General features: G+C 72.5%; 56 protein-coding genes and 1 pseudogene (2 of these 57 cut by a window edge). 31 read left to right on the forward strand and 26 right to left on the reverse strand.

The features are described 5' to 3' along the window. Positions 1-2, reverse strand: partial view of a TetR/AcrR family transcriptional regulator gene (locus L615_RS00230; protein ID WP_145723703.1) — a 2-nt sliver only. The gene continues 607 nt to the left of window position 1, outside the view; only 2 of the gene's 609 nt are visible here; its start codon straddles the left edge of the window (only 2 of its three bases are visible, at positions 1-2); its stop codon lies off the left edge, out of view. A 108-nt stretch (positions 3-110) separates the two neighbouring features. Between L615_RS00230 and L615_RS00235 the strand changes: the two genes are divergently transcribed. The 8 genes from L615_RS00235 (at position 111) to L615_RS00270 (ending at position 6,462) form a co-directional block, all read left to right on the forward strand. Further along, complete coding sequence (locus L615_RS00235; protein ID WP_145723704.1) at positions 111-1,448, forward strand: cytochrome P450; 1,338 nt, start codon at positions 111-113, stop codon at positions 1,446-1,448. A 26-nt stretch (positions 1,449-1,474) separates the two neighbouring features. Continuing rightward, positions 1,475-2,332 carry an SDR family oxidoreductase gene (locus L615_RS00240; RefSeq protein ID WP_145723705.1) on the forward strand — a complete coding sequence of 286 codons (858 nt, stop codon included), beginning with the start codon at positions 1,475-1,477 and terminating at the stop codon, positions 2,330-2,332. Between the two features lie 61 nt (positions 2,333-2,393). Beyond that, positions 2,394-3,617, forward strand: coding sequence for an MFS transporter (locus L615_RS00245; protein ID WP_145723706.1), 1,224 nt, complete (start codon positions 2,394-2,396; stop codon positions 3,615-3,617). Between the two features lie 33 nt (positions 3,618-3,650). Next, complete coding sequence (gene trpS, locus L615_RS00250) at positions 3,651-4,739, forward strand: tryptophan--tRNA ligase (protein ID WP_145723707.1); 1,089 nt, start codon at positions 3,651-3,653, stop codon at positions 4,737-4,739. Further along, a complete protein-coding gene (locus L615_RS00255; protein ID WP_028653894.1) occupies positions 4,739-5,242 on the forward strand; it encodes a 2'-5' RNA ligase family protein in 504 nt (167 codons plus the stop codon). The genes trpS and L615_RS00255 overlap by 1 nt, the downstream gene beginning before the upstream one ends. A 31-nt stretch (positions 5,243-5,273) precedes the next feature. After that, positions 5,274-5,648, forward strand: a complete 375-nt coding sequence (locus tag L615_RS00260) for a YhjD/YihY/BrkB family envelope integrity protein (protein WP_145723708.1) — start codon at positions 5,274-5,276, stop codon at positions 5,646-5,648. Next, positions 5,633-6,238 carry a YhjD/YihY/BrkB family envelope integrity protein gene (locus L615_RS00265; protein ID WP_186449651.1) on the forward strand — a complete coding sequence of 202 codons (606 nt, stop codon included), beginning with the start codon at positions 5,633-5,635 and terminating at the stop codon, positions 6,236-6,238. Before L615_RS00260 ends, L615_RS00265 begins: the two co-directional genes overlap by 16 nt. Beyond that, the gene (locus L615_RS00270) at positions 6,235-6,462 is read left to right on the forward strand and encodes an SCO4848 family membrane protein (RefSeq protein ID WP_028653895.1); all 228 of its coding nucleotides are present in this window, start codon (positions 6,235-6,237) and stop codon (positions 6,460-6,462) included. Before L615_RS00265 ends, L615_RS00270 begins: the two co-directional genes overlap by 4 nt. Positions 6,463-6,712: 250 nt before the next feature. Here the strand turns inward: L615_RS00270 and L615_RS00275 are convergent, their stop codons facing one another. From L615_RS00275 to L615_RS00295, 5 genes are all read right to left on the reverse strand, one after another. Continuing rightward, positions 6,713-7,999 (reverse strand): adenylate/guanylate cyclase domain-containing protein, encoded by a 1,287-nt coding sequence (locus L615_RS00275; RefSeq protein ID WP_145723710.1) that lies wholly within the window; start codon positions 7,997-7,999, stop codon positions 6,713-6,715. Positions 8,000-8,105: 106 nt separating this feature from the next. Then, entirely contained in the window at positions 8,106-8,849 is a 744-nt protein-coding gene (locus L615_RS00280) for a succinate dehydrogenase/fumarate reductase iron-sulfur subunit (RefSeq protein ID WP_028653896.1), read from the reverse strand. Further along, positions 8,846-10,909: a fumarate reductase/succinate dehydrogenase flavoprotein subunit gene (locus L615_RS00285; protein ID WP_145723711.1), complete on the reverse strand. Its 2,064-nt coding sequence runs from the start codon at positions 10,907-10,909 to the stop codon at positions 8,846-8,848. The genes L615_RS00280 and L615_RS00285 overlap by 4 nt, the downstream gene beginning before the upstream one ends. Positions 10,910-10,925: 16 nt before the next feature. Continuing rightward, positions 10,926-11,642 (reverse strand): succinate dehydrogenase cytochrome b subunit, encoded by a 717-nt coding sequence (locus L615_RS00290; protein WP_145723712.1) that lies wholly within the window; start codon positions 11,640-11,642, stop codon positions 10,926-10,928. Between the two features lie 139 nt (positions 11,643-11,781). After that, on the reverse strand, positions 11,782-13,167 hold the full coding sequence (locus L615_RS00295) for an FAD-binding oxidoreductase (protein WP_145723713.1): 1,386 nt from the start codon (positions 13,165-13,167) through the stop codon (positions 11,782-11,784). A gap of 261 nt (positions 13,168-13,428) precedes the next feature. On the opposite strand from L615_RS00295, the gene L615_RS00300 reads away from it, so the two are divergent. Further along, positions 13,429-15,732 (forward strand): FdhF/YdeP family oxidoreductase, encoded by a 2,304-nt coding sequence (locus L615_RS00300; protein WP_222430390.1) that lies wholly within the window; start codon positions 13,429-13,431, stop codon positions 15,730-15,732. 25 nt (positions 15,733-15,757) lie between these two features. Continuing rightward, positions 15,758-16,603 carry a formate dehydrogenase accessory sulfurtransferase FdhD gene (gene fdhD / locus L615_RS00305; protein WP_145723714.1) on the forward strand — a complete coding sequence of 282 codons (846 nt, stop codon included), beginning with the start codon at positions 15,758-15,760 and terminating at the stop codon, positions 16,601-16,603. 4 nt (positions 16,604-16,607) lie between these two features. On the opposite strand, the gene L615_RS00310 is transcribed toward fdhD, so the two are convergent. The 5 genes and pseudogenes from L615_RS00310 to L615_RS00325 form a co-directional block, all read right to left on the reverse strand. After that, a complete protein-coding gene (locus L615_RS00310) occupies positions 16,608-17,528 on the reverse strand; it encodes a LysR family transcriptional regulator (protein ID WP_145723715.1) in 921 nt (306 codons plus the stop codon). A 35-nt stretch (positions 17,529-17,563) separates the two neighbouring features. Further along, complete coding sequence (locus L615_RS23955) at positions 17,564-17,767, reverse strand: hypothetical protein (protein ID WP_261376502.1); 204 nt, start codon at positions 17,765-17,767, stop codon at positions 17,564-17,566. A 353-nt stretch (positions 17,768-18,120) separates the two neighbouring features. Then, positions 18,121-18,495, reverse strand: a pseudogene (locus L615_RS24640) (glycosyltransferase); the annotation flags it as partial. Next, positions 18,492-19,223 (reverse strand): hypothetical protein, encoded by a 732-nt coding sequence (locus L615_RS00320; protein ID WP_145723716.1) that lies wholly within the window; start codon positions 19,221-19,223, stop codon positions 18,492-18,494. The gene L615_RS00320 and the pseudogene L615_RS24640, both read right to left, overlap by 4 nt. A gap of 252 nt (positions 19,224-19,475) precedes the next feature. Next, entirely contained in the window at positions 19,476-19,799 is a 324-nt protein-coding gene (locus tag L615_RS00325) for a hypothetical protein (protein ID WP_145723717.1), read from the reverse strand. 888 nt (positions 19,800-20,687) lie between these two features. Here L615_RS00325 and L615_RS24645 point away from each other — a divergent pair. From L615_RS24645 to L615_RS00365, 9 genes are all read left to right on the forward strand, one after another. Continuing rightward, a complete protein-coding gene (locus L615_RS24645; protein WP_396954674.1) occupies positions 20,688-21,086 on the forward strand; it encodes a histidine kinase in 399 nt (132 codons plus the stop codon). Between the two features lie 35 nt (positions 21,087-21,121). Next, on the forward strand, positions 21,122-21,274 hold the full coding sequence (locus L615_RS24650; protein WP_186449654.1) for a hypothetical protein: 153 nt from the start codon (positions 21,122-21,124) through the stop codon (positions 21,272-21,274). 63 nt (positions 21,275-21,337) lie between these two features. Beyond that, positions 21,338-21,910, forward strand: a complete 573-nt coding sequence (locus tag L615_RS00335) for a response regulator transcription factor (protein WP_261376505.1) — start codon at positions 21,338-21,340, stop codon at positions 21,908-21,910. A gap of 81 nt (positions 21,911-21,991) precedes the next feature. Beyond that, positions 21,992-22,381, forward strand: coding sequence for a VOC family protein (locus tag L615_RS00340; protein WP_145723719.1), 390 nt, complete (start codon positions 21,992-21,994; stop codon positions 22,379-22,381). A gap of 58 nt (positions 22,382-22,439) precedes the next feature. Next, complete coding sequence (locus tag L615_RS00345; RefSeq protein ID WP_261376506.1) at positions 22,440-24,164, forward strand: methylmalonyl-CoA mutase family protein; 1,725 nt, start codon at positions 22,440-22,442, stop codon at positions 24,162-24,164. Between the two features lie 23 nt (positions 24,165-24,187). Beyond that, entirely contained in the window at positions 24,188-26,314 is a 2,127-nt protein-coding gene (gene scpA, locus L615_RS00350; protein ID WP_396954675.1) for a methylmalonyl-CoA mutase, read from the forward strand. A gap of 10 nt (positions 26,315-26,324) precedes the next feature. Further along, complete coding sequence (meaB, locus tag L615_RS00355) at positions 26,325-27,317, forward strand: methylmalonyl Co-A mutase-associated GTPase MeaB (RefSeq protein WP_145723721.1); 993 nt, start codon at positions 26,325-26,327, stop codon at positions 27,315-27,317. A gap of 171 nt (positions 27,318-27,488) precedes the next feature. Further along, positions 27,489-28,550 (forward strand): ScyD/ScyE family protein, encoded by a 1,062-nt coding sequence (locus tag L615_RS00360; RefSeq protein WP_145723722.1) that lies wholly within the window; start codon positions 27,489-27,491, stop codon positions 28,548-28,550. A gap of 71 nt (positions 28,551-28,621) precedes the next feature. Further along, positions 28,622-29,818 carry an amidohydrolase gene (locus L615_RS00365; RefSeq protein ID WP_028653910.1) on the forward strand — a complete coding sequence of 399 codons (1,197 nt, stop codon included), beginning with the start codon at positions 28,622-28,624 and terminating at the stop codon, positions 29,816-29,818. A 120-nt stretch (positions 29,819-29,938) separates the two neighbouring features. On the opposite strand, the gene L615_RS00370 is transcribed toward L615_RS00365, so the two are convergent. The 5 genes from L615_RS00370 to L615_RS00390 form a co-directional block, all read right to left on the reverse strand. Beyond that, positions 29,939-30,904, reverse strand: coding sequence for a hypothetical protein (locus tag L615_RS00370; RefSeq protein WP_145723723.1), 966 nt, complete (start codon positions 30,902-30,904; stop codon positions 29,939-29,941). A 181-nt stretch (positions 30,905-31,085) separates the two neighbouring features. Next, positions 31,086-32,378, reverse strand: a complete 1,293-nt coding sequence (locus L615_RS00375; protein ID WP_145723724.1) for an ABC transporter permease — start codon at positions 32,376-32,378, stop codon at positions 31,086-31,088. Beyond that, a complete protein-coding gene (locus L615_RS00380; protein WP_261376507.1) occupies positions 32,375-33,745 on the reverse strand; it encodes an ABC transporter permease in 1,371 nt (456 codons plus the stop codon). The genes L615_RS00375 and L615_RS00380 overlap by 4 nt, the downstream gene beginning before the upstream one ends. Then, positions 33,742-35,256, reverse strand: coding sequence for an ABC transporter ATP-binding protein (locus L615_RS00385; protein WP_145723725.1), 1,515 nt, complete (start codon positions 35,254-35,256; stop codon positions 33,742-33,744). The genes L615_RS00380 and L615_RS00385 overlap by 4 nt, the downstream gene beginning before the upstream one ends. A 190-nt stretch (positions 35,257-35,446) precedes the next feature. After that, positions 35,447-36,529: a BMP family protein gene (locus tag L615_RS00390; RefSeq protein WP_028653914.1), complete on the reverse strand. Its 1,083-nt coding sequence runs from the start codon at positions 36,527-36,529 to the stop codon at positions 35,447-35,449. Between the two features lie 197 nt (positions 36,530-36,726). Here L615_RS00390 and L615_RS00395 point away from each other — a divergent pair, with 197 nt between their 5' ends. The 4 genes from L615_RS00395 (at position 36,727) to L615_RS00410 (ending at position 40,103) form a co-directional block, all read left to right on the forward strand. Next, complete coding sequence (locus L615_RS00395) at positions 36,727-37,122, forward strand: cytidine deaminase (protein ID WP_232221641.1); 396 nt, start codon at positions 36,727-36,729, stop codon at positions 37,120-37,122. Then, positions 37,115-38,404 (forward strand): thymidine phosphorylase, encoded by a 1,290-nt coding sequence (locus L615_RS00400; RefSeq protein ID WP_145723726.1) that lies wholly within the window; start codon positions 37,115-37,117, stop codon positions 38,402-38,404. Before L615_RS00395 ends, L615_RS00400 begins: the two co-directional genes overlap by 8 nt. A gap of 33 nt (positions 38,405-38,437) precedes the next feature. Next, entirely contained in the window at positions 38,438-38,953 is a 516-nt protein-coding gene (locus L615_RS00405) for a hypothetical protein (RefSeq protein ID WP_145723727.1), read from the forward strand. 70 nt (positions 38,954-39,023) lie between these two features. Beyond that, positions 39,024-40,103, forward strand: a complete 1,080-nt coding sequence (locus L615_RS00410; protein WP_145723728.1) for an adenosine deaminase — start codon at positions 39,024-39,026, stop codon at positions 40,101-40,103. Positions 40,104-40,203: 100 nt separating this feature from the next. On the opposite strand, the gene L615_RS00415 is transcribed toward L615_RS00410, so the two are convergent. Together L615_RS00415 and L615_RS00420 are read right to left on the reverse strand one after the other, a co-directional pair. Further along, entirely contained in the window at positions 40,204-40,725 is a 522-nt protein-coding gene (locus L615_RS00415; RefSeq protein WP_145723729.1) for a hypothetical protein, read from the reverse strand. Next, positions 40,709-41,338, reverse strand: coding sequence for an ATP-binding protein (locus L615_RS00420; protein WP_186449655.1), 630 nt, complete (start codon positions 41,336-41,338; stop codon positions 40,709-40,711). The genes L615_RS00415 and L615_RS00420 overlap by 17 nt, the downstream gene beginning before the upstream one ends. Positions 41,339-41,448: 110 nt before the next feature. On the opposite strand from L615_RS00420, the gene L615_RS00425 reads away from it, so the two are divergent. Together L615_RS00425 and L615_RS00430 are read left to right on the forward strand one after the other, a co-directional pair. After that, entirely contained in the window at positions 41,449-42,984 is a 1,536-nt protein-coding gene (locus L615_RS00425; protein WP_145723730.1) for a protein kinase domain-containing protein, read from the forward strand. Continuing rightward, positions 42,977-44,212, forward strand: a complete 1,236-nt coding sequence (locus L615_RS00430) for a dipeptidase (RefSeq protein ID WP_261376508.1) — start codon at positions 42,977-42,979, stop codon at positions 44,210-44,212. The genes L615_RS00425 and L615_RS00430 overlap by 8 nt, the downstream gene beginning before the upstream one ends. A gap of 15 nt (positions 44,213-44,227) precedes the next feature. Here L615_RS00430 and L615_RS00435 read toward each other — a convergent pair whose 3' ends face one another. From L615_RS00435 to deoC, 3 genes are read right to left on the reverse strand one after another with little or no spacing between them, the layout of a single operon-like run. Continuing rightward, the gene (locus L615_RS00435; RefSeq protein ID WP_028653923.1) at positions 44,228-45,097 is read right to left on the reverse strand and encodes an aldehyde dehydrogenase family protein; all 870 of its coding nucleotides are present in this window, start codon (positions 45,095-45,097) and stop codon (positions 44,228-44,230) included. Beyond that, positions 45,097-46,533: an aldehyde dehydrogenase family protein gene (locus tag L615_RS00440; RefSeq protein ID WP_145723732.1), complete on the reverse strand. Its 1,437-nt coding sequence runs from the start codon at positions 46,531-46,533 to the stop codon at positions 45,097-45,099. Before L615_RS00440 ends, L615_RS00435 begins: the two co-directional genes overlap by 1 nt. Before the next feature lie 5 nt (positions 46,534-46,538). Continuing rightward, positions 46,539-47,522, reverse strand: coding sequence for a deoxyribose-phosphate aldolase (gene deoC / locus L615_RS00445; protein WP_145723733.1), 984 nt, complete (start codon positions 47,520-47,522; stop codon positions 46,539-46,541). A 24-nt stretch (positions 47,523-47,546) separates the two neighbouring features. On the opposite strand from deoC, the gene L615_RS00450 reads away from it, so the two are divergent. After that, positions 47,547-48,104 (forward strand): hypothetical protein, encoded by a 558-nt coding sequence (locus tag L615_RS00450; RefSeq protein ID WP_145723734.1) that lies wholly within the window; start codon positions 47,547-47,549, stop codon positions 48,102-48,104. A gap of 133 nt (positions 48,105-48,237) precedes the next feature. Here L615_RS00450 and L615_RS00455 read toward each other — a convergent pair whose 3' ends face one another. Next, entirely contained in the window at positions 48,238-49,908 is a 1,671-nt protein-coding gene (locus L615_RS00455) for a phospho-sugar mutase (protein ID WP_145723735.1), read from the reverse strand. A 104-nt stretch (positions 49,909-50,012) separates the two neighbouring features. On the opposite strand from L615_RS00455, the gene L615_RS00460 reads away from it, so the two are divergent. Next, entirely contained in the window at positions 50,013-50,930 is a 918-nt protein-coding gene (locus L615_RS00460; RefSeq protein WP_051485324.1) for a YitT family protein, read from the forward strand. Positions 50,931-50,960: 30 nt separating this feature from the next. Here the strand turns inward: L615_RS00460 and L615_RS00465 are convergent, their stop codons facing one another. Next, positions 50,961-51,947, reverse strand: coding sequence for an aldo/keto reductase (locus tag L615_RS00465; RefSeq protein WP_036516321.1), 987 nt, complete (start codon positions 51,945-51,947; stop codon positions 50,961-50,963). A 73-nt stretch (positions 51,948-52,020) separates the two neighbouring features. On the opposite strand from L615_RS00465, the gene L615_RS00470 reads away from it, so the two are divergent. Continuing rightward, the gene (locus tag L615_RS00470) at positions 52,021-52,458 is read left to right on the forward strand and encodes an SRPBCC family protein (protein ID WP_145723736.1); all 438 of its coding nucleotides are present in this window, start codon (positions 52,021-52,023) and stop codon (positions 52,456-52,458) included. On the opposite strand, the gene L615_RS00475 is transcribed toward L615_RS00470, so the two are convergent. The 3 genes from L615_RS00475 to L615_RS00485 are packed head-to-tail and all read right to left on the reverse strand — an operon-like array spanning position 52,444 to position 54,600. Next, on the reverse strand, positions 52,444-53,016 hold the full coding sequence (locus L615_RS00475; protein WP_028653930.1) for a VanZ family protein: 573 nt from the start codon (positions 53,014-53,016) through the stop codon (positions 52,444-52,446). The genes L615_RS00470 and L615_RS00475 overlap by 15 nt on opposite strands. 43 nt (positions 53,017-53,059) lie before the next feature. Beyond that, positions 53,060-53,875 carry an SDR family oxidoreductase gene (locus tag L615_RS00480; RefSeq protein WP_145723737.1) on the reverse strand — a complete coding sequence of 272 codons (816 nt, stop codon included), beginning with the start codon at positions 53,873-53,875 and terminating at the stop codon, positions 53,060-53,062. After that, positions 53,872-54,600, reverse strand: coding sequence for an SDR family NAD(P)-dependent oxidoreductase (locus L615_RS00485; RefSeq protein WP_145723738.1), 729 nt, complete (start codon positions 54,598-54,600; stop codon positions 53,872-53,874). The genes L615_RS00480 and L615_RS00485 overlap by 4 nt, the downstream gene beginning before the upstream one ends. Positions 54,601-54,740: 140 nt before the next feature. Between L615_RS00485 and L615_RS00490 the strand changes: the two genes are divergently transcribed. The 3 genes in view from L615_RS00490 to L615_RS00500 are tightly spaced (each overlapping or abutting the next) and all read left to right on the forward strand, a layout consistent with a single transcriptional unit that may run on beyond the window. After that, entirely contained in the window at positions 54,741-56,081 is a 1,341-nt protein-coding gene (locus L615_RS00490; protein ID WP_036516324.1) for an NAD(P)/FAD-dependent oxidoreductase, read from the forward strand. Then, positions 56,078-56,707, forward strand: coding sequence for a TetR/AcrR family transcriptional regulator (locus L615_RS00495; protein WP_145723739.1), 630 nt, complete (start codon positions 56,078-56,080; stop codon positions 56,705-56,707). The genes L615_RS00490 and L615_RS00495 overlap by 4 nt, the downstream gene beginning before the upstream one ends. Further along, positions 56,704-56,960 carry the 5' end (the start) of an alpha/beta fold hydrolase gene (locus tag L615_RS00500; RefSeq protein ID WP_145723740.1) on the forward strand. It continues 676 nt past the right edge of the window, so only the first 257 of its 933 coding nucleotides appear in the window; it begins with the start codon at positions 56,704-56,706; the stop codon falls past the right edge of the window. Before L615_RS00495 ends, L615_RS00500 begins: the two co-directional genes overlap by 4 nt.

A 56,960-nucleotide genomic window follows, 5' to 3' on the forward strand; every position in this document is an offset into this window, starting at 1 on the left:
ACGGGGACCACCTTGCCGGAAACTCGCTGGAAAAGGAAGGTTGACAGGACGCCCTTCCTGAATCACTCTGGTGCCCGAACCCAGCGTCTCCCCAGCGTCGAGGAGTAGTGATGGCAGCACCAGAGGTCCTCCCCCTACCGTCCGTGGCCCCCGGTGACCGCGGCCTGCCCGTGCTCGGGCGCAGCCTCGCCTACGCCAAGGACCCGGTCGCGCTCATGCAGCACCAGTGGGGCACCTACGGCCCGGTCTCGCCGCTGCGCTTCCTCGGGCAGGACTACGTCGTCCTGCTCGGCCCCGACGCCGTCGAGGAGGCCTTCCGCAACCCGGAGAAGGCGTTCGCCAACGGCCCGGCGTGGGGCAAGCTCGTCGGTCCGTTCTTCCGCCGCGGGCTGATGCTGCTCGACTTCGAGGAGCACCACGCCCACCGGCGGATCATGCAGGAGGCGTTCACCCGTGCCCGGCTGACGTCGTACGTCGGCCTCATGCACCCCGCGATCGCGCGTGGCCTCGCCGAGTGGCAGCCGGGGGAGGGCTTCCAGTGCTACCCGGCGCTCAAGCAGCTGACCCTCGACGTCGCCGCGGACATCTTCATGGGTGGCGCCGCCGACACCTCCCGCGAGGAGATGGACCGGGTCAACAAGGCATTCATCGACTGCGTCCAGGCCGCTGCCGGGGTGGTGCGCGCGAACGTGCCGCTGACCCGGTGGGGCCGCGCGTTCCGCGGCCGCAAGGTGCTGGAGGACTTCCTGCGCCACTACCTGCCGCAGAAGCGGGCGCACGCGACGGACGACCTGTTCTCGGTGCTGTGCCACATCGAGACCGAGGACGGGCAGCGGTTCTCCGACGACGACGTCGTCAACCACATGATCTTCCTGATGATGGCGGCCCACGACACCTCCACCATCACCACGGCCACCATGCTGCAGCTGCTCGGCCAGCACCCCGAGTGGCAGGAGCGCTGCCGCGAGGAGTCGATGGCCCTCGGTGACGAGCCGACGCTCGAGGAGCTCGAGGGCCTCACGTCGCTCGAGCTCGTGATGAAGGAGAGCCTGCGGCTGCGCGCTCCGGTGCCGACGGTCGCGCGCCACGCGGTGAAGGACACCGTCGTGCAGGGCGTGCGCATCCCGGCCGGCTCGCCGGTCGCCGTCGGCGTGCAGTTCACCCACCTCATGCCCGAGCTGTGGCCGGACCCGCTGCGCTTCGACCCCGAGCGGTTCTCCCCGGAGCGCCGCGAGGACAAGGTGCACCGCTACGCCTGGTCGCCCTTCGGGGGCGGTGTGCACAAGTGCATCGGCCTCCACTTCGCGGGCGCCGAGGTGAAGGCGATCATGCACCGCCTCCTGCGCACCCACTGCTGGCACGTCGATCCGTCGTACGTCGCCCCGCTCGACAACCACTCGCTGCCGTTCCCCAAGGACGGCCAGCCCATCGACCTCGTCCGACTCTGACCCACCAACAACCGGAGGCACCCCTCATGAGCCGCTCCATCGCCGGCCTGTCCGTCATCATCACCGGAGGCGCCCGCGGCATCGGCCGCGCGACCGTCGACCGCTTCGTCCGCCAGGGCGCCCGGGTTGCGATCGGTGACCTCGACGCGAACCTGGCCGCCTCCGTCGCCGCCGAGTACGGCGACCAGAAGGTCACCTCGGCGCGGCTCGACGTCGGCAGCCGCGAGTCGTGGGAGGCCTTCCTCGACGAGGTCGGCCACTTCGGCCCGTGGGACGTGCTGGTCAACAACGCCGGCATCATGCCGCTCGGCCCGGTGCTCGAGGAGCCCGACGGGGTGACCAAGGCGATCATGGACGTCAACGTCTACGGCGTCATCCACGGCACCAAGCTGGTCGGCCCCGGGATGGTCGAGCGCGGCAGCGGCCACATCATCAATGTCGCCTCCGCGGTGGGCCGGGTCGCGCTGGCCAACGGCGCGACCTACTCCGCGTCGAAGTTCGCGGTCGTCGGGTTCACCGAGGCGGTGCGCCAGGAGCTCGCGCCCGCCGGCGTCGACGTGACGATGGTCCTGCCGAGCGTCGTGCAGACCGAGCTCGCCACCGGCGTCCCGGCCGCCCGCGGCGTCAAGAAGGTCACCGCCGACGACGTCGCCGAGGTGATCGAGTCGGCCGTGCGCAAGCCGCGCGCCGAGATGTGGGTCCCGCGCTGGGGCCAGGCGATCAGCAAGCCGACCCTCGCCCTGCCGCGCGTGGTCCAGGACGGCATCACCCGCATGATCAAGGCCGACGAGGTGCTCAACTCCGCCGACCTCTCGGCCCGCGCCGCCTACGAGGCCCGCGCCCGTCGTACGGCCGAGGAGCCGGTCGAGGCCACCCAGGAGTGACGGTCCCCACGCCCGGGACCACCACGGAATAGCCGTCGCGGCGCAGGGGTTGCAGCCACACGTGACCTCTGCGCCGACGACGACCCCCGACGACGTCCGCCCCGAGGTGCCCCACGCCCGGCCGGTGCTCGCGATCCTGGCCCTCGCCGTCGGCGGGTTCACGATCGGCACCACCGAGTTCATGACCATGGGCGTGCTGCCCGAGGTCGCCGAGGGTGTCGACGTCTCCGTCCCGACCGCCGGCCACGTCATCTCGGCCTACGCCCTCGGCGTCGTCGTCGGCGTGCCGATCCTCGCCTTCTTCGGCGCCGCCCTGCCGCGGCGTGGCATGCTCGTCGGCCTGATGGGTGCGTACGCCGCCTTCAACATCCTCAGCGCCGCCGCTCCCAGCTACGAGGTGCTCACCGCCGCGCGCTTCCTCGACGGCCTCCCGCACGGCGCCTACTTCGGCGTCGCCAGCCTCGTCGCGGCCAGCCTGGTCTCGCCCGAGCGTCGCGGCCGGGCGGTCGCCAGCGTGATGCTCGGCCTGTCCGTGGCCAACGTCGTCGGCGTACCGCTGGCGACGTTCCTCGGCCAGCAGGTCGGCTGGCGCGCGACCTACCTGCTGGGGGGACTGCTCGCCCTCGCCACCGCCGCGATGGTGCTCGCCGCCGTCCCCTCCATGCCCGGCGACCCCGAGGCGAGCGGCCGCAAGGAGGCCCGGGAGTTCTTCGGCAGCCTGCAGGTCTGGCTGACGATGGCCGTCGGCTCGGTCGGCTTCGGCGGGATGTTCGCGGTCTACTCCTACATCGCGAAGACGGTCACCGTCGTCGGCGACCTCGAGCGCGGCACCGTGCCCTTCTTCGTCCTCGCCCTCGGCCTCGGCATGGTGGCCGGCACCTGGCTGGCCGGCGAGCTGGCTGCGTGGTCGGTCTACCGCAGCCTGCTGCTGTCCAGCGCGACCGGGATCGTGCTGATGCTCGTCTACTTCGTGGCAGCTCCTCACGGCTGGGTGCTGATGCCGGTCGCCTTCCTCGTGACCGCCACCGGGTCGGTCCTCGTGGTCAACCTCCAGCTGCGCCTGATGGACGTCGCCGGGGGAGCGGTGACCCTCGGCGCCGCGATGAACCACGCCGCCCTCAACATCGCCAACGCCCTGGGCGCCTGGCTCGGCGGCATCGTCATCGCCGCCGGCTACCGTGCTCCGGCGCTCGTCGGTGCCGCCCTCGCGACGGTCGGGCTGGCGATCCTCCTGGTCTCCGCGACCGTCCACCGGCGCCAGGTCGCGGCCGCCGCACCCGCGTGACCCGGCGCGCCGTCGCCTGAGAGAATCGGAGCCATGTCCGCCACGACCGAGCACCCGCCCGTGCCGGAGACCGCCCAGCCGGCCGTGCCCGAGGGGGTCGCCCGCCCGCGCGTCCTCTCCGGGATCCAGCCGACCTCGGACTCCTTCCACCTCGGCAACTACGTGGGTGCGGTCCGGCAGTGGGTGGACCTGCAGCGCGACCACCAGCCGTTCTTCTTCATCGCGGACATGCACGCGCTGACCGTCGACTGGGACCCCAAGGCCCTGCGCGAGCGCACCCTGCGCGGCGCGGCCCAGCTGATCGCGGCTGGTGTCGACCCGGAGCGCTCGGCGATCTTCGTGCAGAGCCACGTGCCCGCCCACGCGCAGCTGGCCTGGGTGCTCAACGGCCTCACCGGCTTCGGCGAGGCGCGCCGGATGACCCAGTTCAAGGACAAGTCGGCCAAGGAGGGCGAGGGCGCCGCGAGCGTGGGCCTGTTCGCCTACCCGGTGCTGATGGCCGCCGACATCCTGCTCTACCGCCCGCACTACGTGCCGGTCGGCGAGGACCAGCGCCAGCACCTCGAGCTTACCCGCGACCTCGCCCAGCGCTTCAACAGCCGCTTCAAGAAGACTTTCCGGCTCCCCGAGCCGTACATCCTCAAGGCGACGGCGAAGCTGTACGACCTCCAGGAGCCGACGAAGAAGATGTCGAAGTCGAGCTCGGCCCCCGGCGGCATCATCGACATGCTCGACGACCCGAAGGTCACCGCGAAGAAGATCCGCTCCGCGGTCACCGACTCCGGCACCGAGGTCCGCTTCGACCAGGAGGAGAAGCCCGGCGTCAGCAACCTGCTCACGATCTACTCGGCCCTCACCGGCGAGTCGGTCGCTGCGCTCGAGGAGCAGTACGCCGGCCGCATGTACGGCGACCTCAAGAAGGACCTCGCCGAGGTGGTGGTCGAGTTCGTCACCCCGTTCCGCGAGCGGACCCTCGAGCTCCTCGACGACCAGGACCACCTCATGCAGGTCCTCGCCAGGGGCGCCGAGACGGCCGGTGCCGTCGCCGAGGCCACCCTGCGCGACGTCTACCAGCGGGTCGGCTTCGTCGCCCCCACCGCCCTGCGCTCCCCGGAGTCCTGATGACGGTGATCGGCGTCGCCATCGCGGTGCCGGAGCCGTGGGCCAGCCAGCTCTACGACTACCGGCTGGCCATCGGCGACCCCACCGCCGCCGGCGTGCCGAGCCACATCACCCTGATCCCGCCGACCGAGGTCGACGGCGACCTCACCGAGGTCGAGGAGCACCTCGCCGAGGCGGCGCGGAGCGTCGCCCCGTTCACCGTGCACCTGCGCGGCACCGCGACCTTCCGGCCGGTCTCGCCGGTGGTCTTCGTGGGCCTCGTCGAGGGGATCTCCCAGTGCGAGCAGCTCGCCGAGGCGGTCCGGCGCGGCCCGCTCGCCGTCGACCTGCACTTCCCCTACCATCCGCACGTCACGATCGCCCACCACCTCGACGACGCCGCCCTGGACCGGGCCTTCGAGGAGCTCGCCGGCTTCGACTGCCGCTTCGACGTCACCGACTTCCACCTCTACGTCCACGACGAGCAGGAGGGCTGGCGCTCCGCCCGCACCTTCCCGCTCTGACGCCTGCCGCACCTCCCCACCGGACCCTCCCGTGCCCGCCCCCGCCGCCCGCGCCCGCGCCGTCCTGGCCCGCGCCCGGCGGCGCTCCGCGGCGGTCGACCACGCCGCCCGGGCGGGTGAGCACTACCTGCGGGTCGAGGGCAACCAGCAGGCCGGCGGGGTCACCTACTACGGCTTCCTGTCGGTCTTCCCGCTGCTCGCGCTGGCGTTCTTCGCCGTCGGCTGGGCCTCCCGGGTCTTCCCCGACGCCCAGGACGCCCTGGTCGACGCGATCGACGCCGTGCTGCCGGGCCTGATCGGCTCCGGCGAGCACGACGTGTCCCTCGAGGACATCGAGGCTGCCCTCGGCTGGGTCTCGTCGATGAGGTTCGCCCTGNCGCGATCGACGCCGTGCTGCCGGGCCTGATCGGCAGCGTCGGGCTCGTCGGCGTCCTCGGCCTGCTGTACGCCGGCCTCGGCTGGGTCTCGTCGATGAGGTTCGCCCTGTCAGTGATGTTCGGCCTCCCGCGCGCCGAGCGGCCGTCGTACCTGCGCGGCAAGGGACGCGACCTCGGCGCGCTCTGCGTCCTGGGCCTCGTGCTGCTGCTCAGCGTCGCCGTCTCCGGTGTCGTCACCCGCCTCTCCGGGGAGGTGCTCGAGCTGGTCGGCCTGGCCAGCAGCCTCGGCTGGTTGCTCTCGGTCGCCGCGCTCGCGCTCGGCGTCGCCATCGGCACCCTGCTGTTCTTCCTCATGTTCCGCCTGCTCGCCGAGCCACCGGCGCCCTCGCACGCGCTGTGGTCCGGCGCCCTGCTCGGTGCCGTCGGCTTCGAGCTGCTCAAGCAGGCCTCCGGCCTGCTGCTGACCCTCACCCAGGGCCGGCCCGCCTTCCAGGCCTTCGGCATCGCCCTGATCCTGCTCGTGTGGATCAACTACTTCTCCCGGGTCGTGCTGCTCGCCGCGGCCTGGGCGCACACCGACGCGAGCCACAACCATCCCGTGGAAGGGGACACCCCGTGAAGCTCGAGCGCAAGCACGCGCTGCTGCTCCTGGCCGTCGCAGCCTGGAACGTCGTGACCTTCGGCAACTTCGCCAGGAACCTCTACGACGCCTGGGACGCGGGGGAGGACCGCGCCACCGGCTACTGGGTCGCGCACAGCGTGCTGATCGTCGTGAACTTCGTGATCGCCGTCCTCCTCGGCTCCCTCGGCTGGAAGGCCCTCCGCGCCAGCAAGTCCTCCTGACCCGTCGAGACGTCAGTTGTGGCGGGTCGAGGCGTCACTTGTGGCGGGTCGAGACGTCACCTGTGGCGGGTTGAAGCGTCATTTGTGGCGGGTCGAGACGTCAGGCGCTCGTACTGACCTCTCGACGTGCCGGAAGTGACGCCTCGACGTGCCGGAAGTGACGCCTCGACGTGCCGGAAGTGACCGCTCGACACGCCACATCTGACGCTTCAACATGCCGGATCTGACCACTCGACACGGGAGGGGCGGGTCAGAGGTTGCTGCCGAGGAGGAAGTACGTCGTCATCGGGCCCTTGCCCTTGACGTCGACCACCTGCGGGTCGCTGAAGGTGTAGCGGCTCTCGAGGAGGGCGTGGGTGGCGGCGGAGACCTGGATGCGGTGGGGGCGGCCGTGCGACTCCATCCGGCTCGCGGTGTTCACCGTGTCGCCCCACAGGTCGTAGGTGAACCGGCGCCGGCCGATGACCCCGGCGACGACGGGGCCGGAGGCGATGCCGATCCGCATCGCGATCGGGCTGGGCCAGGCGGGGGAGAGGCGGGCCAGGGTGCGCTGCATGTCGAGCGCGAGCTCGGCCAGGGACGCGGCGTGGTCGGGGTCCGGCTCCGGCAGGCCGGCGACGGCCATGTAGGCGTCGCCGACGGTCTTGATCTTCTCGATGCCGCGCGCCTCGCAGAGCTCGTCGAACTCGCGGAACATCGTGTCGAGCAGCTGCACCAGGTCCTCGGGCGCGAGCGCCTCGGAGACCGGCGTGAAGCCGACGATGTCGGAGAAGAGCACGCTCACCTCTGGTGCCGAGTCCGCGATCCCGCCCGGCTCGGTGCGCAGCCGGCGCGCGATGGGGGCGGGCAGCACGTTGTGCAGGAGCTCGTCGGAGCGGGCCTGCTCGGCCTCCACCTCGCGCTGGCGCAGGTAGTCGGTGCGGCGCAGCTTCTCGAGCGAGAAGCCGATGACGACGGCGATCGCGGCCAGGCCGAGCGTCGGCGCCACGTTGCGTGCCAGTGCGTCCACGCCCTGCAGCGCGCCGGGGAGGCTGAGGCACACCGCCGTGTAGACCCCGGCCATCACCAGCACGGCGTGCATCCGCAGCCGCAGCAGGCCGATCGCGCCGAAGAGGGTGACCGTGCACGAGGTGGTGAGGTACTCGGTCGGGAAGTCGGCCGCGCGCCCCAGCGTCGTGCCGAGCATCAGCAGCACGACGGTGAGCAGCACCACCGAGGAGACCTGCAGGTGCCGCCCGACCCAGATGGCCCGCCCGGTCACGAGCACCGCGCCGGCGAAGAGGAGCACGACGGCCAGCCGGGCCAGGCTGACGTCGATCTGGAGCTCGTCGAGGACGAGGACGTCGACCACGGCGTAGGTGAGGGTGAGCGCGATCCCGATGTAGAGCGCGAAGCGTCCCTCGGCGAGGCCGCGCACGTCGTCGTACGACGTGAACTCCCGCTCCGCGCGGGCGTCGTCGAGCTCCAGCAGCCACCGCCCCATGTGCAGCTGCACGTGCTGCTCCTGCAGCCAGCCGCCGATCGTCCTCAGCCCCACGCGCCGATCGTGGCAGACCCGGGCGGCCTGGTCCCGCACCGGGCGGAAAAGCGACGCCGGCCCGTCGCGTGGTGCGACGGGCCGGCGATGAGGAGGTGCGCGGGGCTCAGTGGCCGTTCTTGAGCGCGGTGCGCAGGTCCTTGTTGAGCTGCGAGATCACGTCGAGCGGGATCTCCTTGGGGCACGCCGCCGCGCACTCACCGATGTTGGTGCAGCCGCCGAAGCCCTCCGCGTCGTGCTGGCCGACCATGTCGACGACGCGGGACCACCGCTCGGGCTGGCCCTGCGGGAGCTCGCCGAGGTGGGTGATCTTCGCGCCCATGAACAGCGAGGCGGAGCCGTTGGGGCAGGCCGCGACGCAGGCGCCGCAACCGATGCACGTGGCGACGTTGAACGCCCGCATGGCCTTGTCGCGCGGGGCCGGGACCGAGTTGGCCTCGGGCGCCGAGCCGGTGTTCGCGGAGATGTAGCCGCCGGCCTGGATGATGCGGTCGAACGCGGAGCGGTCGACGATCAGGTCCTTGAGCACCGGGAACGGCTCGGCGCGCCACGGCTCGATGGTGATCGTGTCGCCGTCGTTGAACGAGCGCATGTGCAGCTGGCAGGTCGTGGTGACCTCCGGGCCGTGCGCCTGGCCGTTGATCATCAGCGAGCACATGCCGCAGATGCCCTCGCGACAGTCGGAGTCGAACGCGACCGGCTCCTCGCCCTGGGTGACCAGCTGCTCGTTGAGCAGGTCGAGCATCTCCAGGAAGGACATGTCCTTCGAGACGCCATCGAGCTCGTAGGTCTTGATCGCGCCCTCGGCAGTCGGGCCCGCCTGCCGCCAGATCTTGAGGGTGAGCTTCACTTGTAGGACCTCTGCTTCATCTCGATGGCCGTGTAGATCAGGTCTTCCTTGTGCAGGACCGGCTGGCCGCCCTCGTTCGAGTCGCCGCCCCACTCCCACGCGGCCACGTAGGCGAACTCGTCGTCGTGGCGCAACGCCTCGCCGTCCTCGGTCTGCGACTCGGCACGGAAGTGGCCGCCGCAGGACTCGCGCCGGTTGAGCGCGTCGATGCACATCAGCTCGCCGAGCTCGAGGAAGTCGGCGACCCGGCCGGCCTTCTCGAGGTCCTGGTTGAGGGAGTCGGCCGAGCCGAGCACCTTGACGTTCTTCCAGAAGTCGGCGCGCAGGTCGCGGATCTTCTGGATGGCGGTCTTGAGGCCCTCCTCGGTGCGCTCCATGCCGCAGTACTCCCACATGATCGAGCCGAGCTCCTTGTGGTAGCTCTCGACCGAGCGGGTGCCGTTGACCGACATGAACTTGTTGACGCGCTCCTGGACCGACTCGAGCGCCTCGACGACCGCGGGGTGGCTCTCGGAGACGGGCTCGAACGGGCCGTCGGCGAGGTACTCGCGGATCGTGTTCGGGAGCACGAAGTAGCCGTCGGCCAGGCCCTGCATCAGGGCGGAGGCGCCGAGGCGGTTCGCGCCGTGGTCGGAGAAGTTCGCCTCACCGGCGACGAACAGGCCCTCGATGTTCGACTGCAGCTCGTAGTCGACCCACAGGCCGCCCATCACGTAGTGCACGGCGGGGTAGATGCGCATCGGCACCTGGTACGGGTTCTCGCCCGTGATCCGCTCGTACATGTCGAAGAGGTTGTCGTACTTCTCGCGGACCGCGTCCTCGCCGAGGCGGGCGATCGCGTCCTTGAAGTCGAGGTAGACACCGCGACGGACGAGGCGCTCCTCGCCGTCGGCACCGACCTCGGCGACCTGGGGACCGACACCGCGGCCCTCGTCGCACATGTACTTCGCGGCACGCGAGGCGATGTCGCGGGGGACCAGGTTGCCGAAGGAGGGGTAGATCCGCTCCAGGAAGTAGTCGCGGTCCTCCTCGGGGATCTCGCGCGGGTCCTTGTCGCAGTCCGCGGCGTTCTTGGGCACCCAGATCCGGCCGTCGTTGCGCAGCGACTCCGACATCAGGGTCAGTTTCGACTGGTGGCTACCGGTGACCGGGATGCAGGTCGGGTGGATCTGCGTGTAGCAGGGGTTCGCCATGTAGGCGCCCTTGCGGTGCGCACGCCACGCGGCGGTGACGTTCGAGCCCATCGCGTTGGTCGACAGGTAGAAGACGTTGCCGTAGCCGCCGGAGGCGAGGACGACGACGTCGGCGAGGTGGGTCTCGATCGCGCCGGTCACCATGTCGCGCGCGACGATGCCGCGGGCCTTGCCGTCGACGACGATCAGCTCGAGCATCTCGTGGCGGGTGAACTGCTCGACCGTGCCGGCCGCCACCTGGCGCTCCATGGCCTGGTAGGCACCGAGCAGCAGCTGCTGGCCCGTCTGGCCGCGGGCGTAGAAGGTGCGGGACACCTGGACGCCACCGAAGGAGCGGTTGTCGAGCAGGCCGCCGTACTCACGGGCGAACGGGACGCCCTGCGCGACGCACTGGTCGATGATGTTCGCCGAGACCTCGGCGAGGCGGTAGACGTTCGACTCGCGGGCGCGGTAGTCGCCGCCCTTGACCGTGTCGTAGAAGAGGCGGTACGTCGAGTCGCCGTCCTCCTTGTAGTTCTTCGCCGCGTTGATGCCGCCCTGGGCGGCGATCGAGTGGGCGCGACGCGGGGAGTCCTGGTAGCAGAAGGACTTCACGTTGTAGCCGGCCTCGCCGAGCGTGGCGGCGGCGGCGCCGCCGGCCAGGCCGGTGCCGACGATGATGATCGACAGCTTGCGGCGGTTCGCCGGGTTGACGRGCCGGTTCTCGAACTTGCGGGTCGTCCAGCGCTCGGCGATCGGGCCGGTCGGCGCCTTCTCGTCGACGAGCTTCTCGCCGAGCTGGTAGAAGCCAGCGGCGTCGTCGGACTTCTGGACGGGAGCCTCGTTGGTCGGGGTCAGACCGGGGAGGTAGTGGGTTCCTGCAGCCATGGTTTCGTGTGGCCCCTTACTTCTCGATGATGCCGACGAGCACGGACAGCGGAACCAGCGAGAAACCGCCGGCGATGACGATGGCGACGACCCAGCCGGCCGCGCGGGCCCGCGCCCGGGACGCGGCCGAGTTGGTGAGGCCGAGCGTCTGGAGCGAGCTGAACGTGCCGTGGTGGAGGTGGAAGGCGAGGGCGAGCATGGCGACGAGGTAGATGATCGTCATCCACCACAGGTCGAAGGTCTCCACGAGCAGGGCGTAGGGGTTCTCGCCGCCGGTCTCGCCGTTGCTCGGGTTGATCTTGACGATGGTGAAGTTGAGCAGGTGCCACACGACGAAGACCAGCAGCGTCAGGCCGCCCCAGCGCATGGTGCGCGAGGACAGCGACGAGCCGACGTTCTTCTTCGCCACGTACTTCACCGGGCGGGCCTTGGCGGCGCGCTTCCACAGCGCGACCGCGGCGCCCACGTGGGCGAGCAGCGCCACGATGAGGCCGACCCGCATGATCCAGAGGAAGCCCTCGTGCGGGAGCATCGGCTCACCGAGATCGCGCAGGTGGTGCGCGTACTCGTTGAAGGACTCCTCGCCGGAGAAGGCCTTGAGGTTGCCGTACATGTGCCCCAGGACGAAGGCGATGAACAGCAGGCCGCTCACGGCCATCAGGATTTTGAGGGCGATGGTCGTGCGGGCCGCACGAGAGCCCTTGACCAGTTGAGGTCGCGTCGTCGTTGCCACGGAGGGCCACGCTACTCCCGCTACTGGGCGGTAGGTGACCCGGATCATGTGAGATATGCACGTAAGGCAAGCCTTACTCGCGTGAACACTCCGCAACCGGAGGGGCTCGCCCTGGTGACGCGGCGACGGGTGCTGCAGCTCAGAGCACCGCGCCGGGGTTGAGGATCCCGTCGGGGTCGAGCGCGTCCTTGATCCGCCGGTTGAGGGCCATCACGTCGGGCCCGAGCTGGTCGGGCAGCGGCCCTTTCTTGGCGCGGCCGACGCCGTGCTCGCCGGTGATCGTGCCGCCGAGCCGGATCGCGAGCGCCATGACCGCGTCGAACGCCCGCCGCGCACCGGCCGCGGAGGCCGGGTCGGCGGCGTCGTACACGACGAGGGGGTGGGTGTTGCCGTCACCGGCGTGCGCGACGAGGGCGATCTCGACGCCGCACTCGCGGGCGACCTCGCCGATCCCGTCCACGAGGTCGGGCAGCAGCGGCACCGGGACGCCGACGTCCTCGAAGAGCACGCTGCCGCGCGCCTCGAGGGCGTGGAAGGCGTTGCGGCGCGCGGAGACGAACAGCTCGGCCTCGTCGGCGTCGGTGGTGGTGAAGACCTCGTCCGCGCCGGCGGCCTCGCACCACTCGCGGACGATCGCGACCTCCTGCTCGCACGATCCCGGCGGCGCGTCGGACTGCGCCACGAGCAGCGCACCCGCCGTGCGGTCGAGGCCGTGCGAGCGCCAGTCCTCGACGGCGTTGATGGTCACGCCGTCCATCAGCTCCAGCATCGAGCAGCGGACCCGGCTTCGGATCGCGACCACGGCCTCCGACGCCGCGACCACGGACGGGAAGGTGCTGACCAGGGTGGCGCCGGCGACCTGGCGGGGGATCAGCCGCAGCACGGCCCGGGTGATGACGCCGAGGGTGCCCTCGCTGCCGACGAAGAGCTTCATCAGCGACAGCCCGGCGACGTCCTTGATCTGCTTGCCGCCGAGCCGGACCAGCGTGCCGTCGGCGAGCACGACGTCCATGCCGAGCACGTAGTCGGTGGTGACGCCGTACTTCACGCAGCACAGGCCGCCGGCGTTGGTCGCGAGGTTGCCGCCGATCGAGCAGATCTCGTACGACGACGGGTCGGGCGGGTACCACAGCCCGTGCTCCGCCGCGGCGCGCTTCACCTCCGCGTTCAGCGCACCGGGCTCGACCACGGCGACCTGGCTGGCCGGGTCGATCTCGATCGCACGCATCCGGTCCAGCGAGATGGTGATCCCGCCGTCGACCGCGGACGAGCCGCCGGACAGGCCGGTGCCGGCGCCGCGGGGCACCACCGGGACGCGGTGCCGGGCGGCCCAGCGGACCGCGGCCTGCACCTGCTCGGCGTCCTCCGCGCGCACCACCGCGACCGGTTGCCCGGCCGAGCCGTCGCGGGCGAAGTCCTCGCGGTACTTCTCGACCTCCGCGGCACCGGTGACCACCACGCCGGGCGGCAACGCGGCGACGAGCTCGTCGAGAGGTGCTTCGACCATCGTGGCGTCGGCCTCCATGGGCCGAGTCTGCCAGCCGTCGTGGCCGGGCACAGGAGGTTGCGCACGTGGTTCCCGTGGGGGCTCCAGGACGGCGCGGTCGGGGGCGGGTGGTGGTCGCGGGTTGTCGCGGGTTGTCGCGGGTCGTCGCGGGTACCGGCGCGTGATCGACGCCGCTTATCGGGCGATGGAAAGGGCGTCTTTGACTTGCCTCGGGGCGCAGGCCACGCTGAAGGCGGCGCTGGATCGGGACGCGGACTGCACGACGGACCAGGAAGTGGGATGGCACGCATGGGCTCGGACGAGGACCCGAAGGACGACCTGCAGGTCTCGGCGCCGAAGAAGTGGGCCGCCGGCGTTCCCGCCGTGGCGCACGCGATGGAGTTCTCCCTCGCCCAGGCCGGCCCACGCCGTACGGCGCTGACGCTGTTCAACCTCAACCAGACCGACGGCATCGACTGCCCGGGCTGCGCCTGGCCCGACCCGAAGCACCGGCACCGCAACGAGTACTGCGAGAACGGCGCCAAGCACGTCGCTGACGAGGCGACCACCCGCCGCGTCACGCGCGAGTTCTTCGCCGAGCACGCGGTCGCCGAGCTCGACCAGAAGTCCGACCTGTGGCTGAACCAGCAGGGCCGGCTGACCGAGCCGGTGGTCAAGCGCCCCGGCGGCACGCACTACGAGCCGATCAGCTGGGACGACGCCCTCGACCTGGTGGCGGGCGAGCTCACCTCCCTGGGCTCGCCGGACGAGGCGATGTTCTACACCTCCGGCCGGGTCAGCAACGAGGCGGCGTTCCTGCTGCAGCTGCTCGCCCGCACGTACGGCACCAACAACCTGCCGGACTGCTCGAACATGTGCCACGAGTCGAGCGGGTCCGGGCTCGGGGAGACGCTCGGCGTCGGCAAGGGGACCGTCTCGCTGGAGGACATCCACCAGGCCGACCTGGTGTTCGTGGTGGGCCAGAACCCCGGCACCAACCACCCGCGGATGCTGACCGCGCTCGAGGAGACCAAGCGCAACGGCGGCAGGGTGATCGCGGTCAACCCCCTGCCCGAGGCCGGGCTCTTCCGGTTCAAGAACCCGCAGAAGCCGCGTGGCGTCGTGGGCCGCGGCACCCCGATCGCCGACCGCTTCCTCAAGATCCGCCCGGGCGGCGACCTGGCCCTGTTCCAGGCGCTCAACCGGCTGCTGCTGGAGGCCGAGGACGACGCCCCGGGCACCGTGCTCGACCACGACTTCATCCAGTCCGACACCACCGGCTTCGACGAGTTCGCCGCCCACACCCGCACCGTCACCTGGGAGCACGTGCTCGAGGCGACCGGCCTGGCCCGCGACGAGATCGAGGCCGTGCACCGCGAGGTCCTCGCCAGCCGGCGGGTCATCGTGTGCTGGGCGATGGGCCTGACCCAGCACCGCCACGGCGTGCCGACGATCCGCGAGATCGTGAACTTCCTGCTGCTGCGCGGCAACCTCGGCCGTCCCGGCGCGGGTGTGTGCCCGGTCCGCGGTCACAGCAACGTGCAGGGCGACCGCACGATGGGGATATGGGAGCGACCCACCGACGAGTTCCTCGACGCCCTCGGCAGGGAGTTCTCCTTCGAGCCGCCGCGCGAGCACGGCTACGACTCCGTCGCCGGCGTGAAGGCCATGCTCGAGGGCAGGGCGAAGGTCTTCATCGGCTTCGCCGGCAACTTCGTGCGCGCCATGTCCGACAGCGCCGTGACCGAGGACGCCCTGCGCCGCTGCCGGCTGACCGTCCAGGTCTCGACGAAGCTCAACCGCTCCCACACCGTGTGCGGCGAGACCGCGCTCATCCTGCCGACCCTCGGGCGCAGCGACCGCGACGTCCAGGCCAGCGGCGAGCAGTTCGTCACCGTCGAGGACTCGATGAGCGAGGTCCACCAGTCCCGCGGCCGTCTCGACCCTGCCTCGCCGCACCTGCTGAGCGAGGTCGCGATCATCTGCAGGCTCGCCCGCCGCACGCTGCGCGAGGGTACGCCGGGCGCCGCGATCCCCTGGGAGGACTTCGAGGCCGACTACAGCCGGATCCGCGACCGGATCTCCCGCGTCGTGCCGGGCTTCGAGGACTTCAACGCCCGGGTCGCCGAGCCCGGCGGCTTCCGCCTGCCGAGCCCGGTCAACGAGCGCCGCTACCCGACGCCGAGCGGCAAGGCGGTCTTCTCCTGCAACGACCTGGACATGATCACCGCCCCGCCGGGCCACCTGGTGCTGCAGAGCCTGCGCTCGCACGACCAGTGGAACACCATCCCCTACGCGATGAACGACCGCTACCGCGGCGTCCACGACGCCCGCCGGGTGGTGATGGTGAACCCGGTCGACCTGGCCGAGCTCGGCCTCGAGGACCGCCAGCTCGTCGACATCGTCAGCGTGTGGACGGACGGCTCCGAGCGGCGCGCCGAGGGCTTCCGGGTCGTGTCCTACCCGGCCGCGCGCGGGTCCGCCGCGTCCTACTACCCCGAGACCAACGTGCTGGTCCCGCTCGACAGCATCGCCGACGTCAGCCGCACGCCGACCTACAAGGGCGTCATCGTCCGGCTCGAGCCGGCCGGCAGCGCGGGCTGACCGCGCACGAGGAGAGGAGCCGCCGATGGGCCGCGTGACCGCACGGCGCAGGGTGCTGCGCATCCGCGACGGGGTCGTCGACCAGCGTCCCGACACCCTCGCGGCCGAGGAGCCGATGGAGATCCGGGTCGGCGSCCGGCCGCTCACCGTGACCATGCGCACGCCCGGCGACGACTTCGACCTCGCCGTGGGCTTCCTGGTCGGTGAGGGCGTGGTGCGCACCGCCGCCGACGTGGTGACGGCGCGCTACTGCGCCGGCGCGACCGAGGACGGCAGCAACACCTACAACGTCGTCGACGTCGCGCTCGCGCCGTCCGTGCCGCCGCCGGACGCGTCGCTGGAGCGCAGCTTCTACACCACCTCCTCGTGCGGCCTGTGCGGCAAGGCGAGCCTCGACGCCGTGCGTACGGCGTCGGCCTGGTCCGTCGCCGACGACCCGCTCCGCGTCACGTCGGAGCTGCTGGCCGCCCTGCCCGTGCGGCTGCGCGAGGCGCAGCGGGTCTTCGACCGCACCGGCGGGCTGCACGCGGCGGGGCTGTTCTCCGCCGACGGCGAGCTGCTCGTCGTGCGCGAGGACGTCGGGCGTCACAACGCGGTCGACAAGGTCGTCGGCCACGCACTGCGCAACGACCTGCTGCCGCTGCGCGGCACGGTGCTCGCCGTCAGCGGGCGCGCGTCCTTCGAGCTCGTGCAGAAGGCCGTGATGGCAGGGATCCCCGCACTGGCGGCGGTCTCCGCGCCCTCGTCGCTCGCGGTCGACCTGGCCGAGGAGCAGGGGATGACCCTCGTCGGGTTCCTGCGCGGTGCGTCGATGAACGTCTACGCCGGCGCTGAGCGGGTCGTCGTCGACGAGCCCGCACTGCTCGGCTGACCGCTCAGCCGGCGACGCCGGCCGTGCTCCCGGCGACCTCGCTGAGGTCGACCTCGCGGGCGACCTCGACCAGCGCGCGGGTCAGCAACGACTCGGGGCCGTGGCCGGCGAGCACGAGCCCGACCTGGTAGCTGCGCCGCGGTCGGGGGAGCGGCAGCGCACGGATGCCCTCCGGCACGCCGAAGCTCGGCAGCCAGGTGTGCGGGACGACGCTGGACAGGCCCATCGACACCACGTGGTCGTAGATCGCGGAGATGGTGTCGGTCTCGACGACGACGCGGGCCTCGGTGCCGGTGTCGGCGAGGTGGCCGTCGATGATCCGGCGGTTCTGCATGTCCGGCGTCAGCAGGCACAGCGGCGCCGCAGCGGCGTCGGACCAGTCGGCGCCGTCCCGGCGGCCCAGCGCCCCGTCGGCCGGTGTCAGCAGGAGGTAGCGCTCGCGGTAGAGCGGCACCACCCGGACCGGGCCGAGCGGCTCCCCGTCCACGTAGGTCATGCCCACGTCGATGTCGAAGTCGTTGAGCCGGCGCACGATCTCCCGCGAGGACGTCGACTCCAGCAGGAAGCGGACCAGCGGGTGCCGCTGGCGCAACGGCGTCGTGAGCAGCGACGCGACGCTCAGCGCCGTCGGGATCGCGCCGATCCTCAGCGTCCCCGACAGCTCGCCGCGCATCGCCGCGAGATGCTGGTCGAGCGCCGCCCGCTCGGCGAGCATCTGCTGCGCCCAGTGCAGCACCTCCTCGCCCTCGGGGGTGAACCCCTCGAACCGCTGGCCCCGCTTGACGACCTGCACGCCGAGCTCGCGCTCGAGCTTGCGAATGCCGGCCGACAGGGCGGGCTGCGTGACGTGGCAGGACTCCGCAGCCCGGCCGAAGTGGCCCTCGCGCGCCAGCGCGGCGAGGTACTCCAGGCGACGCAGCAGCATGCGCCATGCCTACCACGGCGGCGGGCGCCGTCCGGTCAGGCGCGAGCCCCCGCCCGCACGGCGAGGTGGCGGGCGAGCAGCTCGTCCACCGCGTCGGCCCACGTGCGCCGCAGCGCCCACGAACGGGCCTCGCTGCCGAGCAGGTGCCGGTGCGGGTCGGCCGCGACCGCGGCCACCGCACCGACCAGGTCGCGGGTGCTGCCCGGCGGGTAGAGCACCCCGGTCGAGAGGTGGTCCACGACGCTGCGGGCGCCACCCGACCGCGGCGCGACGAGGGGTACGCCGGACGCGGCGGCCTGCGGGCCAGCCAGCCGCGCTCGGGTCCCTCGCCGACGACCACGACGCGGAGACCGGGCAGGGCGGCGAGGCCGGCCAACCGTCGTACCCCGGCGGGCTTGTGGAGCCCACCGACGTAGCCCACCACCACCCGCGGGCCACCGGGCGAGCTCGCCCGCGACCACACCGAGTGCAGCCACGGGTCGCGCAGCCGCGGGGTGAAGGCGCGCACGTCCACGCCGGGCTCCCACAGGTGGGCGACGACGCCCATCTCGGCTGCCCGGCCGACCATCCACGGCGACGTGACCAGCACCGTGTCGGCGTGCTCAACGATGCGCGAACGCCAGTGGTCGGCGGCGAGGTCGAGGACCGCGGACTGCTCGACCACGATGCTGCGGACGCCGGTGCGGGCGGCGTGACGCACCGCCTTGCGCCCGACGTGGCGCGGGGTGTGGGCCTGGACGACGTCGGGCTCGAAGGCGTCGACGGCAGCGCGGACCTGGCTGCCGGTGGACTCGGGCTGCCGGACGCGGACGACCTCACAGCCGCGGTAGCTGCGCAGGCCCGGCCCCGGGGCGACGATCCGCACGGTGTGGCCGAGGTCGACGAGCCGGTCCACGGTCGCCTTGATGGTGACCGTCGTGCTGTCGACCGTGGGGTAGAAGCTGTCGGTCGCGAGCAGGATCCTCATGGGCTCCACGGTCCGCCGTGCGTGTGACGTGCTCCACCACCCGCAGGTAGCGGAACGGTGAACTCCAGGGGGCGCTCAGGGGCGGCGCAGCAGGCCGAGCGCCGCGACCACGACGGCCCACACCCCGAGCAGGCTGCTGACGGGGAAGAGCGGGTCGAAGGTGTCGACGAACGCGATCGTCGCCGACGCCACCGCGAAGGCGACGCCGCCGACGGTGCCGGCGACGGCGAGCACGCGGTTGCCAGCGCACCGGTCAGGCCGCCGACGACGGCGAGCGCGGCCATCGCCAGGCCCCACACCGGGTTCACGAGCGTCTCCACGCCCATGAACAGCCCGGCGAGCGGGGTCATCTCGCCGTCGGCGATGCCGTCAGCCTGGGTGCCCGCCAGCAGGGCCACCAGCGCGCCGGCGGTCGCGACGACGGAGACGATCGTGGCCACGCGGAGCGTGCGTCGTACCGGCGCCGGCCAGCCGGCCTGCCGGTAGAGCGCGACGAGGCCGGCGGCGAGGCCGGCGAAGCCGAGCAGGCCGACGGCGTGCGCGGGGTACCAGAGGTTGTCGACGAGCATCGAGTGCAGCTGGGCGGTCTTGTCGCCCTCGTCGCTGCCCTGGGGGTGCATCGGGCCGCTGGCGACCCAGGCGACGCCGCCCACGACGAGCAGGGCGGCGCCGAGGCGGTCGAGGATCGGGGAGGTCCGGGACGTCGCCCGGTGGTCGGTGGAGGTCATGCCTCCACGCTCGCCCCGGCAGGCGTCCGGCACATCGGGGGCGGCCCTCGCCGGTTCGAGGGAGAACCCTCGTGCGCCGGGGCCGCCGGCGTGCCAGCATCAGGACATGGTGCCCACAGCCGGGCGCGAGGCCGCCGTCGCCGCGGTCGCGGTCGTCGTCCTGGGCCTGGTCAGCGGCGGGTTCTCGCTCGGCTTCGCGTGGAGCAACCTGCACAACGCGCTGCTCGCCGTCTCCTTCGCGGCCGTGGGCCTCTACGTGCTGCGGGCCCGGCCGCGCCACCTCATCGACGGGCTCTTCGTCGTCGCCGGCGTGCAGTCGGCGGTGATGTTCTTCGGCCGCCAGTACGGCCTGCACGAACCCGCGCTGCCCGCCTCGGACTGGCTCGCCTGGCTCTCCATCTGGCAGGTGCCGCTGGAGATGGCCCTCGTCGGGACCGCGCTGCTGACCTTCCCGAGCGGCCGGCTCCTGTCGCCGGCCTGGCGCTGGCCGCTCGGCGCGATGCTCGGCCTGTGCGGGCTGCTCGCACTGGCCTCGGCGCTCTGGCCGATCGAGGACGACTGGCGCCACGGCGACATCGAGTTCCCGTTCGTGCTCGGCGACCCGGAAGCGGCGCGCGCGGTGCTCGTGCCGGTCCAGCTCACCTGCTACCAGAGCTTCCTGCTGCTGTGGGTGGTGGCGGTCGTCGTCCGCGCGCGGCGGGCCGGCGACGACGAGACGCCAGCTGCGGTGGCTGGTCTCCGCGGTGACGCTCATGGCCGTCGTGCTGGTCGTTGGCACGGTCGTGGCCGGCACCGTCGTCCCCGGGCTGCTCGCCGCCTCGCTGATCCCTCTCGCCGCCGGGGTCGCGGTGGTCAAGCACCGGCTCTACGACATCGACCCGGTCATCGACCGCACGATCGTCGTCGGTGCGCTGGCGGTGCTGGTGACGGCCGGCTACGTCGTGCTCGTCGTCGGGGTCGGCCAGCTCCTGCCGGTGCCCGAGGGCGTGCTGTSGGKGGKGGCGACGGCCGTCGTCGCCGTCGCCTTCGAGCCCGTACGACGCCGTGCCCAGCAGCTGGCGACCCGGCTCGTGCACGGCCGGCGTGCCACCCCCTACGAGGCGCTGGCTGCGCTGTCCGAGCGGGTCGAGGACTCCCCGGACGACCTGCTCGCCGGCGTCGCGGCCACCGTCGCGAACGCCGTGGGTGCCGAGCAGGTCGTCGTGTGGGCGGGTGCCGAGGACCGGCTCCGGGCGGTCGCGGCTTGGCACCCACGGCGAGCTGCCCGAGCGCCCGGCGCCGGGCACGCTGTGCCGCGAGGCCCGGCTGGCGGGGGAGGTGCGCGGCGCGGTGTCGGTGCACAAGCCGGCCGGAGCCCCGCTGACCGCCGCCGAGGTGCGGCTGCTCGCCGACCTCGCCGGCCAGGTCGCGCTGGCGATCGACCGGCAGGAGAAGGACGAGGAGCTGCGCGCCGCCGCCCGCCGCGTGGTCACCGCGCAGGACGCGGCGCGGCGCCGGATCGAGCGCGACCTGCACGACGGCGCCCAGCAGCGCCTGCTCGCCCTGGGGGCCGAGCTCGGCGGCATCGCCCAGCGAACGTCGTCGGCCGACGACGACCTCGCCCGGGCGCGGCGCGGGACCGGCTGCTGGAGGCGACCGCGGAGCTGCGGGTGCTCGCCCGCGGGCTCCACCCGCAGGTGCTCGCTCAGGACGGGCTCGCCGCCGCCCTCGCGTCGCTGGCCGACACCGCGCCGCTCCCGGTCCGCCTCGACCTGCGCCTGCCCGACCGGCTTCCGGCGGAGGTCGAGGCGACGGCGTACTTCCTGGCGAGCGAGGCGGTCACCAACGCCGCACGGCACTCCGGCGCGGGCGTCGTCTGCCTGACCGCGCGCCGCACGCGCGGCGGGCTCGAGGTGGAGGTGGCCGACGACGGGGTCGGCGGCGCCGACGCGAGCCGGGGGAGCGGGCTGCAGGGCCTGGCCGACCGCCTGGCGGTGCTGGGCGCCCGGCTGGTCGTGTCCAGCCCCACGGACGGCGGCACCCGGGTGCGGGCGGTGATCCCGTGCGCGTGATCCTGGCCGACGACGGCGTGCTCTTCCGCGAGGGCCTCGCCCGGCTGCTGCAGGAGGCGGGGGGTGGACGTGGTCGGCCAGGCCGGCGACGCCCCCGGCCTGCCCGCGCTCGTCGAGGCCGACCCTCCCGACGCCGTCGTCGACCTGCGGATGCCCCCTGGCTTCGGCACCGAGGGCATCGACGTCGCGGTCCGGATCCGCCAGGCGCTCCCGCAGGTCGCCGTGATGCTGCTGTCGCAGTACGTCGAGGCGCACCACGCGCTGCGGCTGATGACCGAGTTCGACGGCCGGGTGGGCTACCTGCTCAAGGACCGGGTCTCCGACCCCGCCGTCTTCGCCGGCGACCTGCGCCGCATCTTCGCGGGCGAGGTGGTGATCGACGCCGAGCTGGTCACCCGGCTGCTCACCCGCCGTCGCGAGCGCGACCCGCTGGAGGCGCTGACCGCCCGCGAGCGCGCAGCGCTGGTGCTGATGGCGCAGGGACTGTCGAACGTCGCGATCGCCGACGAGCTCTGCCTGAGCCCGAAGACCGTCGAGGCGCACGTCAGCAGCATCTTCACCAAGCTCGACCTGCCACCGAGCGAGCGGGACAACCGCCGCGTGCTCGCCGTGCTGCGCTTCCTCCGGCAGCAGTAGCCACCGGCGGGGACGGGCGTGCGCCGGCCCCGCTCCGATCGGCCTTGCTCCGATGTCGGTGGTCGCACCTACGTTGGCGGGATGGACATGAAGCTCGAGCTGGTGATGGTTCCGGTGACCGACGTCGACCGGGCCAAGGAGTTCTACGTGCGGGCCGGTTTCAACGCCGACCACGACCAGACGGTCAGCGAGGAGGTCAGGTTCGTGCAGCTCACCCCACCGGGGTCCGGCTGCTCGATCGCGGTCGGCAAGGGCCTGACCGGGATGGCGCCGGGCTCGCTCGACAACCTGCAGATGGTCGTCGCCGACGCCGACGAGACCCACTCCGCGCTGACCGCACGCGGCATCGACGTCTCGCCCGTCGAGGACCTGCCGTGGGGGCGGTTCGTCCGCTTCGCCGACCCCGACGGCAACCGGTGGGCGCTGCAGCAGCTGCCGGACTGGAGCGGGTCGGTGGCTACTGCCCGGTAGCCGGACATATCTCACACCGGCAGTAACCGGGGTCATGTCGCGGTTAGGCTTGACCCTCGTGACTGACTCGCCCCTGACGTTGGCGCAACCCGAGGACGCGCACACGCGCGCCGAGTGGGAGGCTGCCACCGCCGCCGTGCTGCGCAAGACGCGCAAGCTCGGCGACAACGACCCTGACGGTGCCGTGTGGGACAAGCTGACCCGCACCACGCTGGACGGCATCGGCATCACGCCGCTGGGCCTGCCCGGTGTCGAGCCGACACCCGTCCGGCCGACCCGGCAGGGGGCGTGGGACATCCGCAGCCTCGTCAGCGGGCCCGACGCGAAGCTCGCCAACGAGGCCGCCCTGGTCGACCTCGACGGCGGCGTCACCAGCCTGGCCGCCGACGAGCAGACCGACGTCGCGGGCGTGCTCGCTGGAGTGCTGCTCGACCTCGCGCCCGTCGTCCTCGACGCCCCGAGCGCGACCACCGCGGTCGCCGAGGCCTTCCTCGCGCTCCCCGGCGCCAAGCACCCCGACAGCAACCTGGGCATCGACCCGCTCGGCGTCATGCTGCGCGAGGTCCCGATCGCCGTGGACGAGGCCGTCGCCGAGCTGCAGGTGCTGGCGCGCAAGGCGCACCAGAACGACGTCCGCGCGATCGTCGTCGACGCCACCGCGGCGCACGACCTCGGCGCCAGCGACGCGCAGGAGCTCGGCTGGTCCATCGCCGCCGGCGTCGCCTACCTGCGCTGGCTCACCGACCACGGGCTCTCCGTCGACGAGGCCGCGGGGCAGCTCGAGTTCCGCTACGCCGCGACCGACGAGCAGTTCCCGACCATCGCCAAGCTGCGCGCCGCCCGCGTGCTGTGGGCTCGCGTGCTCGAGCTGAGCGGCGCCACCGCGACCGGCCAGCGCCAGCACGCCGTCACCAGCCGACCGATGCTCAGCAAGTACGACCCGTACGTGAACATGCTGCGCGGCACGGTCGCTGCCTTCGCGGCCGGCGTCGGCGGCGCGGACGCGGTCACCGTCCTGCCGTTCGACAGCGCCAACGGCCTGCCGGACGCGTTCGGCAGGCGGATCGCGCGCAACGTCAACCACCTGCTCATCGACGAGTCCCACGTCGCCGCCGTCGCCGACCCGGCCGGTGGTGCGTACGCCGTCGAGCAGCTCACCGCCGACCTGGCCGAGGCCGGCTGGGCGGAGTTCCAGCGGCTTGAGCAGGAGTGGGAGAACGGCCACGACTTCGACCCGTTCCGCGCCCGGATCGCCGAGGTGGTCGCGAAGCGCGAGGCGGAGATCGCGCGCCGCAAGCGCCCGGTGACCGGCCTCAGCGAGTTCCCGAACCTCACCGAGGCGCTGCCCGAGCGCGCGCCCGACCCGCTCAACGACCGGGTCCGCCGCTACGGCGCCTCCTTCGAGGCGCTGCGCGACGAGCCCGCCGCGAAGCCGGTCTTCCTGGCCACGCTCGGCACCATCGCCCAGCACACCGCCCGGGCCACGTTCATCAGCAACCTGCTCGCCGCCGGCGGCATCGCGGTCGAGCCCGCGGGCGCCACCTCCGGTGTCGAGGACCTGCTGGCGGCCTACCAGGGCCAGCCGGTCGTGTGCCTCGCCGGCACCGACGCGGCCTACGGCGAGTGGGGCGCGGCGGCCATCGCCGCGCTGCGTGAGGCCGGTGCCCAGCACGTGATCATCGCCGGCAAGCCGGACGCCGTGGACGCGGAGGTCGACGACGCCGCTGCCATGGGGGTCGACGCCCTGGCGTTCCTGACTGCGACGAGGGAGAAGTTGGCGTGAGCATCCCCAAGAGCTTCGCGGGCCTGTCGCTCGCCTCCGACCGGGCCGCCACCGGCGCGCCCGACCTCCCGGGCGGCGAGGGCTGGAAGAGCCCCGAGGGCATCGAGGTCAAGCCGTCGTACGGCCCGGCGGACGTCGCCGGCCTGGACGCGCTGGACACCTACCCGGGCCTGAGCCCGTTCCTGCGCGGGCCCTACCCGACGATGTACACCACCCAGCCCTGGACCATCCGGCAGTACGCCGGCTTCTCCACCGCCGAGGAGTCCAACGCCTTCTACCGCCGCAACCTCGCGGCCGGCCAGAAGGGCCTCTCGGTCGCGTTCGACCTCGCGACCCACCGCGGCTACGACTCCGACCACCCGCGCGTGCGCGGTGACGTCGGCATGGCCGGCGTGGCGATCGACTCGATCTACGACACCCGCACCCTGTTCGACGGCATCCCGCTCGACCAGATGTCGGTGTCGATGACGATGAACGGCGCGGTGCTGCCCGTCCTCGCGCTCTACATCGCCGCGGCCGAGGAGCAGGGGGTGAAGCCGGAGCAGCTCTCGGGGACCATCCAGAACGACATCCTCAAGGAGTTCATGGTCCGCAACACCTACATCTACCCGCCGGCGCCGTCGATGCGGATCATCTCCGACATCTTCGCGTTCACCAGCCAGCGGATGCCGCGGTTCAACTCGATCTCGATCTCCGGCTACCACATGCAGGAGGCCGGGGCGACCGCCGACCTCGAGCTGGCCTACACGCTCGCCGACGGCGTCGAGTACATCCGCGCCGGCCTCGAGTCGGGCCTGACCATCGACCAGTTCGCGCCGCGCCTGTCGTTCTTCTGGGCGATCGGCATGAACTTCTACATGGAGGTCGCGAAGATGCGCGCGGCCCGGGCGCTGTGGAGCCGGCTGGTGCGCCAGTTCGACCCGCAGAACCCGAAGTCGCTGTCGCTGCGCACCCACTCGCAGACCTCCGGCTGGTCGCTGACCGCGCAGGACGTCTTCAACAACGTGGGCCGCACCGCGATCGAGGCGATGGCCGCGACCCAGGGCCACACCCAGTCCCTGCACACCAACGCCCTCGACGAGGCGATCGCGCTGCCGACCGACTTCTCGGCCCGCATCGCCCGCAACACCCAGCTGCTGCTGCAGCAGGAGAGCGGCACGACGTTCACGATCGACCCGTGGGCCGGCTCCTACTACGTGGAGAAGCTGACCCACGACCTCGCCGAGCGCGCGTGGGCGCACATCCAGGAGGCCGAGGCCGCCGGAGGCATGGCCGCCGCCATCGAGCAGGGCATCCCGAAGATGCGCATCGAGGAGGCCGCCGCCCGCACCCAGGCGCGGATCGACTCCGGCGCCCAGAAGGTCATCGGCGTCAACACCTACCGGCTCGAGGCCGAGGACCCGCTGGAGGTCCTCAAGGTCGACAACGACGAGGTCTACCGCCAGCAGGTCGCCAAGCTCGAGCGGCTGCGCGCCGAGCGCAACCAGTCCGACGTGGACGCCGCGCTCGAGGCGCTGACCCGCTCCGCCGACACCGGCGACGGCAACCTGCTCGACCTCGCCGTCGCGGCTGCGCGCCACAAGGCGACCGTCGGCGAGATCTCCGCCGCCCTGGAGAAGGTCTACGGTCGCCACCAGGCGGTCATCCGTACGATCAGCGGCGTGTACCGCGACGAGGCCACGGAGGCCGGAGACACCCTGCTCGGCCAGGTGCGCCAGGCGACCGACGAGTTCGCCGAGGCGGAGGGCCGCCGGCCCCGCATCCTGGTCGCCAAGATGGGCCAGGACGGCCACGACCGCGGCCAGAAGGTCGTCGTGTCCGCGTTCGCGGACATGGGCTTCGACGTCGACGTGGGCCCGCTGTTCTCCACCCCCGAGGAGGTCGCGCAGCAGGCGATCGACGCCGACGTGCACATCGTCGGTGTGTCGTCGCTCGCCGCCGGCCACCTCACCCTGCTCCCGGCGCTCAAGGCGGCGCTGGCCGAGCAGGGTCGTGACGACATCATGGTCGTCATCGGAGGCGTGATCCCGCCCGACGACGTACCGACCCTGAAGGAGATGGGCGCCGCGTCCGTCTTCCTGCCGGGCACGGTCATCGCCGAGTCGGCGCTCGACCTCCTCGCCAAGCTCCGCGACACCCTCGGCCACTGACGGCCACGGGATGGACGTCGCGGCCCTGATCGACGGGATCCGCGAGGGCCGGCGCGCGCAGGTCGCGCGCGCCATCACCCTCGTGGAGTCGACCGCGCCCCGCCACCGGGCGGCGGCCCGGGAGCTGCTGACCGAGCTCGCTCCCGGTGCCGACGGCCCGACGGCGGTGCGGGTCGGGATCTCGGGCGTCCCCGGCGTGGGCAAGTCGACCTTCATCGAGGCGCTCGGCGGCCAGCTCACCGCCGGCGGGCACAAGGTCGGCGTGCTGGCCGTGGACCCGTCGTCGGTGCGCACCGGCGGCTCGGTGCTCGGCGACAAGACGCGGATGGCCGAGCTGTCCGCAGACCCGAACGCGTTCATCCGGCCCTCGCCGTCGGCGGGGACGCTCGGGGGAGTGGCCCGCGCGACCAGCCAGGCGATGACCGTCCTCGAGGCCGCCGGGTACGACGTCGTGCTGGTCGAGACCGTCGGCGTCGGCCAGTCCGAGGTGACCGTCGCGGGGATGGTCGACACCTTCCTGTTCCTCACCCTCGCCCGCACCGGCGACCAGCTGCAGGGCATCAAGAAGGGCATCCTCGAGCTCGCCGACGTCATCGCGGTCAACAAGGCCGATGGTGACCGCGAGGGCGAGGCCCGCGCCGCCGCCCGCGAGCTTGCCGGCGCGCTGCGGATGGTGCGCGGCCACGACGAGTGGGCGACCCCCGTCGTCACCTGCTCCGGTCTCACCGGCACCCGCGTCGACGAGGTCTGGGCGCAGGTCCTCGCCCACCGCGAGCACCTCGGCGACGCCGGGCTCACCCGCAAGCGAGCCCGCCAGCAGCTCGACTTCACCTGGGCCCTCGTGCGCGACGAGCTCGACCAGCGCCTGCGGCACGACCCCGGCGTCCGCGCCGTGCAGGAGGAGGTCCGCGAGGCCGTGCTCTCCGGCGACCTCAGCGCCCCGCTCGCCGCCGACCGGATCCTCGCGGCCTACGACAGCAGGGACGGCTCCGGCCAGTCCTGACCGGCCAGTCCGGCCGACCGCCACTGGTCCGGACATTTGGCGGGCGTTTCGCAAAATTTCGACCGTTCCTCTGACAGGTCTGGTGGGCGACCGCACGATCGTCCGGTCGTCACTCCCGCGACACCTGCCGGCTCGGGTCCGGCAGCCATCCGAGACCCGGAGGTTGCCTGAATGTCCTTCAACCGCCTGCGTCGTGCCCTCGTCGCCACCGGCCTCGCCGCCGCCGTGGCCGGCACGACCCTGGTCCCCAGCACCGCGGCCGCACCGGTCGCCACGCCGGTGGCCAAGAACCTGTTCAGCCCGCTCAGCGTGGCCGTCGGCGGCGACGGCACGCTGTACTACACCGAGAACTTCGCCGGGAATCTGTGGATGAAGAAGCCCGGCAAGCCCCGCAAGGTGCTCTACTCCGCCCCGGAGGCCGAGGTCGGCGGCGTGTCCGTCGAGGGCAAGGCCGTCTACTTCATCCGCAACGCCAAGGTGATGAAGAAGGTCGGCTCCAACCGCGCCAAGCTCCTCGCCGACCTGGGCGCCTACGAGGCCGCCCGCAACCCCGACAAGGACGTCCGCTACGGCGCGGTCGGCCTCTCCCCGGAGTGCGCGGACTCCTGGCCCACCGGGGAGGGCTCCTTGCCACTGTCCTACACCGGCATCGTCGAGTCCCACCCGTACGCCACGGCCGTCCACAAGGGCGTCGTCTACGTCGCCGACGCTGCCGCCAACGCGGTGTTCCGGATCCGCGACGGCAAGGTGAGCACGACCGTCCTGCTGCCCGCCGTGCCGGTCAAGATCACCCCCGAGGTCGCCGAGGAGGCCGGCCTGCCCGACTGCGCGATCGGGGCGACGTACCGCTTCGAGGGCGTGCCGACCGACGTCGAGGTCCACGACCGGAAGCTCTACATCAGCGGCCTGCCCGGTGGTCCCGAGGACGGCACCGCGCCCGGCTCGGTCTACCGCTACGACCTGGTGAAGAAGACCCGCAAGAAGATACTCACCGACCTCGTCGCCGCCACCGGCGTCGGCGTCGGTCCCGACGGATCGGTCTACGTCAGCGAGCTGTTCGCCGGCAAGGTCACCCGGTTGAGCCCGACCGGCCACCGCTCGACCTTCCGCCGCATGGTGCTCCCGGCCGCCGTCGAGGTGGCCCGGGGCAGGCTGTGGGTCACCGAGAACGTGCTGAGCGGCTTCGAGCCCGGCGAGGCGCCCGCCGGCAAGGTCGTCCGCTACACCCGCTGAGCACACGCACCGGGCGTCCCGTCCCCTGACGGGGCGTCCGGTGCGCTGGCCGGACGGCGTAGGTTGGGACCGTGGCCCTCCGTGAGACCTCCGACCTGCTGGCGCTCGTCGCCTCGGTCGTCGACAAGTACGACGACGACCTGGTGGAGCTGCGCCGCGACCTCCACCGGCACCCGGAGCTGGCGTGGCAGGAGCAGCGCACCGTCGAGCGCCTCGTCGAGCGCCTCGAGGGCACCGGCTGGCGGCTCACCCGGACCCCACGCTCCGGCCTCGTCGCCGACATCGGCGACCGCGGCCCGATCGTCGCGCTGCGCGCCGACCTCGACGCCCTGCCGGTCGACGACCTGACCACCGACCCGTGGCGCAGCACAGTCCCCGGCGCCGCCCACGCCTGCGGCCACGACGTCCACGTCGCCGCCCTCGTCGGCGCCGCGCACGCCATCGCCGAGCTCCACCAGCAGGGCCTGCTCGCCGGCCGCGTCCGCCTGCTCTTCCAGCCCGCCGAGGAGGTCATGCCCGGCGGTGCGAAGCACCTGATCAGCCACGGCGCCCTCGAGGGCGTGCAGCGCATCTTCGCCCTGCACTGCGACCCCTCGGTCGACGTGGGCGCGGTGGGCGTGCGCCCCGGTGCCATCACCAGCGCGGCCGACCGCATCGACGTACGCCTCGAGGGCAACGGCGGCCACACCTCCCGGCCGCACCTCACCGGCGACCTCACCTTCGCGCTCGCGAAGATCACCAGCGAGCTGCCCGCGGTCCTGAGCCGCCGGATGGACCCGCGCGCCGGGGTCAGCGTCGTGTGGGGCGTCCTGCGAGCCGGCTCCGCCCCCAACGTCATCCCCGACCGCGGCATCGCCAGCGGCACCGTCCGCATCCTCGAGGCCGGGGCCTGGGCGTCCTGCGAGCCGGTCGTGCGCGAGGCCGTCCTCGACATCGTCCGCCCCTACGGCATCACCGCCACCGTCGACTACCTGCAGGGCGTCCCGCCCGTCGTCAACGACGGCGTCTGCACCGCGATGGTCGCCACCGCCGCCGACGAGCTCCTCGGCCCCCACCACCGCACCGAGGTCGAGCAGAGCCTCGGCGGCGAGGACTTCGGGTGGTACCTCGAGGACGTCCCCGGCGCCATGTTCCGCCTCGGCACCCGCACCCCCGGCGGCGCCCGCTTCGACCTCCACCAGGGCGACTTCGAGGTCGACGAGCTCGCCATCGGCTACGGCGCGAAGATGCTGGCCGGGGTCGCTGTCGTCGCGCTCGCGGCGGGGTGAGGAATCACCTCTTCGGCGCGCTGGGAATCACCGCCTAGGCGGTGATTCCCGAACTTGTTGACCGCTGCAGCGGCCAACAAGTACCAGAAGCGGCCAACAAGTACCACCGCTGGGGCCGGCTCAGGAGGCCCGTCGACGGCGTTCGCGCTGGACGGATGCGATGAACTCACGGAGACGACGCGCGAGGCGTTCGGGGTCCGCAAGGTCGGACCACGTGATCCGGAAGCACCGCCACCCGGTCAGCTCGGCCACCAGCTGCTCGCGTTGCTTCTCCCGTACGACGACATCGGCCGGGGACTCGCCCGGGCGCAGGTACTTCTCGTACTTCGCCCGACCGTCGAACTCGATCCACACCCCGAGGTCGGGCAAGGCGAAGTCGAGGCGCGCCACCTCCACGCCCCGGTCGACCACCCCGTACTGCGCGGTGGCCCGCGGGAAGCCGTGCTGGAACATGAAGTACTCGGTGCGACTCTCGCCGACCGACTCGACCCGCGGGTTCGCCAGCCGCAGCACGACATCGGTCGCCAGCGTATGGGGCCAACGATCCATCGTGAGCTCGTAGCGTCCCCAGAGCTCCTCGAGGACCACGTCGCCGCGATGGAGGAGGTGGTTCACGACGACGAGCCCGGCCTCGGCGGAGCCGAGCATCGTCGCCTCGAGTGCGGCCCGGACCGGTGACATGACCAGCAGACCGTGCGTCTCGTGCACGTCACCGGGCAGCAGGCGACCACGGTGGCGGCGGACCCCCCGCTCCCGTCGGCCGCCGAAGCCGTCCTCGCGCGTGACGTGCACCTCGGACAGGTCGAGGCCCCACAGCGGTGCATCGAGGAAGGGGAGCGCGGAGACGTGGCTCAGGACGACCTCCGTGTGGGCCTGCGCGAAGACGGCGCGGCAGCGTACGGCGTACTGCTGCTCCTGCGACAGGGTCTCCCAGGTCGGTCCGTCGCAATAGGCGCCGCGACGGGGACGGGCGAGGATCCCTCGGCGGACGCTTCGCGCGAGGGATTCGTCGGTGTGGCCAAGCGTGAGGAGCTCGCCGCGCAGGGCCAGCGGGGTGAGGCGCGGGTCGTCGGGAGGCAGGTCCATCGGCACAGGATGCATGCCGAGGACGCTCCACCGCTGAGACGAGCTCCGGGCCTGTGGACAGCCGCCTGCCGAGGAGGCTACTTGGTGGCCGCTTCCTGGACTTAGAGGCTTCTGCAGCGGCCAACAAGTCCAGGAATCGCCGCCTAGGCGGTGATTCCCGGGCCGGACCCAGCCACCCCGATCAACCCTTCCGGTACGGCACCCCGTCCGCGGCAGGGGCGCGGGAGTGGCCGACGAGGCCGGCGACGGCGATGATCGTGACGACGTACGGCAGCATCAGCATGAACTGGCTGGGCACGGGGGAGCCGATGACCGACAGGACGCCGGAGAGGTTCGTCGCGAAGCCGAAGAGCAGGGCGGCGAGGGTGGCGCGGATCGGGTCCCAGCGGCCGAAGATGACCGCCGCGAGGGCGATGTAGCCGGCGCCGCCGGTCATCTCCTCGCCGAACTGCGGCACCGAGACCAGCGTGTACGTCGCCCCGCCGATGCCGGCGATCAGGCCGGCGATGATGAGGGTGGTGTAGCGGGTGCGGTTGACCTTGATGCCGACGGTGTCCGCGGCCTTGGGGTGCTCGCCGACGGCGCGCACGCGCAGGCCCCACTTGGTGCGGTAGAGCGCCCACGCGACGAGGCCGACGCCGACGTACATGATGTAGACGAGGATGGTCTGGCGGAACAGCACGGGGCCGATGATCGGGATCTCGCCGAGCAGCGGGATCGGGATCCGGCTGAAGTGCGGCGGGTCGTTGAGGCCGGTCGGGTTCTCGGTCATGACCTGGCCGAAGAGGAAGCTGGTCAGGCCGATCACGAGGACGTTGAGGACGACGCCGACGATGACCTGGTCGACGAAGTAGTTGATCGCGAAGAACGCGAGCACCAGCGCGACCAGCGCTCCGGCGCACATTGCGGCGACCAGGCCGCCCCACGGGGAGCCGACGATGGTGCCGAACATCGCGGCGGCGAAGGCGCCGAAGAGGAGCTGGCCGTCGATGGCGATGTTGACGACGCCCGCCCGCTCGCCGAGCACGCCGCCGAGGGCGCCGAAGACGAGCGGGACGGCGAGCGCGATGGAGCCGCTGAGCAGGCCGACCATCGGCACCGCCTCGCCGGCCGCGGCCCAGGCCAGGAAGCCGACCACGGCGAGCACGGCGAACACCGCGACCAGCCACAGCGGCGTACGACGGTTGCGGGATGCCAGCAGCGCGGACGCCGCCGTGCACACGGCCAGCAGCACGATCACCGTCGCGAGCGACGGCGTCGAGGGGACGGTGATCTCCGGCAGCTCGAACAGGTCGGTGTCGGCGGCGATGCGGAAGGTGGTGTCGCCCTCGCGGGACTTGAACGCCAGCAGCAGCGCGACCAGGACGGTCACGACGCCGAAGACGATCGGCGTCTTGAGCAGGCCCTTGGTGGACGTGACGACGGGGGCGTCGGGGTCCGGGACGAACGGCGTCTTCTCGGTCAGCGTGGTCATGCCGTCGCTCCCTTCGGCAGTCGGAAGATCGCCCTGACCAGCGGTGGGGCGGCGATGAACAGGACGATCAGGGACTGGATGACCAGCACGATCTCGACCGGGATGCCCTCCGCGGCGGCCATCGAGAAGCCACCGGCCTTGAGGGCGCCGAACAGCAGGCCGGCCGCGAGGATGCCGACCGGTCGCGAGCGGCCGAGCAGCGCGACGGTGATCGCGTCGAAGCCGATGCCGGCGTCGAGGTCGACGGTGACGCCGCTGGTGGCGGTGCCGAGCACCTGGTTGACGCCGGCGAGGCCGACGAGCGCACCGGCGATGAGCATCACGGTGGTGTAGGTGCGACCGACGTGGATGCCGGACGCGCGGGCTGCCTCGGGGTTCTCGCCGACGGCACGGAACCGGAAGCCGAGCGCGGACTTGTTGAGCAGCCACCACACGAACGCGACGGCGACCAGGGCCAGCACGAACCCGGCGTGCAGGTTGAAGTCCTCACCCAGCAGCTTCGGCAGCTTCGCCGACTCCGGCATCGCCTCCGACTTCGGGTTGCCCGAGCCCGGCGCCTGCAGCAGGCCCTGGCGCGAGAGTGCGTAGAAGACGAGGTAGAAGCCGACGTAGTTGAGCATGATCGTGACGATCACCTCGTGCGCGCCGGTGCGGGCCTTGAGGAAGCCGGCGAGGCCGGCCCACAGGGCACCGGCGACGGCGCCGGCGAGCACGGCGAGCGGCAGGTGCAGCACGAGCGGCAGGTCGACGGTCACGGCGACCCAGCCGGCGGCTGCGCCGGCGAGCAGCATCTGGCCGCGGCCACCGATGTTGAACAGCCCGGCGCGGAACGCGAGGCCGACGCCGAGGCCGGCGAGGATCAGCGGGCCGGAGTACTTCAGGGTCTCGGTCAGCGGCCGGATGCGGCGGTCGAAGCCCTCGACGTTGGTGTTGTAGATCGAGCCGCGGAACAGCGCGGTGTAGGCGTCGACGACCGCGTCGCGCACGGCGTAGAAGAAGTCGCTGGGCCGGGCGCCGATGTAGCCGGCGGACTCCCGGACCGTCTCGTCGGTCAGCAGGATCATCAGCGAGCCGACGACCATCGCGAGGAAGACCGAGAGGACCGAGACCAGCAGGCTGCCGGTGGCGATCTCGCGGAACACCTCGCGCCAGCGACTCGACGGCTCCGGCGGGGTGTCACCGCCCGACGCCGGTGCGGAGCCGGCGCCAGCGCCACCCCCGGACGACTCGGGCTCGGGCTCGGGGGAGCCGTCCTGGGTCACCGACGGCCACGGGCCGGAGGGGGCCTTCTCCAGGGACGGTCCGGGCTCCGGCGCGGAGCCGCCGCCTCCCGGGGTCTCGGGGGTCTGGGGCGTCTCGTCGTTCACGCCACGACTCCTTCCGGCCGCTCGCCGGCCATCATCAGCCCGAGCGTCTCCCTCGGGGTGTCGGCCGGGACGATCCCGACGACCTGGCCGCGGTAGAGGACCATGATCCGGTCGGAGAGCGCGACGATCTCGTCGAGCTCGGTGGAGACCAGGAGCACCGGGACCCCGCGGTCGCGGGTCGCCACGATCTGCTTGTGGATGAACTCGATGGAGCCCACGTCGACGCCGCGGGTCGGCTGCGCGGCGACCAGCAGGCGCAGGTCGCGGGACAGCTCGCGGGCGACGACGACCTTCTGCTGGTTGCCGCCGGAGAGCTGGCCGGCGGTCGCGTGGATGCCGGAGGCGCGCACGTCGTACTCGACGAGCTTCTCCTCGGCGAACGCATCCAGCACCTTGCGCTTGATCGTGCCCATCCCGACGAAGGGCTCGCCGTGGCTGCGGTTGAGCATGAGGTTCTCGGCGATGGTCATGCCGGCCACGAGCCCGTCGACCTGGCGGTCCTCGGGGACGAAGCCGACACCGGCGTCGAGGACCTTGCGCACCGAGCGGCCGACGAGCTGGCGCCCGTCGAGCTCGATCGAGCCGGTGACGTCGGACTGCAGGCCGAGGACGGCCTCGGTGAGCTCGGTCTGGCCGTTGCCCTGGACGCCTGCGACGCCGAGCACCTCACCGGCGGCGATCGAGAAGGTGATGCCGTCGAGGTGGACGTGGCCGGTGTCGTCGACGACCCGCAGGTCCGTGACGGTGAGCGCGGCCGGTCCGGGCTGCGCCGGGTCCTTCTGCACGGTGAGCTCGACGGGGCGGCCGACCATGAGGGCAGCGAGCTCGGCGTTGGTGGCGCTGGGGGAGGCCTCGCCGACGACGGCGCCGCGGCGGATCACGGTGATCCGGTCGGCGATCGCGCGGACCTCGCGCAGCTTGTGGCTGATGAAGACGATGGCCGTCCCGGACTCCCGGAGCTGGCGCATGATCTCCATGAGCTCGTCGGTCTCCTGCGGGGTCAGCACCGCGGTCGGCTCGTCGAAGACGAGGACGCGGGCGTCGCGGGAGAGCGCCTTGATGATCTCGACGCGCTGCTGGACGCCGACCGGGAGGGTCTCGACGACCGCGTCGGGGTCGACGTCGAACCCGAAGCGCTCGGAGATCTCGCGCACCCGGGCGCGCGCGGCGTCGATGTCGAGCTGGCCGGCGAATCCGGTCGCCTCGTTGCCGAGCATGACGTTCTCGGCGACGGTGAAGACCGGGATGAGCATGAAGTGCTGGTGCACCATGCCGATGCCGGCGGCCATCGCGTCGCCGGGGCCCGTCATCTCCAGCGGCTTGCCGTCGAGGAGGATCTCGCCCTCGTCGGCCTGGTAGAGGCCGTAGAGCACGTTCATCAGGGTCGACTTGCCGGCCCCGTTCTCACCCAGGAGGGCGTGGATCTCGCCCTCGTTGACGGTGAGCGAGATGCGGTCGTTGGCGACCAGGGGGCCGAAGCGCTTCGTGATGCCCCTGAGTTCGAGCGTCATGGGCCGATCCTCTCCGAGCGGGCGGGCAGATGCCAGCAGCGGGGCCGTGCGCCGCGGGCGGGACTGCCGGCGGGCGGCCGGCAGGACTGCGGGCGGGGGKGCKGGCGGGCTGCCAGCGAGGTGCTGGCGGAAGCAGTCCGGGGGAGGTCGGTTGCGGGAACCGACCTCCCCCGGACGTTGCTTGCCGGTACTACTGGTTGAGGTACGACGTGACCGGGATCGAGCCGTCGATGATGCCGGCCTTCACCTCGTCGAGCTCGGCCTGGAGGCTGTCCGAGATCTTGTCCTCGAAGTTGTGGAACGAGGCGATGCCGACGCCGTCGTTCTCCAGCGTGCCGATGTAGGCCTCGGCGTCGAACTCGTCCTGACCAGCGGCCACGACGGCCTCGAAGGTGGACTGCTTCATGTTCTTCAGGATCGAGGTGAACACGACGTCCTGCGTGTTCGGGTCGGTCTCGAAGAAGTCGGCGTCCACGCCGACCAGCGCGATGTCCTTGCCGGAGTCCTCGATGGCGGTGAGCGCACCCTGGTAGATCGGGCCGCCGACCGGCAGGATCACGTCGGCGTTCTGCGCGATGATCTGCTTGGCGGTGTTGGTGGCCTTCTCGTTGGCGTCGAAGCCGCCGGTGAAGGTGCCCTTGTCGCCGCCCTGGAAGCCGACCAGCTTGACGTCCTTGCCCTTCTCCTTGGCGTAGTACTCGACGCCCTGCTTGAAGCCGTCCATGAAGATGGTGACGGTCGGGAACGGCTGGCCGCCGTACGTGCCGACGACGCCGGTCTTCGTGTAGTCAGCCGCGGCGTAGCCCGCGAGGAACGCGGCCTGGGCCGTGTCGTACAGGATCGGCTTGATGTTCTCCGCGTCCTTGGTGCCGTCGAAGTCGTTGTCGGCCGCGTCGTCGATGAGGATGTACTCGATGTCGGGGTTCTGCTTGGCCGACTCGACGGTCGCGGCGGAGAGGGCGAAGCCCACCGTCACGATCGCGTCACAGCCCTGGGCGACGAAGTTCTCGAGCGCGCCCGCGTAGTCGTTCTCGTTCTTGGACTCGAACTCCTTGAACTCGCTGTTGAGCTCCTCGGCCGCCTCCTTCACGCCCTCGTAGCTGAGCTGGTTGAACGACTTGTCGTCGAAGCCGCCGGCGTCGGACAGGATGCAGGGGAGGAAGTCGCTCTTCTCCTCGGCCGACTCCTCCGGCGCGTCGCCGCACGCGGCCAGGCCGGCGCTCGCGATCAGGGCAACGGCGGCAGCAGCCGACGTCCTCTTCCAGGTCTTCACAAATTCCTCCAGATCGACGCCCGGCACGCTGGCAGGGCTGGTGACGGCGGGTGGTTCCGGTGCATCCTCACCCACCGGGCCCGGCTCGGGAAGCACATTCGGCGAAACGGTTATCAACTTGGGACATTTGCTCCGGGTGGCCGGTCTGGCCGACGATCCTCGCGCGCAGGTGGGGGCCGACGAGTAGGTTGGCCTCCGTGGTCGACTGGGAGTCCCTGCAGCGAGCGGCGAGCGAGATCGCCCAGCGTGCGTACGCGCCGTACTCCGGCTACCGGGTGGGGGCCGCGGCCCTCGCCGACGACGGGCGCCTGCTGGTCGGGTGCAACGTCGAGAACGCGGGGTACGGCGTCACCCTCTGCGCCGAGTGCGGCCTGGTGTCGCAGCTGCACGCCACCGGCGGCGGCCGGCTGACGCACTTCGTGTGCGTCAACGGGGACGGCGAGGTGATCATGCCGTGCGGCCGGTGCCGGCAGCTGCTGTGGGAGAACGGCGGCGCCGCGCTGGAGGTGCTCACCCCCGAGGGGCTGCTGACGATGGCGCAGGTCCTGCCGCAGGCGTTCGGGCCCGACGACCTAGGGTTCCGGCATGGCTGACAACCACGACGCCGTCTCGGTGATCCAGACCAAGCGCGACCGCGGCACGCTGACCACGAGCCAGATCGACTGGGTCGTCGACGCCTACACCCGGGGCGCGGTCGCCGACGAGCAGATGTCGGCCCTCGCAATGGCGATCCTGCTCAACGGCATGGACCGCCGCGAGATCGCCGACTGGACCGCCGCGATGATCGCGTCCGGTGAGCGGATGGACTTCTCCTCGCTGTCGCGCCCCACCGCGGACAAGCACTCCACCGGCGGCGTCGGCGACAAGATCACCTTGCCGCTGGCCCCCCTCGTCGCCGCGTGCGGCGTCGCCGTGCCGCAGCTGTCCGGGCGCGGCCTGGGCCACACCGGCGGCACGCTCGACAAGCTCGAGTCGGTCCCCGGCTGGCGGGCCCTGCTGTCCAACGCCGAGATGATGGCGCAGCTCGAGGACGTCGGTGCCGTCATCTGCGCCGCCGGTGACGGCCTCGCCCCGGCGGACAAGAAGCTCTACGCCCTGCGCGACGTCACCGGCACGGTCGAGGCGATCCCGCTCATCGCCTCCTCGATCATGAGCAAGAAGATCGCCGAGGGCACCGGCGCGCTGGTGCTCGACGTGAAGGTCGGCAGCGGCGCGTTCATGAAGTCGGTCGACCGCGCCCGCGAGCTCGCCGAGGTGATGGTCGGCCTCGGCGCCGACGCCGGGGTGCGCACCGTCGCGCTGCTCACCGACATGGAGACCCCGCTCGGCCTCACCGCCGGCAACGCGATCGAGGTCGCCGAGTCGGTGGAGGTGCTCGCCGGCGGCGGCCCGGCCGACGTCGTCGAGCTCACCGTCGCACTGGCCCGCGAGATGCTCGCCGCCGCCGGTCGCGACGACGTCGACCCCGCCGACAAGCTGGCCGACGGATCGGCGATGGACGTGTGGCGCCGGATGATCGCCGCCCAGGGCGGCGACCCGGACGCCGAGCTGCCGGTCGCGAAGGAGCGCCACGTCGTGGCCGCCCCCTCCGACGGCGTGCTGACCCGTCTCGACGCACTGTCCGTCGGCGTCGCGGCGTGGCGCCTCGGCGCCGGCCGCGAGCGCAAGGAGGACCCGGTGCAGGCGGGGGCCGGCGTGGTCTGGCACGCCCGCCCGGGCGACGAGGTGCGCGCGGGGGAGCCCCTGTTCACCCTGCTCACCGACACCCCGGAGCGCTTCGACCGCGCGGTCGCCGCGCTCGAGGGCGGGTACGACGTCGCGCCGCTCGGCACCGCGTTCGAGCCCCGCCCGCTGGTCATCGACCGGGTCGGCTGAGCCGGCCGGAAGGGTCCGGGGGAGGGTGGCCGGATGGCGTGGCGCACCGCGCTGACCGTCGTACGCGGCGCCTCGGCGGGCGACCTCGCCCGGGTGGGGTACGCCCCCGGCGGCGCCACGACCACGCCCGACGGCGCGATCGCCGCCGGGCTCGGTGACCAGCTGTGGCTGGTCGAGCACGGCGCCGACCTGGTGCTGGTCGGCCGCGGCCCCGACCCCGAGCTGCCGCGCACGCTGCACGCCGCGCTGGGTGTGGAGGTCGTGCACGCCTTCTTCATGGGCAACCTCGACTTCTACACGTGGCAGGTCGCGCACGCGGGCGGCCACCGGACGTGGTCGTGCGGCGAGGGCGAGGTCGTCGTGGACGACGGCACCCCGCTGCCCGAGGAGGCCGGCATCCACCTGCTCGACGAGCGGCGGCTGCGCCGGCTGGTGGAGGCGCGGGTGGAGTTCGCGCTCGCCGACATCGCCGGCAGCACCGCGCACTCGCTCACCTCCAGCACCCCGGAGCGGGGCCGGGGGCGGCGGCGCTGGTTCGGCCGCGGCTGAGTCCGCGCTCCCGCCCGGGCCGGTGCCGACAAGGCGTGCGGGCGCTGGACCACTGCTGTAGTAATGGTCCATGGAAGCCACCCTTCTCCCCACCGCCGACCTGCAGGCCGCACCCAAGGTCCTGCTGCACGACCACCTCGACGGCGGACTGCGCCCCGCGACGATCGTCGACCTCGCCGCCGCCGTGGACCACCAGCTCCCGGCCACCGACCCGACCGCGCTCGCCAACTGGTTCGCCGAGGCCGCCGACTCCGGCTCGCTCGAGCGCTACCTGGAGACCTTCGCCCACACCGTCGGGGTGATGCAGACCGCCGAGGCGCTGACCCGCGTGGCGCGGGAGTGCGTGGAGGACCTCGCCGCGGACGGGGTGGTGTACGCCGAGATCCGCTACGCCCCTGAGCTGCACGTCGAGGGCGGGCTCGAGCTCGACCAGGTCGTCGCCGCCGTCCAGGCCGGCTTCGAGGAGGGCATGGCCGCCGCCGGTGGCCGGATCGTGGTGCGCCACCTGCTCACCGCCATGCGCCAGGCCGCCCGCGCGATGGAGATCGCCGAGCTCTCGATCCAGTGGCGTGACCGCGGCGTCGTCGGCTTCGACATCGCCGGCCCCGAGGCGGGCTACCCGCCGACCCGCTTCATCGACGCGTTCGAGTACCTCCAGCGCGAGAACTCCCACTTCACCATCCACGCCGGCGAGGGCTTCGGCCTGCCGTCCATCTGGGAGGCGGTGCAGTGGTGCGGCGCCGACCGGCTCGGCCACGGCGTGCGGATCGCCGACGACATCGCCGTCGCCGAGGACGGCACCGCGAAGCTGGGCCGCCTGGCGTCGTACGTCAGGGACAAGCGGATCCCGCTCGAGATGTGCCCCTCGTCGAACGTGCAGACCGGCGCCGCGCCGTCGCTGGCGGAGCACCCGATCAAGCTGCTCGCGTCGCTGCGCTTCCGGGTCACCGTCAACACCGACAACCGGCTGATGAGCCGCACGTCGCTGAGCCGTGAATTCGGGCTGCTCAACGAGGCCTTCGGCTACGGCTGGCGGGAGATCGAGTGGCTGACCGTGAACGCGATGAAGTCGGCGTTCATCCCCTATGACGAGCGGTACCGGCTGATCACCGAGACGATCAAGCCGTGGTACGCCGAGCGGCAGGGCTGACGGCGCGGAGCGCGGACTTCCTGACCGTTCCTGCTGCTTCCTGGCCATTGCAACGGTCAGGAAGCGAGGGAATCACCTCTGAAGCGGCGATTCCTGCCCCTCACACCACGAACCAGAAGTGGCTCCACCCACCGATCCCGACCCGGTGCTCGGCCCAGCGGGCGCTGCCGATGGTGAGCACGGCGCCGGCGGCGGGGTCGAAGACCTCGATCGCCTCGCCGGTGACGCCCACGGCGAGGGCGACGTGGCGGGGGAGCCAGCGGTTGCCGACGTAGACCGCGACCGGGCGGGTGGCGAGGTTCTCGCGGAGCACCTCGTAGCCGATGGCGGGGCGGGGACGCACGTGCACGGTGGCGACGTGCTCGCCGGTGAGGGCGCGCAGCGCGTTGGCGACGGCCCACGGCGGGGTGCCGAGGGCGCGCGGCCAGGGGAGCTGGAAGCGGTCGCGGGGGCTGCGGGTCGAGGTGAGGTGGCGGTGCTCCTGGCGGATCTCGGCGCCCACGTCGTCGTCCGGGCGCCACGGCGAGAGCAGGACCCGCGCCGCGACCACGGACGCGGCGCCGCAGCTCACCCGGTCGGGCTGCCGGAGGGTGTCCGGGGGGAGGTCAGCCGGCCACCGCATGGTCGTCCTCCGTCGAGGCGTTGAGCTCGGCGAAGGCGCGGTCGCCGGTCGCGACCCGGCAGCCGACGGCGACCGCGCGGCGCACGACCTGCCGCTGCGCGCGGGCGAGGGCGATGCCGCGGCGGAGCAGGACCAGCGGGGGCTTGCGGTGCTCGCGCAGGTCGCGGGTCAGGCGCCGCCAGAAGGTGAGGCCCGGGTGCTGGGTGACGCAGTACGCCGCCGCGAGGATCCCGCGCTCGCGGCACTCCTCGACCACCTCGGCCGCGAAGATCCCCTCCGCGCAGAAGTGCGTGGCGCCGCGCAGGTCCAGCCGCTGGCTGCCGGTGCGCCGGCTCTCGGAGATCGAGTAGACCGGGATGTCGGCGACCCCGTGGGCACACAGTGACTCGAGCGCGGCGAGGGCGTCCTCGTGGTGCCAGGTCGCGGGGTGGTCCCAGTCGACGAGTCCGGCGTTGCTGCCCGTCGTGATCCTCGGCAGCCCCGGCTCGTCGCCGTCGCGGTAGAAGTCGTCGAGGCGCAGTGTCGGCCAGCCGCGTGCCCGGGCCATCCGTTCCGCGAGTCGCGACTTCCCGGCGCCCGAGGGGCCGGCGAGGACGATGACACGGGCGGGCACCGGACGAGCCTACGACGCGGCCCGGCCGGACCCACAACGGCCGGTGACCGTCTGCGTGCGCATGCTGGAATCCGCCCCGCCGCGTCGCCGGCCACGGCAGGATCGGCGCCATGAACACCGAGGGGGAGGGCGCGGAGGGGCTGGCGCGCGTGACGGCACCGGTCGTCCACGGGTTCGAGGTGACCGGCCGCGTGGGCGAGGAGGGGCCGTGCGCCCTGCTGGAGGCCCGGACCGCCGACGGCGACCCGGTCGCCCTGCGCCCGCTCACCGAGGAGGAGGCCGCGGCGCTGGTCGACCGCGTCGGTCGGCTCGCTGCCCTCGACGAGGAGCATCTCGTGGCGGTCCGCGGCCTCGCGCACGGCCCCGGTGCGTCGTACCTCGTCACCGAGCGGGTCGAGGCGGCGAGCCTGGCCGACCTGCTCGACCGCGGCCAGGTGCTCGTCGTCGGGCAGGTCCTCGGCGTCGCCCGTGCGGTGCTGCTCGGCCTCGCGCACGCCCACGAGCGTGGCGTCGTCCACGGCCGGGTGGCGCCGGCGGCGGTGCTGCTCGGGACCGACGGCACGGTGCGGCTGACCGGGTTCGGCCTCGGACGCCCGGCGCCGGCCTACCTGGCGCCCGAGGCGGTGCGCCACCCCGGCGCCGAGCTCACCCGCACCGCCGACGTGTACGGCGTCGCCGCGCTCCTCGTCCACCTGCTCACCGGGCAACCGCTGTCCGAGCAGAAGCGGCACCTGCGCGCCGTCGACGCGACCCTGCGCACCGTGCTGAGCAAGGCGCTCTCGAAGGCGCCCGCCGACCGCCACCCCGACGCGCAGGCCTTCCTCAACGCGCTGGGCCGCGCCGCCAAGCGCGCCTACGGCCCGGCCTGGTGGACGGAGGCCGGGCTCGCCGCGCTGGCCGGCCAGGCCGTGCCGGAGGTCGTCGCGCTCGACCCGCCGCCACCGACCGAGGTGAGCCGGCCCGCCGGTCCCTCGCCGTGGCGCCGCCGCGTCCTCGTCGGCGGTGCCGTCGCGGTGGTCCTCGCCGGAGGCGGTGTCGCGACGATCGCGCTCGGCGACGAGCCGCCCCGGGCCCCCGCGTCGTTGCGGACCGACCAGTTCTGCGACGAGGTCGAGGCCGACGTCGTGGTCGTCGCCGGCACCGGCACCGACGCCCGGTTCGACTCCTCCGGTGCCCGTGCGACGGGACAGCCGTCCGGGCAGCGCGCCTCGGCGACCTGCTGGTGGGGCAACGGCGCGTCCCGCACGGTCGTGACCCTCTCCGTGGGTGCGGCGGCCGCGGTCGAGCAGGCCGGCGCGACCGACTCCGAGCAGGTGCGGGCGCAGCTCGACAACACGGCCCTGCTCGCCGTCCGCGACGCCGGCCGGGACTGGGACGCGTCGTACGCCACCCGGTGCCGCGACCTCGACGACCATGGCTACGACACGGCATTCAGCTGCCTGGCCCCGCCGGTGCGGCTGGCGCGGGGCCAGCAGCACCCCGGGGTGGCCCGGGTCGTGCACGCCGTCACCGAGCTCGACCAGGTGCTGGTCTGCAGCGTGAACCGGCCCCTCGCGTCACCGGCCGACGTCGATGCAGCCGCCGACCTGGACGCCGCGGCGGGGGACCTGTGCGCCACCGTCCTGCAGGAGGTACGACGTGACTGAGTCCGACGACGCGACCAGCGAGACCCGCCCGGCCCGTCGCCGCTCCCGGCTCGGCCGGCGGGTCCGGGTGGGTGCGCTCGGCCTCGGCGTGGTCCTGCTGGTCCTCGCCGTCGCGTTCTTCACCTACGCCCCGGGCAAGCTCGAGCGGATGCGCAACCGCGTCGAGCCCGCCGACCTGCCCACGGTCAGCCCGGCGACCCAGCGACTGCACGACTCGCTGCAGGTCGTCGACCTGCACTCCGACACGCTGCTGTGGGACCGCGACCTGCTCGAGCGTGCCGACCGCGGGCACATGGACCTGCCGCGGCTGGAGGAGGGCAACGTTGCGCTGCAGGTCTTCTCCTCGGTGTCGAAGTCGCCGAAGGGCCAGAACTACGACAGCAACTCCGCCGACAGCGACAACATCACGCTGCTCGCGATCGCCCAGCTGCAGCCGTTGCGCACCTGGCGCTCGTTGCTGCAGCGCTCGCTCCACCACGCGCAGAAGCTCCACGACGCAGCCGAGGGCTCCGGGGGGCGACTGCGGATGGTCCGCTCGGTGGCCGACCTCGACGCGGTCCTCGCCGACCGCGCCGCGGGCAAGCAGGTCACCGGTGCCCTGTTCTCGGTCGAGGGCCTGCACAACCTCGAGGGCGACATCCGCAACCTCGACCGGCTGGAGGCGGCGGGCATGCGGATGGCCGGGTTCACCCACTTCTTCGACAACGAGGTCGCCGGATCCATGCACGGCGAGGACAAGGGCGGGCTCACCGACCTCGGCCGCGAGGTGTTCGCCGAGCTGGAGGAGCGCGGCATCGTCGTCGACATCGCCCACGCCAGCCACGAGGCTGTCGCCGAGATGCTCGAGCTCGCCACGAAGCCGCTCGTCCTCAGCCACGGCGGGGTCCAGGCGACCTGCGACGTCAACCGCAACCTCACCGACGACGAGATCCGCGGTGTCGCCGCCACCGGGGGAGTCGTCGGCGTCGGCTACTGGGACGCCGCGGTCTGCGAGCTCACCGTCACCGCCGTCGTCGACGCCATCGACCACGTCGTCGCGGTCGGCGGCATCGAGGCCGCCGCGCTCGGCAGCGACTACGACGGCGCCACCACGGTGGGGTGGGACACCACCCACCTCGCCGCGATCACCCAGGAGCTCCTCGACCGCGGGTACGACGAGGAGGACGTCGCCGCGATCATGGGCGGCAACACCCTCCGGGTGCTGCGGAGGGTGCTGCCGGCCGGCTAGCCGCAGGCGGCGCCGTCAGGTCCCGATCGGGTGCCAGACCGTCTTGGACTCGATGAAGTCGGTCATCGTGCCCAGGCCTGGCTCGGCGGCCCAGTCCGGCTCGGCGTCCGGCGCACGCCGGACCCGCTTGAGGTTGTCGGCGGCCGCGACCTCGAGGGAGGTCGCGAGCTCCGGCGAGCCCGCCACGCCGCACAGGTCGATCGCGTTGACGTCCATGTGGGCCGCCAGCCACGGGCCGAGCGCTGCGGCGTCGCCGGTGAGGATGTTGACCACGCCACCGGGCACGTCGGAGGTCGCCAGCACCTCGGAGAAGGTGACGGCGGGCAGCGGACGCTCGAAGGACGACACCACGACCGCGCTGTTGCCGGTGACGACGACCGGTGCCACGACCGAGACCAGGCCCAGCAGCGAGGACTGCTGCGGGGCGAGGACGCCCACCACGCCGGTCGGCTCGGGCGCGGTGTGGTTGAAGAACGGACCCGCGACGGGGTTGGCGTTGCCGACCACCTGCGCGAGCTTGTCCGCCCAGCCGGCGTACCAGACGAGGCGGTCGACGGCGGCGTCCACCTGGCCGCGGGCGGCGCTGGCGGAGGCGCCCTCGGACTGGCGGACGGCCTCCTCGAACTGCGGGCGGCGGTCCTCCATCACCTCGGCGATCCGGTAGACGACCTGCCCCCGGTTGTAGGCGGTGCGGGACGACCACGGTCCGAACGCCTTGCGCGCCGCGACGACCGCGTCGCGGACGTCCTTGCGGGAGGCGAGGGCGGCGTTCGCCACGAACTTCCCCTTGCTGTCGGTGACCTCGTAGGAGTGGCCCGACTCGGAGCGCGGGAACGCGCCGCCGATGTAGAGCTTGTAGGTCTTGCGCACGTCGATGCGAGCCATCAGCCCTGCGCTCCCTTCAGGTACGCGGCGAGGCCCTGGCGCCCGCCCTCGCGGCCGTAGCCGGACTCCTTGTAGCCGCCGAACGGGCTGGCCGGGTCGAACTTGTTGAACGTGTTGGCCCACACCACGCCGGCGCGCAGCTGCGAGGCCATGTGCAGGATCCGCGAACCCTTCTCGGTCCACACGCCCGCGGACAGGCCGTACGGCGTGTTGTTGGCCTTCTCGCCCGCCTCGGCCGGGGTGCGGAAGGTCAGCACCGAGAGCACCGGCCCGAACACCTCCTCGCGGGCGATGCGGTGTGCCTGGGTGACGCCGGTGAAGACGGTCGGGGGGAACCAGAAGCCCGACGTCGGCAGGTCGCACGCCGGCGACCAGCGCTCGGCGCCCTCGGACTCGCCGACCTCGGACAGCTCGCGGATCCGGTCGAGCTGCTCGCGCGAGTTGATCGCGCCGATGTCGGTGTTCTTGTCGAGCGGGTCGCCGACGCGCAGCGTGCCCATCCGGCGCTTGAGCTTCGCCATCACCTCGTCGGCGACGGACTCCTGCACCAGCAGGCGCGACCCGGCGCAGCACACGTGGCCCTGGTTGAAGAAGATGCCGCTGACGATGCCCTCGACGGCCTGGTCGATCGGCGCGTCGTCGAAGACGATGTTGGCCGCCTTGCCGCCGAGCTCGAGGGTGACCTTCTTGTCGGTGCCGGCGACCGCACGGGCGATCGCCTTGCCGACCTCGGTGGAGCCGGTGAAGGCGACCTTGTCGATGTCGGGGTGCGACACCAGCGCCTGGCCGGTCGAGCCCGCGCCGGTGACGATGTTGACGACGCCCGGCGGCAGGTCGGCCTGCTGGCAGATCTCGGCGAAGAGCAGCGCGGTGAGCGGCGTGGTCTCGGCCGGCTTGAGGACGACGGTGTTGCCGCACGCCAGCGCCGGGGCGACCTTCCACGCCAGCATCAGCAGCGGGAAGTTCCACGGGATGACCTGCCCGGCCACGCCGAGCGGCTGCGGGTTCGGGCCGAGGCCGGCGTACTCGAGCTTGTCGGCCCAGCCGGCGTAGTAGAAGAAGTGCGCGGCGACGACCGGCACGTCGACGTCGCGGCTCTCCTTGATCGGCTTGCCGTTGTCGATCGACTCGAGGACCGCGAGCTCGCGGCCGCGCTCCTGGATGATCCGGGCGATGCGGAAGAGGTACTTCGCGCGCTCCTTGCCCGACATCCGCGACCACCCGCGGAAGGCACGGCGGGCGGCCCGGACGGCGAGGTCGACGTCCGCCTCGGACGCCTCGGCGACCTCGGCGAGGGTCTCCTCGGTGGCGGGGTTGATCGTCTTGAAGGACGTGCCGCGTCCGTCGACGAACTCGCCGTCGACGAAGAGGCCGTAGGACGGCTTGATGTCGACGATGCTCCGCGACTCCGGAGCCGGTGCGTACTCGAAGGCCATGTGGATCAGTCCAGGGTGAAGTAGTCGGGACCGCTGTAGCGGCCGGTGGTGAGCTTGGTGCGCTGCATCAGCAGGTCGTTGAGCAGCGTCGAGGCGCCGAACCGGAACCAGTCCGGGTCGAGCCAGTCGTCGCCCGCGACCTCGTTGACCATGACGAGGTACTTGATGGCGTCCTTGGCGGTGCGGATGCCGCCGGCCGGCTTGACGCCGACCTGGACGCCGGTGGCCTCGCGGAAGTCGCGGACGGCCTCGAGCATGACGAGGGTGACCGGCAGGGTCGCCGCCGGCTGCACCTTGCCCGTGGAGGTCTTGATGAAGTCGGCGCCGGCGAGCATCGCCAGCCACGACGCGCGGCGCACGTTGTCGTAGGTCTGCAGCTCACCGGTCTCGAAGATGACCTTGAGGTGGGCGTGCGAGCCGTCGGGGCGCGCGCAGGCCTCGCGGGTCGCGACGATCTCGTCGAAGACCTGCAGGTAGCGCCCGGCGAGGAAGGCGCCACGGTCGATGACCATGTCGATCTCGTCGGCGCCGTTCGCGACCGCGTCGCGGGTGTCGGCGAGCTTGATGTCCATCGACGCCCGACCGCTGGGGAAGGCGGTGGCCACGGCCGCCACGTTCACCTGGTCGCCGACGACCTCCTTGACCTCGCCGACGAGGTCGCCGTACACGCAGACCGCGGCCACCGACGGGCACGACGGGTCGGACGGGTCGGGGCGCAGCGCCTTGTTGGCGAGCGCGCGCACCTTGCCGGGGGTGTCTTGCCCCTCGAGGGTGGTCAGGTCGACCATCCGGATCGCGAGGTCGAGCGCCCAGGCCTTGGCGGTCGTCTTGATGGAGCGGGTTCCGAGCCCGGCGGCCCGGGCCTCCGCACCGACCTGGTCGACGCCGGGCAGGCCGTGCAGGAACCGGCGCAGCGACGCGTCGCTGGCCGTGACTTCGGAGTACGCCGCGAGTCCCGGGACGGGATCGGTGGTGGCGGAGGTCGGCATCCGCCCAGCATAGGGTTGGGGACCATGCAGAGCGAAGGTGTCGAGAAGGCCGAGCGGTACAGCTCGGGAGGACTCGTGTCCGGCTTCCTCGGGATCGGCACCGTGCTCGCCCTCCTCGTCTTCGCCGTGCTCTCCGACGACGACGGCTTCGCGCCCTGGGCGTTCCCGGCGCTGCTGCTCGCCGCGGTGCTGATGTGGGCCGTCCTGCTGCGCCCCGCGGTGGTCCTCCACCCCGGCGAGCTGGAGCTGCGCAACGTCCTGCACAGCCGGTTCATCCCCTACCCCCTGATGACCGACGTGCAGGTCAAGCAGGTGACCGTCGTGGAGGTCGGCGAGGAGCGCTTCGTCGGCGCCGGCCTGGGCCGCAGCCGCGGGACCATGCGCAGCGACGCGAAGGCCGGGCCGGACATCACCGCCGACCACTCCATCGGCTGGCTCGTGGAGGAGAAGGTGCGCCGCCGGATGAACCCGCACGACCCCGTGGCCGACCCCGGCCCGGTGCGCCGGGTGTGGGCGCTGCCCGAGGTCGGCGCGATCGCCGTCCTCGCCGTCGTGACCCTGGTGCTCGCCCTCGTCGCCTGAATCGTCGCCTGTGGACGACGGGGCGGTAGTCCCTGACGAAAAGCACCGGGGAACGGCGTGTCGCGGTGCTTTTCGTCAGGGACTACCGCGCCGGGCTGTGGAGGACGGAGGACGGCCAGCGTGAGGTCGAGCGTCAGATGCCGGCGGCGATGGCGATGTCGGTGCGCAGCACGGCCAGCTTCTCCGCTGCCACCGCGCGGGCGGCGGCCACGTCGCCGTCGGCGACCGGCACCACGACCTCGAGGTAGCACTTGAGCTTCGGCTCCGTCCCGCTCGGCCGTACGACGACCCGGCTGCCGTCCGCCGTCCGGTAGCGCAGCCCGTCGGTCGGCGGCAGGTCCGCGGAGCCGAGGGTGAGGTCGTCCACGGCGGTGACCTCGACCCCGCCGAGGGAGGCCGGGGGAGTGGCGCGCAGCCGCTCCATCGCCGCGGCGATCCGGGACAGGTCGGTGACCCGCACCGACAGCTGGTCGGTGGCGTGCAGGCCGTGGCGGACCGCGATGTCGTCGAGCAGGTCGAGCAGCGTGCGGCCGGCGGCCTTGGCCTCCGCGGCGATCTCGCACAGCAGCAGCGCGGCCGAGACGCCGTCCTTGTCGGCGACGCGGGCCGGGTCGACGCAGTAGCCGAGCGCCTCCTCGTAGCCGAAGGCCAGGTCGGGGACCCGGCCGATCCACTTGAACCCGGTGAGGGTCTCGGCGTACCGCTGGCCGGCCGCGCTCGCCATCCTCCCGAGCAGCGAGGAGGAGACGATCGAGGTGGCGTAGACGCCCTCGCGTCCGAGGCGCAGCAGGTGGTCGGCGAGCAGTGCACCGACCTCGTCGCCGCGCAGCATCCGCCACCCGTCCGGTCCCGGGACGGCGAGGGCGCACCGGTCGGCGTCCGGGTCGTTGGCGACCACCAGGTCCGCGCCGGTGCGCTCGGCGAGCGCGACCGCGCGGTCGATGGCGCCCGGCTCCTCGGGGTTGGGGAAGGCGACGGTCGGGAACTCGGGGTCGGGCTGCTCCTGCTCGGGCACCACGGTCGGCGGCTCGAAGCCGGCGGTCTCCAGCACGGCCGGCAGCGCACCCCCACCCACGCCGTGCAGCGGCGTGTAGACGATCGCGAGGTCGCGCGGGCCGTCACCAGCGAGGGAGGCGACGGTGTCGAGGTAGGTGTCGACGATGCCCTCGTCGAGGACCCGCCCACCGGTCGTGGTCAGCGGCACCCGCCGGACCGTCGACAGGCTGCCGATCGCCGCGATCCTCGCCGCGATCCCGGAGTCGGCCGGCGGCACGATCTGGCTGCCGTCGCCGAGGTAGACCTTGTAGCCGTTGTCCTCCGGCGGGTTGTGGCTCGCCGTCACCATCACCCCGGCTGCGCAGCCGAGCTCACGGATCGCGAACGCCAGCAGCGGCGTCGGCAGGGGACGCGGCAGCACCAGCGGCCTGAGCCCCGCGCCGGCGATCACCTCCGCGGTGTCGTGGGCGAAGACGTCGGAGCAGTGCCGGGCGTCGTACCCGATGACGACGGGGGTGCCCGGCTCGGTGCCCTGCTCGAGGAGGTACGCCGCCAGGCCGGCCGCGGCGCGGATGACGACCACGCGGTTCATCCGGTTCGGCCCGGCGCCGAGCGCGCCGCGCAGCCCGGCGGTGCCGAACTCCAGCGTGCCGCGGAACCGGTCGGCCAGGTCCGCCCGTGCGTCGGCGTCGCCGGCCTGGACCGCGGCGACGACCCGGGTGAGCTCCTCGCGGGTGTGCTGGTCGGGGTCCTCGGCGAGCCAGGACTGGGCCCGGGTGATCAGGACGTCGGTGTCGGGCGTGGTCACCGGGCCACCGTAGCCCGCTGTCCGGCCGCGGTGGAGGCCCTCACGTCCACTAGCATCACCGGGCACTTTCCTGACGACCGCAGGCTGACGACCGAAGGGCCCCCATGACCCAGACCGCCACGCCGCAGGCCCAGCCCCTGGTGGCCCGGGCCGGCAAGCACCCCGTGATCGCCGAGGCCTACAAGCTGGTCTCGATCGTGGTCGGTGCGATCGTGTTCGCGATCGGCCTCGAGGGCTTCCTGATCCCCAACGACTTCCTCGACGGCGGCATCGTCGGTGCCTCGATCATCATCACCCAGTTCGTCGACCTGCCGATGGGTGTCTTCATCGGCCTGCTCAACGTCCCGTTCGTGGTGCTGGCCTGGGTGATGATCGGGCACCGCAGCGCGCTGCGCTCGGGCCTGGGCATCGCCACCCTGTCCGCCGCGACGATCGTGCTGCACCACATGCACGCGATCACCGACCAGTCGTGGCTCGCGCTGGTGTGCGGCGGCGCGATGATCGCGCTCGGCATCGGCGTGGCCCTGCGCCACGGTGGAGCCCTCGACGGCACCGAGGTGCTGGCGACGATCCTGGCCTCGCGCACGCAGTTCACCGTCGGCCAGCTGATCCTCTACATCAACCTCGGCATCTTCACGATTGCCGGCTTCGTCATCTCGTGGGAGTCGGCGCTGCTGTCCGGCGTGCTGTTCTACGTCGTGGTCAAGGACCTCGTCGACCAGATCGCGCACGGTGAGTCCGGGGTCCGCAAGGCGCGCGTCACCACCACCCGCCACGCCGAGGTCGCGACGATGATCTCGGCGCGGATCAACCGGCCGGTGCTCGTCGACCAGCACCAGCACTGGTACGCCGACGGCCCGGGTGAGGACGTGTGGGTCGTGAACTTCACCTGCTCCCGGATGGAGGAGGCGACGATCGTCGAGGACATCGAGGCGCTCGACCCCGATGCCAACGTGACCTTCTCGGACATCACCAACCTGCACGGTCCGATGTTCGAGTCGATGACCAACGCCGGCCACTAAGCGAGCGACCGGGCCGGCCGCGGCGGACGGTCAGCCGTCGACCGAGCTCATGTCGGCGTACCGCTGCCCGGCGACGGCGCCCCGCGGCACGGCCCGCTCCAGCGCGGCGAGGTCTGCCGTGCTCAGCGTGACGTCGAGGGTCGCGACGTTCTCCTCCAGGTAGCGCACCCGCTTGGTCCCCGGGATCGGCACCACGTCCGGGCCCTGCGCCAGCACCCAGGCCAGGGCGAGCTGACCGGGCGTGCAGCCCCGCCCCTCGGCGAGCGCCCGCACCCGCGCCACGAGGCGCAGGTTGTGGTCGAGGTTGTCGTCGGCGAACCAGGGGAACGCGACGGCGCTGCGGCCGGGACCCACGGGTCCCTCGGTCCGCGTCGCCGTGAGCAGGCCCCGGCCGAGCGGGGAGTAGGGAACCAGCCCGATGCCGAGCTCGCGCAGCGTCGGCAGCACCTCGTCCTCGACGTCGCGGCAGAACAGCGAGTACTCCGACTGCAGCGCGGTGATCGGGTGTACGGCGTGCGCCCGGCGGATCGTCGCGGCCGACGCCTCGGAGAGGCCGAGGTGGCGCACCTTGCCGGCCTCGACGAGCTCCTTCATCGCCCCGACCGTCTCCTCGATCGGGACCGTCCGGTCGACGCGGTGCTGGTAGTAGAGGTCGATGTGGTCGACCCCGAGCCGCGAGAGCGACGCGTCGCAGGCGCTGCGGACGTACTCCGGACGCCCGTTCACGCCGACCCGGGTGCCGTCGGGGAGCCGCTCGTTGCCGAACTTCGTGGCGACCTGCACCTCGTCGCGACGGCCCGCGAGGGCCCGGCCGAGCAGGCGCTCGTTGGTGAACGGGCCGTAGGCGTCGGCGGTGTCGAGGAAGGTGACGCCGAGGTCGAGCGCGCGGCGGATCGTCGCGGTGCCGCCGGCCTCATCCGGGCCGCCGTAGAACTCCGACATCCCCATGCACCCCAGGCCCAGCGCGGAGACGGTGAGCGGTGACGTGCGGCCGAGGGTGCGGGTGGGGATCGCCATGGCCGTAGCCAACACCGGGCCCGGGCCGGTGGGCCACGGGGGTCGGGTCAGGCGAGCGGGGCATGCTGGGGCCATGGACCCGGTGGCCCGCGACTTCCGCTTCACCGACGCCTGGCAGGTCCCGGCGCCGGTGGGCCGGGTCGCGGCCGTGCTGACCGACCTCGAGCACTACCCGCGCTGGTGGCCGCAGGTGCGGGCGGTGGCCAGGCTCGGGCCCGACACCGCGTGGGTCCGGTGCCGGTCCGCCCTGCCCTACACGCTCGACCTCGTGCTCGACGCGGTCTCCCGCACGCCGCCCGTCGTCGAGGTCGCGCTGGGCGGCGACCTCACCGGGTTCGCCAGGTTCACGCTCACCGCGGTCGACGGCGGCACCCGGCTGGACTTCGCGCAGGAGGTGCTGGTGGACGGCGCGCTCGCGCTGGCGTCGTACGTCGGCCGGCCGGTGCTGGTGTGGAACCACCGCCGGATGATGGCCGGCTGTCGCCGCGGGCTCGCGTCAGCGCTGGACTGAGCGCTTGCGGCGTCGGTGCCGCCAGGGCTGGAGGACGACGAGCAGCACCAGCCCGATCCCGGCGCCGATCGCTGCGCCGGTGGCGTTGTCGACGATGTCGGTGACGTCGCAGGCGCGGTCGATCCGGGCGAGCTCGAGCTGGGTCTTCTCGATCAGCGCCGAGTAGCCGGCCAGCGCCAGCACGCCGAGCGGCGCCAGGACCCAGCCCGCCCGCCACCGGCCGATGGCGAGCACGAGCAGGGCGCCGGACGGCACGAAGAGCGCGGTGTTGAGCGCGCGCTGGCCGGACTGGAAGATCCAGAAGCCCTCGGGGGCGGGGCCGCCGATGTCCCACGAGCACGAGGTCAGCCGGCCCTCGGCCGGGACGATGCCGGGGTCCGCCGACGTGGGCACCAGGGTGACCAGGCCGATGACCGCCAGCGACCACAGGAACCCGCCGATCGCTCCGGCCGACACCCAGCCGAGCGGGCGCAGGAGGAGCAGCGCGAGCACGCCGCACGCCACCGCCGCGACGGCGATGCCGAGCAGCATCACGCCGATGCCCCCGAACCCGACCATGCGCGGGAGGCTAACGCGCAGCCGGTCGCGGGGCCGAGCCGGCTCAGGACACCCGGGCGCGCTGCCGGGCCACGAAGCGGGTCGCCATCCGATTGACGAGGGTGGGGGAGAGCCGCCCGAGCCGCCAGGCGATGCGCGCCTGCCGCGGCTCCACGACGATGGCCTCGTCGCGCTCGACGGCCGCGAGCACCCGCTCGGCGAGCCGGTCGGGGTCGACGGGTCGCCGTACGCCCTGGCCCTCGAGGTAGAAGTCCCGGCCGCGGTAGCGGCCGATCTCGCCCTTGTCGAGGATCGGGGTGTCCACCGCGGCCGGGCAGACCACGGTCACGCCGACCCCGTGCGCGGCGGCCTCGGTGCGCAGCGCGAGGGACAGCCCGACGACGGCGTGCTTGGTGGTGACGTAGGACGTCATCAGCCCGGCCGCCATCAACCCGCCCATCGACGCGGTGTTCACGATGTGCCCGCCGCCCTGGGCGAGCATCCGCGGGTAGGCCGCGTGCACGCCGTGCACCACGCCACGCACGTTGACGTCGATGATCGCGTCCCACTGCTCGAGGCCGAGGTCCTCGGTGTTGCCGAGGAAGGTGATGCCCGCGTTGTTGAAGAGCAGGTCGATCCGGCCGTGGGCGGCCACGACGTCGGCCACCGCCGCGGCGACGTCGCCGGCCGAGGTGACGTCGACGTGGCGGGCGGTCGCGGTCCCCGGGCCGGAGGTGGTGGCGACGACGGACTCGGCGCCCGCGAGGTCGACGTCGGCGCACACGACGTACACCCCGCGTCGTACCAGCGCGCGGGTGAGGGCAGCGCCGATGCCGGACCCGCCGCCGGTCACCAGCGCGGTGCGCCCGGCGAGGCTCACGAGAACGCCGCCTCGACGAGCCGGACCAGGTCGGGGTAGCGCTTGAGGTGCGCGCCGCCGTTGACGTCCATGGTCTCGCCGGTGATCCAGCGGGAGTCGTCGGAGAGCAGGAAGCGGATCGCAGCGGCGACCTCGTCGGGCTCGCCGGAGCGCCCGAGCGCGGTGTTCTCGAGGTACTCCTCCCGCACGCCGGGGATGTCCATCGCCGCTGCGGTCAGCGGCGTCACGACCAGGCCGGGGGCGACGGCGTTGACCCGCACGCCGCGGTGCCCGAGCTCGAGCGCGGTCACCTCGGTGAGGGCGACGAGGCCTGCCTTCGCCGCGCAGTACGCCGCCAGGCCGGTGCCCGGCTGCCGGGCGTTCAGCGACGACAGGGACACCAGCGAGCCGCCGTCGGCGACCCGGCGCCCGGCGTGCTTGAGCACCAGGAAGGCGCCGGTCAGGCAGACGTCGACGACCCGCCGCCACTCGTCCGCGTCGTGGTCGACCACCCGGGACAGGGTGCTCACGCCGGCGGCGTTCACGACCCCGTGGAAGGCCCGGTGGTCGGCGACGACCCGGTCGAAGAGCGCGGCCACCGAGTCCTCGTCGGTGACGTCGACCGGCACGTCGGCCGGGGTGCCCGGGAGGTCCGCGACCACCACCTCGTGGCCTGCCTCGCGCAGCACGGCGGCGCTCGCCGCCCCGATCCCGGAGGCTCCTCCGACGACGACGCTCACCTGCACGGGCCCACTCCTGACGTCCGTCTGTGTCTGTTGACACGTGTCAACTACCGCGCCTAACGTGACGGCGGTCACGCCGTCCTGTCAAGGGGCGGCTCGCACACGAGCGTCACGCGTCGGGGGCTCCCGGCCGGGAGGAAGAGATGAGCGGTCCCACCGTCGCCGTGATCGGCGCAGGCATCAGCGGCCTGACGACGAGCAAGATGCTGGCCGACTACGGCCTGGACTTCACGACCTTCGAGTCCTCGGACCGGGTCGGTGGCAACTGGGCCTTCGGCAACCCCAACGGGCACAGCAGCGCCTACCGCTCGCTGCACATCGACACCTCGAAGCACCAGCTGTCCTTCAAGGACTTCCCGATGCCCGAGGAGTACCCCGACTTCCCGCACCACACGCAGGTCAAGGACTACCTCGACGCCTACGCCGACGCCTTCGACGTCCGGCGGCGCATCGAGTTCGAGAACGGCATCGTGCACGCCCGCCGGCTGCCCGCCGAGGAGGGCGGCGGCTGGGAGCTGGAGACCCAGCGCACCGGCACGCGGCGCTTCGACCGGCTCGTCGTCGCCAACGGCCACCACTGGGACCCGCGCTTCGCCGACAAGCCCGGGGAGTTCACCGGCCTGACCATGCACTCCCACGCCTACATCGACCCGCGCACGCCGTACGACCTGACCGGCAAGCGGATCCTCATCATCGGCCTGGGCAACAGCGCCGCCGACATCGCCGTCGAGCTCTCGAGCCGCACCCTCGACAACGAGGTCGTCATCTCGACCCGGTCGAGCGCGTGGATCGTGCCGAAGTACTTCGCCGGGACGCCGGCCGACAAGTACTACCGCACCTCCCCGCACGTCCCCTTCGCCTGGCAGCGCAAGTTCGTCCAGGTCATGCAGCCGCTGACCGCCGGCCGCCCGACCGACTACGGCCTCCCGGAGCCGAACCACAAGTTCTTCGAGGCGCACCCGACCCAGTCGGTGGAGCTGCCGCTGCGCCTGGGGTCGGGCGACCTGCGGGCCAAGGGGGACATCGAGCGCTGGGAGGGCTCCACCGTCCACTTCGTCGACGGGACGAGCGAGGACTTCGACGTCGTCATCCACGCCACTGGCTACAACATCACCTTCCCGTTCTTCGACGAGGACTTCATCAGCGCGCCGGAGAACCACATCCGCCTCTACAAGCGGATCTTCAAGCCGGGCATCGACGACCTCGCCTTCGTCGGCTTCGCCCAGGCCACGCCGACGCTCTTCCCGTTCGTCGAGTGCCAGACCCGCCTCGTCGCGGCCTGGCTGGTCGGGCGCTACCAGCCACCGCCGCCGGCCGAGATGGAGCGGGTCATCGACGAGGACCAGCAGAAGTACACCGCGCACATGGTGCAGCGGCCCCGGCACACCCAGCAGCTCGACTACTTCCTCTACGAGCACGATCTGCGGGTCAAGGAGATCCCGGCCGGGGTGGCCCGTGCCTCGGCCGGCACGGGGGCGCGGTGAGCGAGGAGCGCCGCTGGGCGCGGATGGTCGACCGTCGCAGCGTCAACCGCGGTGACGCCCGCCGGGCCGCGCTGCTGACCGCCTTCGACGAGCTGTTGCGCGAGCAGAGCCTGGAGGAGGTCAACGTCGCCGAGGTCTCCCGCCGCGCCGGGGTGACCCGCTCGGCGTTCTACTTCTACTTCGAGAGCAAGGCGGCCGCCGTGCTCGCCCTCATGGCCGACCTGTACGACGACGCGTCGGCCGCCACGGACCTGCTGGTCAAGGCCGAGGGGGAGCCGGAGCCGCGGCTGCGGCAGGTGGTCACCGCGCTCTTCGACTCCGTCGACCGGACGCCGCACACCTACCGCGCCCTGCTCGAGGCGCGCGCGACCAGCCCGACGGTGCGCGAGCTGTGGGAGGAGGGGCGCGCGGAGTTCGCCGGCATGGTCGCCGAGACGATCGAGCGCGAGCGCACCCTGGGCCGCGCGCGACCCGGCCCCGACGCCGGCGCACTGGCAGCCGTCCTCCTCGACGTCAACGACCAGGCCGTCGAGCGACACGCGCTCGGGGTCGGCCCGCCGCGCGCGCAGCACATCGACGCACTCGTCCACATCTGGATCCAGAGCATCTACGGGAGCACCTCGTGAGCACCACCTTCGACTTCACCTCCGCCGGCATCCGCTGCGCCGCCACCCACTTCCCGGGCGAGGACGGCGCCCCGGTCGTCGTCCTCGCGCACGGCCTCGCCGGCACGCAGGACGCCGGCATGTGGCCCTTCGCCGAGGCGTACGCCGCCGCCGGGTTGCACGCCGTCACCTTCGACTACCGCTGCTTCGGGGCCAGCGACGGCCAGCCGCGCCAGGTCGTCTCGCTCGCCGGCCAGCTCGCGGACCTGCACGC

The sequence above is a fragment of the Nocardioides sp. J9 genome (assembly GCF_007829375.1).
Classification (GTDB): Bacteria; Actinomycetota; Actinomycetes; order Propionibacteriales; family Nocardioidaceae; genus Nocardioides.

Excerpts from the sequence above, each read along its gene's own strand:
- L615_RS00375 (WP_145723724.1), bottom strand. The coding sequence starts at position 32,378 with ATGACCACGCTGACCGAGAAGACGCCGTTCGTCCCGGACCCCGACGCC.
- L615_RS00405 (WP_145723727.1), top strand. The coding sequence starts at position 38,438 with ATGGCGTGGCGCACCGCGCTGACCGTCGTACGCGGCGCCTCGGCGGGC.
- L615_RS00475 (WP_028653930.1), bottom strand. The coding sequence starts at position 53,016 with ATGGTCGGGTTCGGGGGCATCGGCGTGATGCTGCTCGGCATCGCCGTC.
- L615_RS00435 (WP_028653923.1), bottom strand. The coding sequence starts at position 45,097 with ATGGCTCGCATCGACGTGCGCAAGACCTACAAGCTCTACATCGGCGGC.
- L615_RS00310 (WP_145723715.1), bottom strand. The coding sequence starts at position 17,528 with ATGCTGCTGCGTCGCCTGGAGTACCTCGCCGCGCTGGCGCGCGAGGGC.
- L615_RS00340 (WP_145723719.1), top strand. The coding sequence starts at position 21,992 with ATGGACATGAAGCTCGAGCTGGTGATGGTTCCGGTGACCGACGTCGAC.
- L615_RS00325 (WP_145723717.1), bottom strand. The coding sequence starts at position 19,799 with ATGTCGCCGTGGCGCCAGTCGTCCTCGATCGGCCAGAGCGCCGAGGCC.
- L615_RS00235 (WP_145723704.1), top strand. The coding sequence starts at position 111 with ATGGCAGCACCAGAGGTCCTCCCCCTACCGTCCGTGGCCCCCGGTGAC.
- meaB (WP_145723721.1), top strand. The coding sequence starts at position 26,325 with ATGGACGTCGCGGCCCTGATCGACGGGATCCGCGAGGGCCGGCGCGCG.
- L615_RS00295 (WP_145723713.1), bottom strand. The coding sequence starts at position 13,167 with ATGGAGGCCGACGCCACGATGGTCGAAGCACCTCTCGACGAGCTCGTC.
- L615_RS00440 (WP_145723732.1), bottom strand. The coding sequence starts at position 46,533 with ATGGCCTTCGAGTACGCACCGGCTCCGGAGTCGCGGAGCATCGTCGAC.
- L615_RS00240 (WP_145723705.1), top strand. The coding sequence starts at position 1,475 with ATGAGCCGCTCCATCGCCGGCCTGTCCGTCATCATCACCGGAGGCGCC.
- L615_RS00400 (WP_145723726.1), top strand. The coding sequence starts at position 37,115 with ATGGCTGACAACCACGACGCCGTCTCGGTGATCCAGACCAAGCGCGAC.
- deoC (WP_145723733.1), bottom strand. The coding sequence starts at position 47,522 with ATGCCGACCTCCGCCACCACCGATCCCGTCCCGGGACTCGCGGCGTAC.
- L615_RS00300 (WP_222430390.1), top strand. The coding sequence starts at position 13,429 with ATGGCACGCATGGGCTCGGACGAGGACCCGAAGGACGACCTGCAGGTC.
- L615_RS00370 (WP_145723723.1), bottom strand. The coding sequence starts at position 30,904 with ATGGACCTGCCTCCCGACGACCCGCGCCTCACCCCGCTGGCCCTGCGC.
- L615_RS00470 (WP_145723736.1), top strand. The coding sequence starts at position 52,021 with ATGGACCCGGTGGCCCGCGACTTCCGCTTCACCGACGCCTGGCAGGTC.
- L615_RS00460 (WP_051485324.1), top strand. The coding sequence starts at position 50,013 with ATGACCCAGACCGCCACGCCGCAGGCCCAGCCCCTGGTGGCCCGGGCC.
- L615_RS00490 (WP_036516324.1), top strand. The coding sequence starts at position 54,741 with ATGAGCGGTCCCACCGTCGCCGTGATCGGCGCAGGCATCAGCGGCCTG.
- L615_RS00320 (WP_145723716.1), bottom strand. The coding sequence starts at position 19,223 with ATGACCTCCACCGACCACCGGGCGACGTCCCGGACCTCCCCGATCCTC.
- L615_RS00450 (WP_145723734.1), top strand. The coding sequence starts at position 47,547 with ATGCAGAGCGAAGGTGTCGAGAAGGCCGAGCGGTACAGCTCGGGAGGA.
- L615_RS00425 (WP_145723730.1), top strand. The coding sequence starts at position 41,449 with ATGAACACCGAGGGGGAGGGCGCGGAGGGGCTGGCGCGCGTGACGGCA.
- L615_RS00385 (WP_145723725.1), bottom strand. The coding sequence starts at position 35,256 with ATGACGCTCGAACTCAGGGGCATCACGAAGCGCTTCGGCCCCCTGGTC.
- L615_RS00255 (WP_028653894.1), top strand. The coding sequence starts at position 4,739 with ATGACGGTGATCGGCGTCGCCATCGCGGTGCCGGAGCCGTGGGCCAGC.
- L615_RS00410 (WP_145723728.1), top strand. The coding sequence starts at position 39,024 with ATGGAAGCCACCCTTCTCCCCACCGCCGACCTGCAGGCCGCACCCAAG.
- L615_RS00415 (WP_145723729.1), bottom strand. The coding sequence starts at position 40,725 with ATGCGGTGGCCGGCTGACCTCCCCCCGGACACCCTCCGGCAGCCCGAC.
- L615_RS00465 (WP_036516321.1), bottom strand. The coding sequence starts at position 51,947 with ATGGCGATCCCCACCCGCACCCTCGGCCGCACGTCACCGCTCACCGTC.
- L615_RS00360 (WP_145723722.1), top strand. The coding sequence starts at position 27,489 with ATGTCCTTCAACCGCCTGCGTCGTGCCCTCGTCGCCACCGGCCTCGCC.
- trpS (WP_145723707.1), top strand. The coding sequence starts at position 3,651 with ATGTCCGCCACGACCGAGCACCCGCCCGTGCCGGAGACCGCCCAGCCG.